Source organism: Streptomyces sp. NPDC052012, assembly GCF_040689265.1.
In the GTDB taxonomy this organism is placed as follows: domain Bacteria; phylum Actinomycetota; class Actinomycetes; order Streptomycetales; family Streptomycetaceae; genus Streptomyces.
The window spans coordinates 1-44,903 of the sequence record NZ_JBFAXA010000032.1; the positions used below are offsets into that span (position 1 = coordinate 1).

At 72.1% G+C, this 44,903-nt stretch carries 37 protein-coding genes, 1 tRNA gene and 1 riboswitch; of the genes, 12 read left to right on the top strand and 26 right to left on the bottom strand.

Features of this window, described 5'->3' with window-relative positions; genetic code table 11:
* Positions 1–290 precede the first annotated feature (290 nt).
* Positions 291–875, bottom strand: a complete 585-nt coding sequence (locus tag AB0412_RS32350) for a hypothetical protein (protein WP_366406163.1) — start codon at positions 873–875, stop codon at positions 291–293.
* Positions 876–1,002: 127 nt separating this feature from the next.
* Positions 1,003–1,845 (bottom strand): MurR/RpiR family transcriptional regulator, encoded by an 843-nt coding sequence (locus AB0412_RS32355; protein WP_366406164.1) that lies wholly within the window; start codon positions 1,843–1,845, stop codon positions 1,003–1,005.
* Between the two features lie 178 nt (positions 1,846–2,023).
* Here AB0412_RS32355 and AB0412_RS32360 point away from each other — a divergent pair, with 178 nt between their 5' ends.
* The gene (locus tag AB0412_RS32360; protein WP_366406227.1) at positions 2,024–2,446 is read left to right on the top strand and encodes a hypothetical protein; all 423 of its coding nucleotides are present in this window, start codon (positions 2,024–2,026) and stop codon (positions 2,444–2,446) included.
* Between the two features lie 389 nt (positions 2,447–2,835).
* On the opposite strand, the gene AB0412_RS32365 is transcribed toward AB0412_RS32360, so the two are convergent.
* Positions 2,836–4,224 (bottom strand): cystathionine beta-synthase, encoded by a 1,389-nt coding sequence (locus tag AB0412_RS32365; RefSeq protein WP_366406165.1) that lies wholly within the window; start codon positions 4,222–4,224, stop codon positions 2,836–2,838.
* A 164-nt stretch (positions 4,225–4,388) separates the two neighbouring features.
* On the opposite strand from AB0412_RS32365, the gene AB0412_RS32370 reads away from it, so the two are divergent.
* The 3 genes from AB0412_RS32370 to AB0412_RS32380 all read left to right on the top strand — a co-directional run bounded on the left by AB0412_RS32370 (position 4,389) and on the right by AB0412_RS32380 (position 8,016).
* On the top strand, positions 4,389–5,411 hold the full coding sequence (locus AB0412_RS32370) for an SGNH/GDSL hydrolase family protein (RefSeq protein WP_366406166.1): 1,023 nt from the start codon (positions 4,389–4,391) through the stop codon (positions 5,409–5,411).
* 331 nt (positions 5,412–5,742) lie between these two features.
* Positions 5,743–6,963, top strand: coding sequence for an acetyl-CoA C-acetyltransferase (locus AB0412_RS32375; protein ID WP_366406167.1), 1,221 nt, complete (start codon positions 5,743–5,745; stop codon positions 6,961–6,963).
* A 273-nt stretch (positions 6,964–7,236) separates the two neighbouring features.
* Positions 7,237–8,016 (top strand): hypothetical protein, encoded by a 780-nt coding sequence (locus tag AB0412_RS32380; RefSeq protein WP_366406168.1) that lies wholly within the window; start codon positions 7,237–7,239, stop codon positions 8,014–8,016.
* A gap of 19 nt (positions 8,017–8,035) precedes the next feature.
* On the opposite strand, the gene AB0412_RS32385 is transcribed toward AB0412_RS32380, so the two are convergent.
* The gene (locus tag AB0412_RS32385) at positions 8,036–8,347 is read right to left on the bottom strand and encodes a hypothetical protein (protein WP_366406169.1); all 312 of its coding nucleotides are present in this window, start codon (positions 8,345–8,347) and stop codon (positions 8,036–8,038) included.
* A gap of 102 nt (positions 8,348–8,449) precedes the next feature.
* Here AB0412_RS32385 and AB0412_RS32390 point away from each other — a divergent pair, with 102 nt between their 5' ends.
* Positions 8,450–8,680 (top strand): DUF4287 domain-containing protein, encoded by a 231-nt coding sequence (locus tag AB0412_RS32390; protein ID WP_260825813.1) that lies wholly within the window; start codon positions 8,450–8,452, stop codon positions 8,678–8,680.
* A 96-nt stretch (positions 8,681–8,776) separates the two neighbouring features.
* On the opposite strand, the gene AB0412_RS32395 is transcribed toward AB0412_RS32390, so the two are convergent.
* From AB0412_RS32395 to AB0412_RS32405, 3 genes are all read right to left on the bottom strand, one after another.
* Complete coding sequence (locus AB0412_RS32395) at positions 8,777–9,685, bottom strand: Bax inhibitor-1/YccA family protein (RefSeq protein ID WP_366406170.1); 909 nt, start codon at positions 9,683–9,685, stop codon at positions 8,777–8,779.
* 165 nt (positions 9,686–9,850) lie between these two features.
* Positions 9,851–11,026: a 4-hydroxybenzoate 3-monooxygenase gene (locus AB0412_RS32400; RefSeq protein WP_366406171.1), complete on the bottom strand. Its 1,176-nt coding sequence runs from the start codon at positions 11,024–11,026 to the stop codon at positions 9,851–9,853.
* Positions 11,027–11,152: 126 nt separating this feature from the next.
* A complete protein-coding gene (locus tag AB0412_RS32405) occupies positions 11,153–12,340 on the bottom strand; it encodes an RCC1 repeat domain-containing protein (RefSeq protein ID WP_366406172.1) in 1,188 nt (395 codons plus the stop codon).
* A gap of 314 nt (positions 12,341–12,654) precedes the next feature.
* Here AB0412_RS32405 and AB0412_RS32410 point away from each other — a divergent pair, with 314 nt between their 5' ends.
* Positions 12,655–13,953, top strand: a complete 1,299-nt coding sequence (locus AB0412_RS32410; RefSeq protein ID WP_366406173.1) for a cyclopropane-fatty-acyl-phospholipid synthase family protein — start codon at positions 12,655–12,657, stop codon at positions 13,951–13,953.
* An 86-nt stretch (positions 13,954–14,039) separates the two neighbouring features.
* Here AB0412_RS32410 and AB0412_RS32415 read toward each other — a convergent pair whose 3' ends face one another.
* Both AB0412_RS32415 and AB0412_RS32420 read right to left on the bottom strand, forming a co-directional pair.
* The gene (locus AB0412_RS32415; protein WP_366406174.1) at positions 14,040–16,568 is read right to left on the bottom strand and encodes an FtsX-like permease family protein; all 2,529 of its coding nucleotides are present in this window, start codon (positions 16,566–16,568) and stop codon (positions 14,040–14,042) included.
* Between the two features lie 50 nt (positions 16,569–16,618).
* Complete coding sequence (locus AB0412_RS32420) at positions 16,619–17,389, bottom strand: ABC transporter ATP-binding protein (RefSeq protein ID WP_366406175.1); 771 nt, start codon at positions 17,387–17,389, stop codon at positions 16,619–16,621.
* A 441-nt stretch (positions 17,390–17,830) separates the two neighbouring features.
* On the opposite strand from AB0412_RS32420, the gene AB0412_RS32425 reads away from it, so the two are divergent.
* A tRNA-Leu gene (locus AB0412_RS32425) sits at positions 17,831–17,914 on the top strand.
* Positions 17,915–18,029: 115 nt separating this feature from the next.
* Here the strand turns inward: AB0412_RS32425 and AB0412_RS32430 are convergent.
* The 9 genes from AB0412_RS32430 to AB0412_RS32470 all read right to left on the bottom strand — a co-directional run bounded on the left by AB0412_RS32430 (position 18,030) and on the right by AB0412_RS32470 (position 28,580).
* Entirely contained in the window at positions 18,030–19,421 is a 1,392-nt protein-coding gene (locus AB0412_RS32430) for an NAD(P)/FAD-dependent oxidoreductase (protein WP_366406176.1), read from the bottom strand.
* A gap of 433 nt (positions 19,422–19,854) precedes the next feature.
* Complete coding sequence (locus AB0412_RS32435; protein WP_366406177.1) at positions 19,855–20,799, bottom strand: Ppx/GppA phosphatase family protein; 945 nt, start codon at positions 20,797–20,799, stop codon at positions 19,855–19,857.
* Positions 20,796–21,335, bottom strand: coding sequence for a DUF501 domain-containing protein (locus tag AB0412_RS32440; RefSeq protein ID WP_366406178.1), 540 nt, complete (start codon positions 21,333–21,335; stop codon positions 20,796–20,798). The genes AB0412_RS32435 and AB0412_RS32440 overlap by 4 nt, the downstream gene beginning before the upstream one ends.
* A gap of 10 nt (positions 21,336–21,345) precedes the next feature.
* The gene (locus AB0412_RS32445) at positions 21,346–21,843 is read right to left on the bottom strand and encodes a septum formation initiator family protein (RefSeq protein WP_366406179.1); all 498 of its coding nucleotides are present in this window, start codon (positions 21,841–21,843) and stop codon (positions 21,346–21,348) included.
* 111 nt (positions 21,844–21,954) lie between these two features.
* A complete protein-coding gene (gene eno, locus AB0412_RS32450) occupies positions 21,955–23,235 on the bottom strand; it encodes a phosphopyruvate hydratase (protein WP_366406180.1) in 1,281 nt (426 codons plus the stop codon).
* A 250-nt stretch (positions 23,236–23,485) separates the two neighbouring features.
* Positions 23,486–24,184 carry a transglycosylase family protein gene (locus AB0412_RS32455; RefSeq protein ID WP_366406181.1) on the bottom strand — a complete coding sequence of 233 codons (699 nt, stop codon included), beginning with the start codon at positions 24,182–24,184 and terminating at the stop codon, positions 23,486–23,488.
* A gap of 4 nt (positions 24,185–24,188) precedes the next feature.
* Positions 24,189–24,358: riboswitch (cyclic di-AMP (ydaO/yuaA leader) on the bottom strand.
* 205 nt (positions 24,359–24,563) lie between these two features.
* The gene (locus AB0412_RS32460) at positions 24,564–25,568 is read right to left on the bottom strand and encodes a transglycosylase family protein (protein ID WP_366406182.1); all 1,005 of its coding nucleotides are present in this window, start codon (positions 25,566–25,568) and stop codon (positions 24,564–24,566) included.
* A gap of 197 nt (positions 25,569–25,765) precedes the next feature.
* Positions 25,766–27,043 (bottom strand): cytochrome P450, encoded by a 1,278-nt coding sequence (locus AB0412_RS32465; RefSeq protein WP_366406183.1) that lies wholly within the window; start codon positions 27,041–27,043, stop codon positions 25,766–25,768.
* 55 nt (positions 27,044–27,098) lie between these two features.
* The gene (locus tag AB0412_RS32470) at positions 27,099–28,580 is read right to left on the bottom strand and encodes an alpha/beta fold hydrolase (RefSeq protein WP_366406184.1); all 1,482 of its coding nucleotides are present in this window, start codon (positions 28,578–28,580) and stop codon (positions 27,099–27,101) included.
* A 176-nt stretch (positions 28,581–28,756) separates the two neighbouring features.
* Here AB0412_RS32470 and AB0412_RS32475 point away from each other — a divergent pair, with 176 nt between their 5' ends.
* The gene (locus AB0412_RS32475) at positions 28,757–29,755 is read left to right on the top strand and encodes a helix-turn-helix domain-containing protein (RefSeq protein WP_366406185.1); all 999 of its coding nucleotides are present in this window, start codon (positions 28,757–28,759) and stop codon (positions 29,753–29,755) included.
* A 117-nt stretch (positions 29,756–29,872) separates the two neighbouring features.
* On the opposite strand, the gene AB0412_RS32480 is transcribed toward AB0412_RS32475, so the two are convergent.
* The 5 genes from AB0412_RS32480 to AB0412_RS32500 form a co-directional block, all read right to left on the bottom strand.
* Positions 29,873–30,856, bottom strand: coding sequence for a nucleoside triphosphate pyrophosphohydrolase (locus tag AB0412_RS32480; RefSeq protein ID WP_366406186.1), 984 nt, complete (start codon positions 30,854–30,856; stop codon positions 29,873–29,875).
* 65 nt (positions 30,857–30,921) lie between these two features.
* Positions 30,922–31,569, bottom strand: coding sequence for a SurA N-terminal domain-containing protein (locus tag AB0412_RS32485; protein ID WP_366406187.1), 648 nt, complete (start codon positions 31,567–31,569; stop codon positions 30,922–30,924).
* Between the two features lie 157 nt (positions 31,570–31,726).
* On the bottom strand, positions 31,727–33,223 hold the full coding sequence (locus AB0412_RS32490) for a protein kinase (protein WP_366406228.1): 1,497 nt from the start codon (positions 33,221–33,223) through the stop codon (positions 31,727–31,729).
* Positions 33,224–33,264: 41 nt separating this feature from the next.
* Positions 33,265–33,888 carry a hypothetical protein gene (locus AB0412_RS32495; protein ID WP_366406188.1) on the bottom strand — a complete coding sequence of 208 codons (624 nt, stop codon included), beginning with the start codon at positions 33,886–33,888 and terminating at the stop codon, positions 33,265–33,267.
* Between the two features lie 165 nt (positions 33,889–34,053).
* Positions 34,054–36,054: an N-6 DNA methylase gene (locus AB0412_RS32500; protein ID WP_366406229.1), complete on the bottom strand. Its 2,001-nt coding sequence runs from the start codon at positions 36,052–36,054 to the stop codon at positions 34,054–34,056.
* A gap of 294 nt (positions 36,055–36,348) precedes the next feature.
* Between AB0412_RS32500 and AB0412_RS32505 the strand changes: the two genes are divergently transcribed.
* The gene (locus AB0412_RS32505; protein ID WP_366406189.1) at positions 36,349–36,828 is read left to right on the top strand and encodes a hypothetical protein; all 480 of its coding nucleotides are present in this window, start codon (positions 36,349–36,351) and stop codon (positions 36,826–36,828) included.
* A 45-nt stretch (positions 36,829–36,873) separates the two neighbouring features.
* Positions 36,874–37,710: a hypothetical protein gene (locus tag AB0412_RS32510; RefSeq protein WP_366406190.1), complete on the top strand. Its 837-nt coding sequence runs from the start codon at positions 36,874–36,876 to the stop codon at positions 37,708–37,710.
* 33 nt (positions 37,711–37,743) lie between these two features.
* Here AB0412_RS32510 and AB0412_RS32515 read toward each other — a convergent pair whose 3' ends face one another.
* Positions 37,744–38,469 carry a TioE family transcriptional regulator gene (locus tag AB0412_RS32515; RefSeq protein WP_366406191.1) on the bottom strand — a complete coding sequence of 242 codons (726 nt, stop codon included), beginning with the start codon at positions 38,467–38,469 and terminating at the stop codon, positions 37,744–37,746.
* A gap of 70 nt (positions 38,470–38,539) precedes the next feature.
* On the opposite strand from AB0412_RS32515, the gene AB0412_RS32520 reads away from it, so the two are divergent.
* Complete coding sequence (locus tag AB0412_RS32520; protein ID WP_366406192.1) at positions 38,540–39,751, top strand: erythromycin esterase family protein; 1,212 nt, start codon at positions 38,540–38,542, stop codon at positions 39,749–39,751.
* Positions 39,752–39,767: 16 nt separating this feature from the next.
* Here AB0412_RS32520 and AB0412_RS32525 read toward each other — a convergent pair whose 3' ends face one another.
* A complete protein-coding gene (locus AB0412_RS32525) occupies positions 39,768–40,490 on the bottom strand; it encodes an HNH endonuclease family protein (protein ID WP_366406230.1) in 723 nt (240 codons plus the stop codon).
* 210 nt (positions 40,491–40,700) lie between these two features.
* Between AB0412_RS32525 and AB0412_RS32530 the strand changes: the two genes are divergently transcribed.
* A complete protein-coding gene (locus AB0412_RS32530) occupies positions 40,701–40,886 on the top strand; it encodes an antitoxin (RefSeq protein WP_366406193.1) in 186 nt (61 codons plus the stop codon).
* A gap of 113 nt (positions 40,887–40,999) precedes the next feature.
* Here AB0412_RS32530 and mfd read toward each other — a convergent pair whose 3' ends face one another.
* Positions 41,000–44,533, bottom strand: a complete 3,534-nt coding sequence (gene mfd, locus AB0412_RS32535) for a transcription-repair coupling factor (protein WP_366406194.1) — start codon at positions 44,531–44,533, stop codon at positions 41,000–41,002.
* Positions 44,534–44,903 lie beyond the last annotated feature (370 nt).

Below are 44,903 nucleotides of genomic sequence, written 5' to 3' on the forward strand. Positions count from 1 at the left end.
GGGAGTCGGGCGGCGACCACACCGACGCCCTGCTGGGGGGCCTGGCCCCCTGAGACACGGGCGAGGGCCCGCCACACACGGGGCGGGCCTCGGCCCCCTGCCCTCAGCGCCGCCGCGCCACGCCCTCGGAGCCTCCGCGCCGCGCTCTCCTGAGGCATGACACGGGGCCCGCCACACACGGGGCGGGCCTCGGCGCCCTGCCCTCAGCGCCTCCGCGCCGCGTGCTCAAGGACCCGCGCCCTGTCCCCAAGGATCCGCGCCGCGTCCTCAGAGCCTCCGCGCCCTCCCCCTCAGACCAGTGCCGGGGTCCTGCGGCGGGAGCCGCCCGGGGCCGCGTCGCCGGCTGCGATGCCCGTGGTGCGGTAGGCCTTGACCGTCTTGCCGGCCGGGTGACCGGCGGTCCTGCCGAGCCAGTCGACACGGACCCACAGCAGGTGCTCGCCGGCTCGCTCCAGGCGGCCGATCCAGGCGGCCTTCAGCCACAGGCCGACGCCGCACCCGGCGAGCAGCAGGCCGCCCGCGGCCGGGGCCGCGAAGGCGCTGCCCAGTGCGGCGAGAAAGGCGAGCAGCAGCCACCAGCGGTGCCCGCGACGCCAGTTGCGGGCGGTCACCGCGCGGTCCTGGAGCACGTCGTGCTTGCCCGCCCGGGCCGCCGCGCGGGCCAGGGCGCGGTAACGCCCCCGGCGCAGGCCGGCGACGACGGCCGCCGCCACGATGAAGAGGGCCGCACCGGCCAGGACACCGATCCGGCGCCCGGTCCATCCCGGTACCAGCAGCCCGATGCCCGCCGCGAACACTCCCAGCCACCACAGCGGCGCGGCCCCGGCCCGTACGACGACGGCCACCCGAGCCAGCCCCTGACCTCCGCGCGTCACGTTCAGCCTCCCGTCTCACATTCGGTGCACGGTTCGGAAGCGGTACCAGAAGAAGTACCAAGAGACGCACGCTAGCGACAGAAGGTGAGACGAGTCTGAGAACTCCGGCCGTCACGCACGGCGGAGGTCACTCCACGAACAGCCCGCGGGCCACCGCCTTCGCGTCGAACTCCTCCAGGCGCGCCTGCGCGTCGGGCAGGTCGTCGCACATCGCCTCCAGCAGCACCCGGCCCAGCAGCATCGGCGCGCACGCCGTGTCGAAGGCGAGCCCGGTGCCGACAGCGGCGGGCAGCAGCAGGTCGGACACCTTGGCGACCGGCGCGAAGGCGGAGTCGGCGACGGTGACCACGGTCAGCCCGGTCCCCTTGGCGTGCGCGAGGGCGTCGACGACCTCGCGGGGATGCCGGGGCAGCGCGAAGCACAGCAGGGCACGCGCACCGGCGCGGACGGCGGCGTCGATGCGGTCGTGCAGCATCGTGCCGCCCTCGTCGAGCAGCCGCACGTCCGGGTGGACCTTGGCGGCGAAGTAGGCGAAGCCGTGCGCCTGGGCGGCGGCCGCACGCAGTCCGAGCACGGGCAGCGGCCGGCTGCCCGCCAGGATCCGCCCCGCTCGCTGCACGGGCACGGGATCGGCCAGCGCCTCGGCCAGGTGCCGCAGGTTCTGGATCTCGGCCTCGACGGCCTGCTGGTACTCGTTGGCGCTGCCGGACTCCGGCACGGGTTCGGCGGGGGCGACCTCGCGCAGATGGCGGCGCAGGGCGGGGTAGCCGTCGAAGCCGAGGGCGACGGCGAAGCGGGTCACGGAGGGCTGGCTGACCCCGGCCAGTTCGGCGAGTTCGACGCTGGACAGGAACGGCACGTCGGCGGCGCGCCGCACCATGCTGTGGGCGATGCGCCGCTGGGTCGGCGTCAGCCGGTGCCCCTCGAAGAGCGCCTGCAGGCGCGCGGCAGGGCTGTCGGCGACGCTCATGACGTGCTCCCCCTCGGAACTATTCACTCTCCGCAACTTCTGCATGCCGTTATACAGCCGCGGCGCCCGCCGCACGACCGCGTTCCGGTCCGGGGGCCCGGCGAACCCGAGGCGGAGAAGGGGGCTAACCCCAGTGCCGGTGGCGCCCGGCCTGCCTACCGTGGACCGTATGACCGGAATGGACGCGCGGGACACCGAGCTGAAGAAGGAACTCGACGCCACCCTGCAGGCGCGCAGGGAGCTGGGCGAGGAGTACGAGTCCGCGCTGATCGACTCGTTCCTGGAGAAGGTCGACCAGCGCATCGACGGCGCGGTGGAGCGCCGGGTGCGCCGCCAGATCGCCGAGCAGCAGATGACGGTGGCGCGGGAGTCGAAGGCACCGAGGGCCACGGACAGCTGGGGCGACCGGTTCGGCTTCGCGATCGTCTCCCTCGTCCTCGCGGTGCCGCTGTCCGCGATCGGCGGGGGCCTGGGCCATCTGCCCGGCCTGCTGGTGGCCTGGCTGGGCATCGTCGGCGTGAACGTCGCCCAGGTCGCCCGCACGAACCCGGGCCTGTTCGACCGGCGCAGGAGCCGGCGGGACGGCGACTGGGAGGACTGACGGGCACCGGTACCGGTATCGGTACCGGCACCTTGCCCCGCGCCGGGAACGTCATGCGCGGGGACCGCCGCACCCCCGTTGCCGGGGGGCGGGACGACGGCGGTCCCCGCGAGGGACGCGGGCCGGGCCTGAGCCGGGATGCGCGTCCGTGGCGTCGGTGGAGGTCCGGGAGCCGCTCCGGAGGTCCTTGACGCCGTTTCACGCCGGCCGGAACGGGGAGCCGCTCCCGTTCCTTCCGACGACCACCAATCTGCCGGACGCGTGTTAAGCGAGTGCTGCGCGAACGTGACGCCCTCGTACCACTTCCGCGAAGTCCACGAAGATCACGTACGGCTCAACAGCCTTGCGTTCAGCAGCCGTTCACCAGGGCTTCTCCCGAGGTGCCGGGCTCACTTCCCGCCCTTGGCGAGGAACGCGAGCAGGTCCTGCCGGCTGACGACGCCGGTCGGCTTGCCCTCGACCAGGACGATCGCCGCGTCCGCCTTGCCGAGGACGGCCATCAGGTCGGCGACCGGCTCGCCGGAGCCGACCTGCGGCAGCGGCGGCGACATGTGCTTCTCCAGCGGGTCGTCGAGCGAGGCGCTCTTGCTGAACAGCGCGTCCAGCAGCTCCCGTTCCACCACCGAGCCGACGACCTCCGCGGCCATCACGTCCGGGTGACCGGCGCCCGGCTTGACGACCGGCATCTGCGAGACGCCGTACTCGCGCAGCACGTCGATGGCCTGGCCGACCGTCTCGTCGGGGTGCATGTGGACCAGGGACGGCATGGAGCCGCCCTGCTTGTCCTCCAGGACGTCGGCGACCCGGGCGCTCGGGCCCTCGTCCTCCAGGAAGCCGTAGTCGGCCATCCACTCGTCGTTGAAGATCTTGCTGAGGTAGCCGCGCCCGCTGTCCGGCAGCAGCACCACCACGACGTCGTCCTCGCCGAGCCGCTCGGCGACCTCGAGTGCCGCCACGACCGCCATGCCGCAGGAGCCGCCGACCAGCAGGCCCTCCTCCTTGGCGAGGCGGCGGGTCATCTGGAAGGAGTCCTTGTCGGAGACGGCGACGATCTCGTCCGCGACGGTCCGGTCGTAGGCGGTCGGCCAGAAGTCCTCACCGACGCCCTCGACGAGGTACGGGCGACCGGAGCCGCCGGAGTACACGGAGCCCTCGGGGTCGGCGCCGATCACCTTGACGCGGCCGTCGCTGACCTCCTTCAGGTAGCGGCCGGTGCCGGAGATGGTGCCGCCGGTGCCGACGCCGGCCACGAAGTGGGTGATCCTGCCCTCGGTCTGCTCCCACAGCTCGGGGCCGGTGGAGTGGTAGTGCGAGAGAGGGTTGTTGGGGTTGGAGTACTGGTCCGGCTTCCAGGCGCCCGGCGTCTCACGGACGAGGCGGTCGGAGACGTTGTAGTACGAGTCGGGGTGCTCGGGAGCCACGGCCGTCGGGCAGACGACGACCTCGGCGCCGTAGGCCCGCAGGACGTTGATCTTGTCCGTGGAGACCTTGTCCGGGCACACGAAGATGCACTTGTAGCCCTTCTGCTGGGCCACGATGGCAAGGCCGACGCCGGTGTTGCCGCTGGTCGGCTCGACGATGGTGCCGCCCGGCTTCAGCTCGCCGCTCTTCTCGGCGGCCTCGATCATGCGCAGGGCGATGCGGTCCTTCACGGAGCCGCCGGGGTTGAAGTACTCCACCTTGGCCAGGACGGTCGCCCTGATGCCCTTGGTCACGCTGTTGAGCCGCACCAGCGGGGTGTTGCCGACGAGGCTGATCATCGAGTCGTGGAATTGCACCGTTGTCTCCGGATGCTGCAAAAGGTGTGGTCGTAGTGGTTCCGCCAGCCTAGGCCCTTTCCCCGCCACTGCCCGGGCGGGTCGTTCACCCGCTGTTGAGATTGGGCGACGGTCCGTACGGGGCAAGCACAGGGTGTACGGGTTGGAGGAGGTGGCGGCGAGGCATGACGCGGATGTCGAGGGCGAGGGTGGCCCGGCGGATCGCGGCCGGCGCGGCGTACGGCGGCGGCGGGATCGGGCTGGCCGGCGCGGCCACGGTCGGTCTGCTGCTGGCGGAGGCGCAGCTGGCGCGGCGCCGGGTGGGCAACGGCACGTCTCCTCACGTACCGAACGCGGACGGGCTGTACGGCGCGGCCTATACGGTGCCGGGCGAACCGGCGCTGCGGCTGACGATGCTGGGCGACTCCACGGCCGCGGGCCAGGGCGTGCGGCGGGCCGGGCAGACGCCGGGGGCGTTGCTGGCGTCGGGGGTCGCGGCGATCGCCGAGCGGCCGGTCGGGCTGAGTACGGTCGCGGTGCCGGGCGCTCGCTCCGACGATCTGGACCGGCAGGTGACGCGGGCGCTGGCCGATCCGTCGCGGGTGCCGGACATCTGCGTGATCATGATCGGTGCGAACGACGTCACGCACCGGATGCCGCCGACGCGCTCGGTGCGGCATCTGTCCTCGGCGGTACGGCGGCTGCGTACGGCGGGTGCGGAAGTGGTCGTGGGCACGTGTCCCGACCTCGGCACGATCGAGCCGGTGTGGCAGCCGCTGCGGTGGCTGGCGCGGAGGGCCTCGCGGCAGCTGGCGGCGGCGCAGACGATCGGGGCGGTCGAGCAGGGCGGGCGCACGGTGTCGCTGGGGGATCTGCTGGGGCCGGAGTTCGCGGCGAATCCGCGGGAGCTGTTCGGGCCGGACAGCTATCACCCCTCGGCGGAGGGGTACGCCACCGCGGCGATGGCGGTGCTGCCGACGGTGTGTGCGGCGCTGGGGCTGTGGCCGGCGGAGGAGGAGCGGCCGGACGCGTCGCGGCGGGAGGGGTTCCTGCCGGTGGCGCGGGCGGCGGCGGAGGCGGCGTCCGAGGCGGGGACGGAGGTCACGGCGGCGATGCCCTCCGGGCCGCGGGGGCGGTGGGCGCTGCTCAAGCGGCGGCGGCGTCGGAGGGTGCCGGAGCCTGTGGAGCGGGCGGCCGTTGCGGAGTGAGCGGTGTCGGGGCGGGCCGGGGGTGGGTCGCGCAGCCCGGCGCTCACGGGGCACCGCCCGCGCCCACCCGTGCCGCCCCGCGGCACGACTGCCCGCGGGAGGGACGGGCTGGGCGATTCGGCCGCGCCCGCCACCCGGCTGCCCGCCGGACGGGCGATCTCGGCCGCGCCCGCCGCCCGGCTGCTCGCGGAATTGCCGGGGGAACGGTGCCAAGCAAGCGCTTAGACATCTGCGGTCCATGTCACATGCCGTGGGCCGTGACCCAGGTCCTACGGCCCGGTAATTTCCCAAGGAGCCCTGCACCAACCCACCGGTATGTCCTGGAGCCGTGATGCCCGAAGCCGTGATCGTCTCTGCTGCTCGTTCGCCCATCGGTCGTGCCTTCAAGGGGTCGCTGAAGGATCTGCGGCCGGACGACCTGACCGCCACGATCATCCAGGCCGCCCTCGCCAAGGTGCCCGAGCTGGACCCCAAGGACATCGACGACCTGATGCTCGGCTGCGGCCTCCCCGGCGGCGAGCAGGGCAACAACCTCGGCCGCATCGTCGCCGTGCAGATGGGGATGGACCACCTCCCCGGCTGCACCGTCACCCGCTACTGCTCCTCCTCGCTGCAGACCTCCCGCATGGCCCTGCACGCCATCAAGGCCGGCGAGGGCGACGTCTTCATCTCGGCCGGTGTCGAGACGGTCTCCCGCTACGCCAAGGGCAACTCCGACAGCCTCCCGGACACGCGCAACCCGCTGTTCGCCGAGGCCGAGGCCCGTACCGCCGCCGTCGCGGAGCAGGAGGGCACCACCTGGCACGACCCGCGTGAGGACGGCCTGCTGCCCGACCCGTACATCGCGATGGGCCAGACCGCCGAGAACCTGGCCCGCTGGAAGGGCGTCACGCGCGAGGAGATGGACGAGTTCGGCGTCCGTTCGCAGAACCTCGCCGAGGAGGCCATCAAGAACGGCTTCTGGGAGCGCGAGATCACCCCGGTGACGCTCCCCGACGGCACGGTGATCAGCAAGGACGACGGCCCCCGCCCCGGCGTGACCATGGAGGGCGTGGCCGGGCTCAAGCCGGTCTTCCGGCCCGACGGGCTCGTGACCGCCGGCAACTGCTGCCCGCTCAACGACGGCGCCGCGGCCCTCGTCATCATGAGCGACACCAAGGCCCGCGAGCTCGGCCTCACCCCGCTCGCCCGGATCGTCTCCACCGGCGTCTCGGGCCTGTCCCCCGAGATCATGGGTCTCGGCCCGGTCGAGGCCTCGCAGCGTGCCCTCAAGCTGGCCGGTCTGACCATCGACGACATCGACCTGGTCGAGATCAACGAGGCGTTCGCCGCCCAGGTGATCCCCTCCTACCGCGACCTCGGCATCCCGCTGGACAAGCTGAACGTCAACGGCGGCGCCATCGCCGTCGGCCACCCCTTCGGCATGACCGGCGCCCGCATCACGACCACGCTGATCAACTCCCTGCAGTTCCACGACAAGCAGTTCGGTCTGGAGACCATGTGCGTCGGCGGCGGCCAGGGCATGGCGATGGTCATCGAGCGCCTGAGCTGAGCACCGCAACGTAGCCGCGGCGGCACCGTCCGTCAGGCTCGGGCCCGGGACCCCGTGTTTCACGGAGTCCCGGGCCGATCTGTGATCCAATCGCCCCCAGGATGTGACCTATCCCTCGTGGCGCGGGGATCGACGCAGGTCAGCGCCCCACTCCTACCGGCCCCGGAACCGCAGCCCTGTCCGGTTCGTGACGTTACGCACTGACAGATGGTTAGTCCGCCCTTCAAGCTGATGTAGGAAGTCGGGGGTCGACTTTGAACCGGGAGTACGTCAGTGAGCGCCATGCCGATCGCCCTGCTGATCACCACGGCCGCCACCGGCGCTGTGGGCGTCGCCGTCCTGCGCAGCATCCTGGTGCTGCGCCGGCAGGTCGCCGCCCTGCACACCGAGCTGGCCGAGAACCGCGCCGCGACCACGCGCGCCCTCCTTCCGTCCGCCCGCACGGCCGACGCCGACGAGATACGCGCCGCGGTGGCCGAGGCGCTCGCGGAGGAGCGGGAGCGTGAGCTGGCCGAGGCGCGGGCGTTCTGGGCCGCGCAGGAGGCCCGTGACGCCTCCGACGCCCCCTCCCTGCTGGGTCTGGCCGACAGCGAGCTGTTCCTGCCGCGGCAGGCCGATTTCGTGGGCCTGGAGCCGGTGACCGAGCCGGGCGCCGACGCCGAGGAGCACGCGGGGGACTCCCCCGAGCTGGCCGCCGCCCGCCGCCGTCACCCCTCGCACCCGGACTTCGTACCGAACCCGTCGCCGGTCGTGAACGACCACGAGCGCACCGTGACCACGCTGGAGGAGCTGGCCGCCGAGCGCGTGGAGCTGACGGACGTGCGCCCGGGCCCGCTGGGCACGCTGGACGTCTACGTCTTCGCGAACGGGACGACGCTGTGCATGACCCCGGGTCACCGGGAGACGGCGGAGCGCCTGGCGGCGGCGGTGCGCGCGGGCGAGGCCCCGTATCTGCTCGGCGGCTCCGGGATCTCGGGCGCGTACACGCTGACGTTCTCCTGCGGCGAGGAGAACGTGTACATCCTGGCGGACCGCGTCATCGCGTCCCTGTAGACCTCGAGCTGAGACGCCCTCAGACCCCGGCGCGCTTCTGCGCCTCCTCCACGAGCCGTACCGCCTGCTCGACTTCGTCCTCGCTCTTCAGTACGAGGGCCAGATCGTGTCCGGCGACGGTGATCTGGTCGGCCGCGGCGAACATCCCGGCGTCGGGCATCTCGCGCGGCTCGGTGCCGGGTTCCTCGACGAGCTGGGCCCGCCGCGCCAACTCCCTGGCCAGGGCGAGGGCCTCGGCGGCCGCGCCCCGTTGCAGCCGGCTCTGCGGCGCGGCCCTCAGTCGGTCGGCGAAATGATCCACGGCACGGGTGAGAGGCGTCGTATCAACCACGCGGCGAGCGTACGCGGCGCGGCAGCACTGTTGCCAACGGGCGAACGCTCAGGCACGGTGACCTGAAGGACCGGCTTACATCCCATGCGTCCGGAGGCGCCGATGTCCCAAGTCTTCTCCGAGGAGACCCATCGCAATCTGCTCGCCCGCATCCCCCATTGCACCGGTCGTGAGATCTCCGACTGGCTGCGCACCGTCGAAGAAGGCCCAGCTCTCTTCCGCTTCGAGGAAAAGGTCAGCTGGCTCCGTCACGAACACAACCTGGCGTACGGCCACGCCAAGGCGATCATCCACGAGTACGACCTGAGGAGGGCCGCGCGCAAACTGCTCTAGGCGCGCTCTTTTCCGCATCGATTCGCACCGTCCGACGACGACGAAGGGCCCCGGGTGAACCCGGGGCCCTTGCGCGCGACTCGCTCGCGAACGTCGCTAGTCGTTGCTGTTGAGGATCGAGATGAGCCTCAGGAACTCGAGGTAGATCCACACCAGCGTCAGGGTCAGGCCGAACGCGGCGAACCAGGCCTCCTCGCGGGGGGCACCGTAGGCGATGCCGTCCTCGACCTGCTTGAAGTCCAGGGCGAGGAAGCAGGCACCGAGGATGATGCCGATGACACCGAAGACGACGCCGAGGGCGCCGCTGCGGAAGCCGAGGCCGTCACCGCCGCCGAACACCGCGAACAGCAGGTTCACGGCCATCAGCAGGATGAAGCCGAGCGCGGCCGCCATCACGAAGCCGTAGAAGCGGCGGTTGACGCGGATCCAGCCCGCCTTGTACGCCACCAGCACACCGGCGAAGACCGCCATGGTGCCGAGCACGGCCTGCATGGCGGCGCCGTCGGCGATGCGGTTGTCGACGATGTTGGAGACGACGCCGAGGAACACACCCTCGAAGGCGGCGTACGTCAGGATCAGCGCCGGCGAGGGCTTGCGCTTGAAGGACTGCACGAACGCCAGGACCATGCCGATCAGGGCGGCGCCGATGCCGATGCCGTAGGACCGGCCGATGTTGGCGTCGTCCACGGGCAGCAGAGCCCAGGAGAGCGCGGCGGTGAGGATGAGCACGCCGAGCGTGCTCGCCGTGCGCATGACGACGTCGTCGATGGTCATCCGGCCGGTGGTGACCGGAGCCTGCGGCGGCGCGCCGTACTGCTGGCCCTGCTGTGCATAAGGGTTCTGCGCGTACGGGTTCTGCGCGTAGGGGTTGCCCGTCGGCTGGGCGTACGGGTTGCCCTGCGTGGCGACAGCGGGACCCCCGGCCTGCGGCGCGGTGTTGAAGCCCGCGTAGCCGTTGTCGCGGCTGAACCCCCGTCGCGAGAAGACCGGGTTTCTGCTCCTCATTTCACTCCTCCATGGCCATCACAGTGCGGCCTTGGCTCAAGAGTAATAGGTAGGCAAAGGATTGACCCTAATGCTTGGGGAGGATCTTTCCCTCGTTGTGCTGCGCAACACGCTACGCCGCCAGGTGATTCCCCTCACTGGAGGGGGTGCCCCGGGCCGCCGGGCTCAGTCCAGGGGGAAGCCGGTGTAGGCCTCGGCCAGGTCGGTCTCGGCGGCGCGGCAGGAGGCGATGCGCTCCAGCCGGGCGAGCTGGAGGCGGGCGTCGAAGGGGGTGGCGTCCGGGGCGCGGTGCAGCAGGGTCGTCATGTCGTAGGAGAAGCGCTCGGCCTGCCACACACGGCGCAGGCACGTCTGCGAGTAGGCGTCGAGCAGCTCGGCGGAGCCCGTCTCCCGCTGGTGCACCAGCGCCCGCGCGAAGGTCACCACGTCCCCGACGGCGAGATTGAGCCCCTTGGCCCCGGTGGGCGGCACGATGTGGGCGGCGTCCCCGGCGAGGAAGAGCCGGCCGTGGCGCATGGGCTCGTGCACGAAGGAGCGCATGGGGGTGACCGACTTCTGGGTGAGGGGGCCGCGCTGCAGCGTCCAGTCGTCGGCGGTCTCGAAGCGGCGCTCGAGCTCGTCCCAGATCTCCTCGTCGCCCCACTCCTCCGCCTTGGTGCCGTCGGGCACCTGGAGGTAGAGGCGGGAGACGCTCGGGGAGCGCATGGACAGCAGGGCGAAGCCGCGGTCGTGGCGGGCGTAGACCAGCTCGTCGTGGGAGGGCGGGACGTCGGCGAGGATGCCGAGCCAGCCGAAGGGGTACGTCCGCTCGAACGTCCGGCTCAGCTCGGCCGGGACGGCCTTGCGGGCGACGCCCCAGAAGCCGTCGCAGCCGACGACGTAGTCGCAGTCCAGGACGTCCTCGGTGCCCTGGTGGCGGAAGCGGACGCGCGGGTGGTCGGTCGCGGCGTCCTCCACCGCCAGCGCCTCCGCCTCGAACAGCAGCGGACCGCCCTCGGCGAGCTGGAGGGCGATGAGGTCCTTGCAGACCTCGGTCTGGGCGTAGACCATCACGGACCTGCCGCCGGTGAGGGCGGGGAAGTCGACGCGGTGGCGCTTGCGGCCGTAGCGCAGTTCTATCCCGTCGTGCCGCAGCCCCTCACGGTCCATGCGCTCGCCGGCCCCGGCCGCGCGCAGCACGTCCACGGTGCCCTGTTCGAGGATCCCGGCCCGCTGCCGCTGCTCGACGTAGGCGCGGTCGCGGCTCTCCAGGACGACCGAGTCGATACCGGCGTTGTGGAGCAGCCGGGCGAGGAGGAGCCCGGCGGGTCCGGCTCCGATGATGCCGACGGTGGTACGCATCGGTCGTTCCCTTCGTTGGGAGGCGTGGCCGCGGTGAGAGCTGGTTCAAGCTGTTCGCACAGTGAAGTTTTTTTCACCATGACGTCGCAGTGGAGTCTCCGGCCGTACGCCTGCCACTGTCAACCCTCAGCGGTCCCGGACGAGCGCATGATGTCCCGACACGTCGAGGGCCGGGCCCGGCAGCGGGATCCGTACCGGCCGGGCGGTGCCACCGGTCGTTCCGGCGGGCCGGCCGAACCCGCTGCCGGAGCCCCAGGCCCACAGGCCGCCGTCGGTGTCGACCGCGTACCCCGTGAGGTGGAAGGCGGAGATACGGCGGACCGGGGGCAGCCCGGCCACCCGGACCGGGCGGGCGGAGACGTGGTCCGTGGTGTCACCGTCGCCCAGCGCGCCGCTCACGCCCCGGCCCCACGCCCACACGGCACCGTCCCGGTCGAGCGCGTACGCGACATCCGCCCCGCCGGCCACCTGCACGATGTCCGTCAGGCCGCGCACCTGCACCGGCCGGCCGCTCTGACCGCCGGTCGGCTCGACGCCGAGCAGTCCGTGCGCGTTGTTCCCCCACGCGCAGACGGCGCCGCCCGCCGTCAGGACCACCCCGGCACCGCCCGCCGTCGCGACGTCGACGGCTCCACGGACGTCGGGGACGACGCCGATCCCGGTGCTGTTCCGGTCGCCGAGGACATCGGTGACGTTGATGCCCCAGCCGAGGACCCGCCCGTCACCGCGCAGGGCGAGGACGCTGAGCTGCCCCGGCCCCATCGCGACGACGTTCCCGGCCCGCGGCACCGGCCGGGGCACGGCCACGCCGTCGTACCCCTCACGCTTCCCGCCCCGGACGAGGAACCGGTCCGAGCCCCAGGCCGCCACGGTGCCGTCCCGGAGCACCACGAAGAACGTCGGCCCGCTGCTGTACACCGCGCGTGCGGGGCCGATCCCGGTCACCTGCCGGGGCTCGGCCCGGTGGACCCGTTCGAGGGAGCCGTGCCCCAGCGAGCCCTTGACGTTCGTGCCGTAGGACCAGACGGTGCCGTCGGAGCGTACGGCGACCGTGGTGTGCCCGCTGTCCGCGAGCGAGACGACGTCGGTCAGACCGGGGACGGCGCCCTCGCGGAAACTCCCGGCGGGAGCACCGAAGTGCGGCCCGAAGGCGTACGCCGTCCCCGGGGTCGCCGCCCGCGGCACCGGCCGCGCGGCCGGCCCCTTCGGACACCCCGGCGCGAGCATGACCGCCCGGTCCGCCTTGCTGCACCCGGCCACCGCGAGCACGGCGACACCGGCGGCCAACGCCCGCAGCCACGTCCTGGCCCTCATGGAACACCCCCGTCGCTCTGCCTGGGCTCACCCTGCCGCGGGGACGGCACACGCCGACAGCGCACGGCATCTCAGGAGCACCTGAGTAGAAGAACTCACCCGGCGGGCGGACGAACACGGGGTCCGGGGCGGAGCCCCGTGGCGGGGGCCGCTCGACCCACCGAGACGGGCGGGCGGGGTGCGTGAGAGCGCGGCGGACCCACCGTGACGGTGGTTTTGCCCAGCCATGACGCGCGCCGGGGACTGTCAAGCGGCCCGGCTGGTGTTTACGTGGTGAGGACATTCCGGGATTCCCCGTCACGGAGGTGTACACCATGGCAGACGCCGCCTCGCGGCTGAAGGGCCTCGTCGAACAGTTGCTGGGCACACCCCTCCCCCTCCGCATCCGCGCCTGGGACGGATCGCTGGCCGGTCCCGCCGCCGCACCGACCCTGGTCGTCCGCAACCGCCGCGCCCTGCGCCACCTGCTGTGGAAGCCGGGCGAACTCGGCCTCGCCCGCGCCTGGGTGGCAGGTGACCTCGACATCGACGGCGACCTCTACGCCGCCCTCGACCTCCTCTCCGGTCTGATCTGGGAGCGCGGGGAGGACGCCCGCACCCTCGGCCAGGCGCTGCGCGAGCCGGAATTCCGCTCCGCCGTCCGCGGCCTGGTCACCCTCGCCGGGCTCCCGCTGCCGCCCGCCGCGCCCCCCGAGGAGGCCCGCCGCCCGCGCCGCGGCCTGCACACCAAGCGCAGCGACCGACGGGCCATCAGCCACCACTACGACGTGGGCAACGATTTCTACGAGATCGTCCTCGGCCCGTCGATGGTGTACTCCTGCGCCTACTGGCCTGCCCCGCCCCCCGAGGGCACCCTCGAACAGGCCCAGCGCGACAAGCTCGAACTGGTCTGCCGCAAGCTCGCCCTGAGACCGGGTCAGCGCCTGTTGGACGTCGGCTGCGGCTGGGGCTCCATGGCCCTCCACGCCGCCCGGGAGCACGGGGCGGACGTCGTCGGCATCACCCTCTCCCAGGAGCAGGCCGCCTACGCCCGCAAGCGCGTCGCCGACGAGGGCCTCACCGACCGGGTGGAGATCCGCGTCCAGGACTACCGTGACGTCACCGACGGCCCGTACGACGCGATCTCCTCCATCGGCATGGCCGAACACGTCGGCTCCGAGCGCTATCTGGAGTACGCCACCGTCCTGCACCGGCTCCTCAAGCCCGGCGGGCGGCTGCTGAACCACCAGATCGCCCGCCGCCCGCAGCGCGACGAGACGGCGTACCACGTGGACGCGTTCATCGACGCCTATGTCTTCCCCGACGGCGAACTGGCCCCCGTGGGCACCACCGTGTCCAACCTGGAGCGCGCCGGGTTCGAGGTGCGCGACCTGGAGTCGATCCGCGAGCACTACGCGCTCACCCTGCGCGCGTGGGTGGCACGTCTGGAGGCCGACTGGGAGCGGGCGGCCGGCCTGACGAGTCCCGGCCGCGCCCGGGTGTGGCGGCTGTACATGGCCGCCTCCGCCCTCGCCTTCGAGCACAACCGCATCGGCGTCAACCAGGTCCTCGCCGTGAGGACCCCCGCCTCCGGCGACTCGGGCCTGCCCCTGCGCACCCGCGACTGGAACTGACCGCCACCCGCACCTCCGTACACGGCGACGGGCCCCGTTCCCCTGCGCCAGGGGAACGGGGCCCGCCCATGCCGGTACGGAAGGAGCTACTCCGCCTTGATCGCCTGGAGCATGTTCAGCCGTGCCGCCCGCCGGGCCGGCCACAGGGCCGCCAGGACGCCCACCGTCGCGGCCAGCAGCAGGAAGACCGCCATCCGGCCCCAGGGCAGGACCAGTTCGTAGGTGGCCATCCTCGTGCCCAGCAGCTCACCGGCCGCCCAGCCGAAGAACACGCCCAGTCCGATGCCGAGCACCCCTCCGAACAGGGAGATCACCAGGGACTCCAGGCGGACCATCCGCTTGATGCCCTTACGGTCCAGGCCGATCGCGCGGAGCATGCCGATCTCCTGCGAGCGCTCGAACACCGACATGGCCAGGGTGTTGATCACACCGAGGACCGCGACGATCACCGCCATCGCCAGCAGACCGTAGAGCATGTTCAGCATCAGCGTGAACATCTGCGCGATCTCCTCGGAGAGGTCCTTCTTGTCCTGGACCTTGATCGCCGGGTTGGTGCCGAGGGCCTTCTCCAGCGTGTCCTTGACAGCTCCGGAGGCGCCGTCGGCGGTCTTCACCATGACCATCATGTCGGCCGGTTCCGACTCGTGCGGGGCGAGCGTCGCGGTGTCGATCATGATGCCGCTGATCATGTCGTTGCCCTGGTAGATCCCGGCGACCGTCAGCTGCTGCTTCTTGCCGTCCTCGAAGGCCACGGTGACCTCCGAGCCGGCCTTCCAGCCGTGGGACTTCGCGGTCTGGTCGTCGGCGACGATCTTCGAGCCGCCGACCTCGAAGGCGCCGTCCTTGACGTCGAAGTCCGTCAGCCGGGTGATCGTGGCGCCGTTCACGCCGGTCAGGAACTCGGTCTCGCCGTCGATGCGGGAGGGGGCGTTGCGAAGGGGGCTGGTGGCGGTGACGTCACCGGCCTGCCTCAGCTTCCGCTCGACGTCCGGCGAGAGCGGGTTGCCGTTGGCCATGGAGACGACGTAGTCGGCCTTGATCGCCTCCGCGGCCATCTTGTCGATGGACTTCTGCAGGCTGCCCGCCATCACCGTCATGCCGGTGATCAGGGTGAGCCCGATCATCAGCGCGGACGCGGTGGCCGCGGTACGGCGCGGGTTGCGCACGGAGTTCTGCCGGGCGAGCTTGCCGGAGACACCGAAGGCGCGCAGGACCGGGGCCGCGGCGGCGATCAGCGGGCGGGACAGCAGCGGGGTCAGGATGAACACACCGATGATCAGCAGCACCGCGCCGAGACCCATGGGGGCCTGGCCGTCGGAGCCGTCCATCGTGGTGGCCGCGAGGATCACCGCGACGCCGGCCGCGGAGAACAGCGCGCCGAGGGTGTTGCGCAGCACCAGCGACTTGGTGGTCGCCTTGGCGTGCACGGAGCTCATCGCCGCCACCGGCGGGATCTTCGCCGCCCGGCGGCCCGGCAGCCACGCGGCGAGCATGGTGACGAGGATGCCGACCGCGAACGCGGTACCGATCGTGCCCGGCGTGATCACCAGCGGCCCGTCCGGCACGGTGGCGCCCAGCGTGCCCATCAGGGAGCGCAGTCCGACGCCGATGCCGATACCGGCGGCCAGACCGGCCACGGCGGCGACGGTGCCGACCACGAACGCCTCGATCAGCACGGACCGGGTGACCTGCCGTCGCGAGGCGCCGACGGCGCGCAGCAGGGCGAGTTCCTTGGTGCGCTGGGCGACCAGCATGGTGAAGGTGTTGGCGATGATGAACGTGCCGACGAACAGCGCGATGCCGGCGAACACCAGCAGGCCCTGCTTCAGCCCGCTCATCGAGGAGGCGATGGTCTCGGCCTGGTCGTCGGCGAGCTTCTCGCCGGTCTGCGTCTCCACGACGCCCTTCGGCAGCGCCTTGTCGAGCTGGGCCTTGAGCGCGGCCTCGGTGACGCCGTCCTTCGCCTTGACGTCGATCTCGTCGAAGGTGCCCGCCTTGCCGAACAGCCTCTGCGCGGTCGCCGTGTCGAACAGCGCGAGGCTGCCGCCCGCGGCGACATTGCCGTCGTCGGTGGTGAAGATGCCGGTGATCCGCGGCGTGAGGACCGGGCCGTCGACCGACAGCCGTACGGTGTCGCCGACCTGGTAGCCGGTGCGCTGCGCGGTCTCGGAGTCGAGGAGGATCTCACCCTCGCCCTTGGGGGCGTGGCCCTTCGTCAGCGGGTAGCGGGGGTCCTCGGTGCCCCAGTAGTTGCCGCCCTGCGACTGGAAGCCGTCGCCGATGAGCTTGCCGTCCTTGCCGGCGATCGCGGTGAAACCGGTGACGACGCCGATGGCCCGCTCGGCGCCCGGCACGCGGGCGCTGTCGTCGACCATGGCCCGGGTGAGCTCGTGGCTCTTGCCGACCTTGTCGCCCTCGGCGTCCTGCCACTCGGGGGTGACGGCGACGTCGACGTGGTCGAAGCCCTTGGCGGAGCTCTTCTGCAGGGCGCTGGAGATGGTGTTGGTGAAGACCAGGGTCCCCGACACGAAGGCCACGCCGAGCATCACGGCGAGCACGGTCATCAGGAGCCGGGCCTTGTGCGCGAGCACGTTGCGCAAGGCGGTACGGAACATGGATCTTCTCTGTCCGGAGGGATGTGCGGAAGGCGGGCGGCGACGGATCGTCAGCTGGTGCGGCCCTTGGCGTCGAACTGCTTCATGCGGTCCAGCACCGAGTCGGCCGTCGGCCCGTACATCTCGTCGACGATCCTGCCGTCCGCGAGGAAGATCACCCGGTCCGCGTAGGCGGCGGCCACCGGGTCGTGGGTCACCATGACCACCGTCTGGCCCAGCTCGCGCACCGAGTTGCGCAGGAAGCCGAGCACCTCGGCGCCGGAGCGGGAGTCGAGGTTTCCGGTGGGCTCGTCGCCGAAGATGATGTCCGGCTTGGAGGCGAGCGCGCGGGCGACGGCCACGCGCTGCTGCTGGCCGCCGGAGAGCTGCGAGGGCCGGTGGCCGAGCCGCCCCGACAGGCCGATCATCCCGATGACCGTGTCCAGCCACTGCTTGTCCGGCTTACGCCCCGCGATGTCCATGGGCAGGGTGATGTTCTCCAGCGCGGTCAGCGTGGGCAGCAGGTTGAACGCCTGGAAGATGAAGCCGATCTTGTCCCGGCGGAGCTTGGTCAGCTGCTTGTCCTTGAGCGTGCCGAGCTCGACGTCACCGATGCGCACGGAGCCGGAGGAGAAGGTGTCCAGGCCGGCGACGCAGTGCATCAGGGTGGATTTTCCGGAGCCGGAGGGGCCCATGATCGCGGTGAACTCGGCCTGACGGAAGTCGACGGAGACGCGGTCCAGGGCGATCACCTGGGTCTCGCCCTGGCCGTAGATCTTCGAGAGCTCCGTGGCGCGTGCGGCCACGGTGGTGGTCCGGTCGGCGATGGGGGCGGTGGTCACGGGATGGACGCTCCTGTCGGGACGACGAGTACGACGTTGCTGGGATGCGTCCATCGTTCCGCGCGTTTCTCACCGTGGAGTCAGCCGCTGCTCCGGTTCCGGAGGCAGACTCCGGGCGGACCGGGGGCGGCGGTGTCATACCTGGGGCTGATGCCGTCCCCCTACCGGAGAAGGGCGGCGCACTCGCGGGGCGCTCCGGGGGTGCTCGTCCGTCCGCACTCGAAGAACCGGCCGAACGCCCTCGCCCGGACGGTGAAATTCCGTCATTTCACATGCGGACCCCTCGTTCACCCGCAAGGCTGCTGGCAAGTGCTGATGGCCTGTCCGAGAGCTGATGCTCCCTCAGCTGCCAATAAAATAAGACAACATGGGTTTGCCCACTCCCTGAGCGGAGGGGCCGTGCCGATAGGCTCGGAGCACTCGACGCGGAGCCCATGGCCTGCCCGGATGGTGGAATGCAGACACGGCGAGCTTAAACCTCGCTGCCCCTACGCGGGCGTGCCGGTTCAAGTCCGGCTCCGGGCACTTCGCGCCTTCTCGGCACCCCTCGAACCTCCTCCCGGACACCCCGGACAACGCCGAAGGGGCCGCCCGCACCACGGATGGCGGGCGGCCCCTTCGGGGTGTCACAGGACCGGGGTCAGGAGGCCTTGGCCTTCTCCTCGGTCTTCTGCGGCTGCGCGGAGGCGGGGACCGGGGCCGGCTTGGCGGCCTCGTAGAACTCCTCGCGGGGGGACTCGATCGCACCCAGCGAGACGACCTCGCGCTTGAGGAACATCTGCAGGGTCCAGTCGGCGAAGACGCGGATCTTGCGGTTCCAGGTGGGCATCGCCATGCCGTGGTAGCCGCGGTGCATGTACCAGGCGAGCCGGCCCTTGAGCTTGATCTTCATCTTGCCGAAGACGATCATCGCGACGCCCTTGTGCAGGCCGAGGCCCGCCACCGCGCCCTTGTTGGCGTGGCTGTACTCCTTCTGCGGGAAGCCCCGCATACCGGAGACCACGTTGTCGCCGAGGACCTTGGCCTGGCGCAGCGCGTGCTGGGCGTTCGGCGGGCACCAGGCGTTCTCGTTGCCCGCCTTGCGGCCGACGAGGTCCGGGACCTGGGCGTTGTCGCCCGCGGCCCAGATGTAGTCGGTGCCCTTCACCTGGAGCGTGGGCTCGCAGTCGACGTGGCCGCGGGGGCCGAGCGGCAGACCGAAGCGGGCCAGGGCCGGGTTCGGCTTGACGCCCGCCGTCCACACGATCGTGTTGGAGTCGACCTCGAGGCCGTTCTTCAGCACCACGTGGCCGTCGATGCAGGAGTCCATCGAGGTGGACAGGTAGACCTCGACGCCGCGGCTCTCCAGGTGCTCCTTGCCGTACTTGCCGAGCTTGGGACCCACCTCGGGGAGGATCTTGTCGGCGGCGTCGACGAGGATGAAGCGCATGTCCTCACGGGACACGTTCTTGTAGTACTTGGCCGCGTCGCGCGCCATGTCCTCGACCTCACCGATGGTCTCCGCACCGGCGAAGCCGCCGCCCACGAAGACGAAGGTGAGCGCCTTGCGGCGGATCTCCTCGTCGGTGGTGGAGTCGGCCTTGTCGAGCTGCTCGAGGACGTGGTTGCGCAGGCCGATGGCCTCTTCGATGCCCTTCATGCCGATGCCCTGCTCGGCGAGGCCGGGGATCGGGAAGGTCCGGGAGACCGCACCCATGGCGATCACCAGGTAGTCGAAGGGCAGCTCGTACGCCTCGCCGACCAGCGGGGCGATCGTGGCGACCTTGCGGTCCTGGTCGATGGTGGTGACCCGGCCGGTGAGGACCTCCGCCTTGGGAAGCACGCGTCGCAGCGGGACGACGACGTGCCGCGGGGAGATGCTGCCGGCGGCGGCTTCGGGGAGGAAGGGCTGGTAGGTCATGTACGACCGCGGGTCGACGACGGTGACGGTCGCCTCGCCGTAACGCATCTTCTTCTGGATGCGCCGAGCTGCGTACAGGCCTACGTACCCACCGCCTACTACGAGGATCCTGGGACGCTCCGTGGTGCTCATGCCATCGAGTATCCACCCGCCTCAGGGGGGTGGCTCGTGCGCCCCTTCACAAGCTCCGGCAGGGGCTGTGTTACACTCCCCGACCCGCGTGACTTAGATCATGTCCAAGTACGGGAACCGTCACGCGCGCCGTACGTTGTCAATGCCGCGTGAGCTGCCTCTCTGGACATCGGGCGGGAGTGTGAGCCGCCGGAAACACGTTCCCTGGTACGCGATCCGCAGGCCCCTCCTGAACATGTTCAACGACCCCGCGGACCCCCGGAAGGGCCAACGGACCCCCCTCGGGACCCCGCGATGACCGAAATCCTTGTGAAGAACTTCACGAAGTTTCCCGACGACACGTCACCGAGGGGCCCCAAAAGGGCCCCTCGGGGTCGCTCATACGCTATCCGTACTGCTCAACCGTAGGCTACCGGCGAGTAACAAAAGAGAGCTACGCCACCGACCACGCGATGCCGTCGAGGATGTCGTGCTCGCTCACCACGACCTCCTCCGCACCGGTCCGCTCCATGATCGACAGCAGCACCAGAGCGCCCGCGCCGATCACGTCCACACGGCCCGGGTGCATGGAGGGCACCTTCGCGCGCTCGGCGTGTGTGGAGCGCAGCAGCCAGTCGGTGATCTCGCGGACCCGGTCCCGGGAGACCCGGGAGTGGTGGATGGCCGCCGAGTCGTACTCGGGGAGGTCCTGCGCGATGGCCGACACGGTCGTGACGGACCCGGCCAGGCCGACCAGGGTGCGGGCCTCGCGCAGCGGGACCGTCTCCTCCGCAAGGTCGAGGGCGGCCTCGATGTCGGCCCGCATCGCCGCGATCTGCTCCTCGGTGGGCGGGTCCGTGACCTTCCCGTCGTGCACCAGGTGCCGCTCGGTCATCCGTACGCAGCCCACGTCGACGGAGCGGGCGGCGCGCACATGGTCGTCCCCGACCACGAACTCCGTCGAACCGCCGCCGATGTCGACCACCAGGTAGGGCTTCGGGAGGTGATCGTGCTCGGCCAGTTCCTTCGTCGCGCCCGTGAAGGAGAACTCGGCCTCCTGGTCACCGGTGATGACCTCGGGCTCCACGCCCAGGATGTCCACCACGCCGCGCACGAAGTCGTCCCGGTTCTCGGCGTCGCGGGAGGCGGAGGTCGCCACGAAGCGCAGGTGCTCCGACGCCCCGTGCCTCTTGATGATCTCCGCGTACTCCCGGCACGCGGCGAAGGTCCGCTCCAGGGCCTCGGGGGCGAGCCGGCCGGTGCGGTCGACGCCCTGCCCGAGGCGCACGATCGTCATACGGCGGTCCAGGTCGACCAGTTCGCCGGTCGCCGGATCCGCGTCGGCCACCAGCAGCCGGATGGAGTTCGTGCCGCAGTCGACGGCGGCGACCCGGGTCATTCGGCGTCCTCCTTCGCCTCGTCCGCGGCCGTCACGCACGGCCCCTTGCGCCACCACTCCGGCAGCATCGCCAGGGCCTCGTCACCGAGCGGGTTGACGCCCGGCCCGGCGGCCAGCGAGTGGGCGACGAGCACGTGCAGGCACTTCACCCGGTCCGGCATGCCGCCGGCGCTGGGGAAGTTCTTCAGCTCCTCGATCTCGTCGCGGCGCCGGATGTAGTCCTCGTGCGCGGCCCGGTAGGCGGCGGCGAGCTCGGGGTCGGTGGCCAGCCGGTCCGTCATCTCCTTCATCACGCCGTTCGCCTCCAGCGTGCCGATCGCCGAGTTGGCGCGCGGGCAGGTGAGGTAGTACAGCGTCGGGAAGGGGGTGCCGTCGGGCAGCCGCGGGGCGGTCTCCACGACGTCCGGCTGTCCGCAGGGGCAGCGGTGCGCGATGGCGCGCAGCCCGCGCGGGGGCCGGCCGAGCTGCTGCTTGAAGGCCTCGACGTCCGCGTCGGTGGGCTCGGTGCGCGGGGTCGTGGGCGGGGGCGTTTCCATGCCTTACTTTCTATCGATCCGTCTGTCGATCTTCACTGGCGGCGGCGTCGGCCTTGTCGACCCCGTCCCAGACGTTCGCGTACCAGGGGCGGTCGGCGGCCTCGAGGTCGGTGCGGGACTGCTTGGCCGTGCCCGGGTCGATCACGATGTAGCCGGTCTCGCCGGGCATGACGTAGTGCAGCCGGCGGCGGATCTCCTGCTCGGCGTAGGCGTCGTCCTGCCAGCGCGCCTTGAGGTCGCGCAGCCGTTCGACGCGCTGCCGGGCCTCCTCCTGCTGCTGCTCCAGGTCGGCGATCTCGGCGCGCTGGGAGACGTACTGCCGCATGGGATAGGCGAGGGCCACGATCAGCGAGCAGACCACCAGGGCGAGCAGCGCGGCCCGGCCGGTCAGCCGGGAGCGGCGGGCCTGGCGTCTGGTCTGCGAGCGGTAGACCCGGGCCGCGGTCTGCTCACCGATCAGCCGGATCCTGGTCGCGGTGGAGAAACGGTCCCGGTCCTTCACGGCCATGTGGCTGGCGCCTCCCGTCCACGCGCGTACGTCCCCGCACACGGTACGGGACCGAGTACGGGGACGTACGTACGACGCTGCCTACTCACGGGGTTCACCCCGTGAGGGAGTTCAGCCCTTGAAGCGCGGGAAGGCGCTGCGGCCCGCGTACACCGCCGCGTCGTCGAGGATCTCCTCGATGCGCAGCAGCTGGTTGTACTTGGCGACGCGCTCGGAGCGGGCCGGGGCGCCGGTCTTGATCTGGCCGCAGTTGGTGGCGACGGCCAGGTCGGCGATGGTGACGTCCTCGGTCTCGCCGGAGCGGTGGGACATCATGCACTTGAAGCCGTTGCGCTGGGCCAGCTCGACGGCGTCCAGGGTCTCGGTCAGCGAACCGATCTGGTTCACCTTCACCAGCAGGGCGTTGGCGGCGCCCTCCTCGATGCCGCGAGCCAGGCGCTCGGGGTTGGTGACGAACAGGTCGTCGCCGACGAGCTGGACCTTGTCACCGAGCTTGGCGGTGATGGTCTTCCAGCCCTCCCAGTCGTCCTCGAACAGCGGGTCCTCGATGGAGACGAGCGGGTACGCCTCGACGAGCTCGGCGTAGTACTCGGTCATCTCGGCCGCCGAGCGCTCCTTGCCCTCGAAGACGTACACGCCGTCCTTGTAGAACTCGGACGCGGCGACGTCGAGCGCGAGGGCGATCTGCTCGCCGGGGGTGTAGCCGGCCTCCTTGATCGCCTCCAGGATGAGGTCGAGGGCCTCGCGGTTGGAGCCGAGGTTCGGGGCGAAGCCGCCCTCGTCGCCGAGGCCGGTGGCCAGACCCTTGCTCTTCAGGACCTTCTTCAGGGTGTGGTAGACCTCGGCGCCCCAGCGCAGGGCCTCGGAGAAGGACTCCGCGCCGATCGGGGCGATCATGAACTCCTGGATGTCCACGTTGGAGTCGGCGTGCGAGCCGCCGTTCAGGATGTTCATCATCGGCACCGGCAGCAGGTGCGCGTTGGGGCCGCCCAGGTAGCGGAACAGCGGCAGGTCGCTGGCCTCGGAGGCGGCGTGGGCGACGGCGAGGGAGACGCCGAGGATGGCGTTGGCGCCGAGGGAGCCCTTGTTGTCGGTGGCGTCCAGGTCGAACATGGCCTGGTCGATCAGGCGCTGCTCGGTGGCGTCGTAGCCGACCAGCTCCGGGCCGATCTGCTCGATGACGGCGAGGACGGCCTTCTCCACGCCCTTGCCGAGGTAGCGGTTCGAGTCGCCGTCGCGGAGCTCGATGGCCTCGAAGGCGCCCGTGGAGGCGCCGGACGGGACGGCGGCACGACCCGTGCTGCCGTCGTCGAGGCCGACCTCGACCTCGACCGTGGGGTTGCCTCGGGAGTCCAGGATTTCCCGGGCTACGACGACGTCGATGGACGGCACGAGCATCTCCTTCTTGGATGTGACGCGAGTGGGCAGGGCCATGGTGGCTCTGCGAGACCGAGCCTAACCGGCTCCGGGCGATCGGCCATCCGGTCGCCCATCCCATGGACAGAACCGAGCGTAAATTGTTTCCGAACGGAACAAATACGGTTTCCCAAAAAAGCCCGCCCCGGTGCGTACGGGGGAACACGCACCGGGGCGGGCGGACTGTGGGCGCGCCGCTCGCTCGCGGGCGCCGCGGGGCCGCTGCTTACTTCAGGTGCAGCTGCTGGCCCGGGTAGATGAGGTCGGCGTCCTCGACGATGTCGTCGTTCAGCTTGAACAGCTTCTCCCAGCCGCCCTTGACGCCGTGCTCCTCGGCGATGGAGCTGAGGGTGTCACCCTTGACGACCTTGTACTCGCCGTCGCCCTTCTCGACCTTCTCGCCGGTCGGGGTGGTGACGGTCTTCTTCTCGGCCTTCTTCTCGGCCTTCGGCGCCGGGCGCTCGGTGGAGCGGGACGCCTTCTGCTCGGTGGTGCGCTCGGCGGAGGTGTCGGCCTTCGGGGCCGGGGTCTCGGCGGCGGCACCGGTGTACGCGGCGTTGGACAGGTTCTTGCCGCAGACCGGCCAGGCGCCCTTGCCCTGGCCCGCGAGGACCTTCTCGGCGATCTCGATCTGCTGCGCCTTGGTGGCCTGGTCGGCGGTGGCGGCGTACTTCGTGCCGCCGTACGCGGCCCAGGTGGAGGCGGAGAACTGCAGACCGCCGTAGTAGCCGTTGCCGGTGTTGATGGACCAGTTGCCGCCCGACTCGCACTGGGCGACGGCGTCCCACTCGGAGGCGGTGGCGGCGGAGGCCGAGCCGGCCGCCATCAGCGGGGCGGCGACGGCGGCGCCGGTGACACCGGCGATGGCGATGGCGCGGGTGGCCTTGGACGGACGACGGTGCTTGCCCTTGCCGGAAAACAACATGGATGGATCCCCTCACCGACGCCTGCGAGGTGAGCTGTCGGGTTCGGGCCGGTTGAGTTGCCCGGCCACGTCCCTCACGGGACGCGGCTACACCCCGAGCCGCGATCCGGTGTCAACCACCGGAAAGGGCACTTACCTTGGGTCCCCCGCTCCTGCCTACGGCGCATGACGCGACGACTGTTCCCGTGCTGCCACTGGCAGGATTCGGCGTGGCGGCAGACGGGGCTCGCGGTGACGAGCGGTCACGACCGTAGACACGCGCTCGGCCGATTTTCAAAGACGATCAGGGCTTCTGAGACCTATCTCTCACCGCGTTTATATCGGGCATTCAGCTCGAACCGTGACGTCAACTACCGCCCGGTCCGGGCGTTTTCGCCCGTCACTTTTCGCCCGGTTCGACCCCGACCTCAAGCGTCTGACCGGGGAGGATGAGGTTCGGGTCGGCGCCGACGGTCTGCTCGTTGCCCGTGTACAGGGCGCGCCATCCACCGTCCACCTCAAGGGAGTCGGCGATGGACCAGAGACTGTCCCCCGGACGAACGACATACGAGCCGTCGGCGTCGTCCGCGGGGCGCGAGGCGTGACGGCCGGACGATTCCGCCGTACGGTCCCGCCCTTCGCCCTCCTCGGCACTGGGGCCGCGGTGGCGACCGGTGCCGGTGTCGGTCAGCGCGGAAGAGCCGTCATCCTGACCCGACTTGTCCGGTTCATCACTACCGGTGGCCTGTGAGGCGGTGAGCGAGGCGCTGGGTTCCGTCTCGACATCAGTGGACTTGTCCGACTTGGGCGATTCGCTGACCGAGGCTTCCGAGCCCTCGTTGCCTTCCGTGGCCGAGGGTGACGGCGAGGAAGAAGCCGACGATTCGCTGGAGTCGGGCATTCCGGACGAGTCCGTCGTGTCCGTCGCGTCCGGGGAGTCCGTGGGCTGCGGGGACTCGGCGGATTCCGCGGAGTCCGTGGGGGTCGGGGACGGCGAGCCCACGCCGGTGTCGACGTCCGCGGACTCGGAGCCCTGCTCCAGCCCGGCGAGCAGTCCGCATGTGCGCCAGGCTCCGACGCCCTGGTCGGCGAGGATCCGCTCGGCGACCGCTATCTGCTGGCCTCGGCTGGCCTGGTCGGCGCTGGGCGCGTAGTCCAGGCCGCCGTAGTTCTCCCAGTCGTCCTGGGTCAACTGCAGGCCGCCGTAATAGCCGTTGCCGGTGTTCTGGCTCCAGGAGCCGCCGGACTCGCACTCCGCGACCCGGTCCCAGGTCGCCCCGTCGGCCGCACTGGCGCTGCCTGCTCCGAGGAGGGGGATGGCGATGGCGGAGCCGGTCACTCCGGCCGCGACGAGGAGAGCCGGAGCCTGGCGGGGGCGGCGGTGCCGACCGTTCCCGGAAAGCATGCGGGGACCTTTCACACGACAGCAGTTACCGGCGCGGCGAACGGATATTGGACACCGCGTTGATGGGTGAACGTATCGGCAGACGATCACTTGTCACAAGTTCATGCCGCGCAGATCACGTGAAGATCACATAGTTGAACGCGCGTCATGTTTGCGCTGGTTGCGCTCGGGGCACGGTGGCCCGCCCGCCGGGACCGTCAGGTCTGCGGAGGCGTGAATTCCACCGGCAGGGTGCGCAGTCCGCGCATGATGAGCCCGCCGCGCCAGCGCAGTTCGGCCGGGTCCACGCCGAGGCGCAGGTCCGGCAGCCGGGTCAGCAGCGTGGCGAGCGCGGTCTGCCCCTCCAGGCGGGCGAGGGGCGCGCCGAGGCAGTAGTGGATGCCGTGGCCGTAGCCGAGGTGCTGGTTGTCGCGCCGGCCGAGGTCGAGCACGTCCGGGTCGGCGAACCGCTCCGGATCCCGGTCCGCGGCGGCCAGGACGACGAGCACGGGGTCGCCGGCCGCGATGGACTGTCCGCCGATGACGACCGGCTCGGTGGCGAACCGCCAGGTGGCGAGCTCCACGGGGCCGTCGTAGCGCAGCAGTTCCTCCACCCCGGTCGCCAGCAGCTCCCGCTCCCCCGCGGCCAGGGACCGCTGGAGCCGGGCGCGCTGCTCGGGGTGGGTGAGCAGGGCGTAGGTGCCGTTGCCGATGAGGTTGACCGTGGTCTCGAAGCCGGCGAACAGCAGGATGAACGCCATCGCGGCGGCCTCGTTCTCGGTGAGGTGCTCACCGTGGTCCGAGGCGCGGATGAGACCGGAGATGAGGTCCTCGCCGGGCGCGGGCTCGGCGGGCAGCGCCTCGCGCTTGCGGTGGATGAGGTCGGCGAGATAGCCGCGCATCTTCTTCACCGAGCGCGCGACCCCGCCCCGCGGCCCGCCCTGGTGACGGATCATCATGCCCGCCCAGTCCCGGAAGTCGTCCTGGTCCTCGCGGGGGACGCCCAGCAGGTCGCAGATGGCGTAGATGGGCAGCGGGAAGGCGAACTCGTGGATGAGGTCGGCGGAGCCCTGCGCGGCGAACCGGTCGATGAGGGTGTCGGTGAGCTCCTGCACCCTGGGCGCGAACTCGGCGACCCGGCGCGGGGTGAACGCCTTGCTGACCAGCCGCCGCAGCCGGGTGTGGTCCGGCGGGTCGATGTTCAGCAGATGCGTCATCAGCTCCGCCTTGCGCTCGCCGGGGATGCCGGTCTTGCCCTTGGCGTGCGCGGGCTCGTCGTGATGCGCCGGGTTCTTGGACAGCCGGTTGTCGGCGAGGGTCTGCTTGGCGTCGGCGTACCGCGTGACCAGCCATGCCTCCACCCCGCTGGGCAGCCGGGTCCGGTGCACGGGCGCGTGCTCGCGGAGCCAGGCGTAGGCGGGGTAGGGGTCGGCGGCGAACTCCCAGGTGAAGAGTTCGGGGGCGTGCTGCTCGGGCGGGTGGGGCTGGTCGGTCACTCCCCGACGGTATCCCGGGGCCTGCGGTCGGCCCGCCCCCGCTCCTCCGCGCGGGTCAGCGCCCCAGGAGGAAGTCGTACACCGCCTGCCGGCCCTCGTCGCTCGCCGCCCTGCTCTGGACCGAGTGGGCGACCCCCTCGACCACCACGGCCTCGGCGTGCGGGGTGAGCTTCTTCTGGTCGTGCAGCCACTCCACCGGCGTCGACAGATCGCGGTCGCCGCCGAGGAGCAGGACCGGTATGCCGCCGGGGAGCCGGCGGTGCTGCGAGGGCAGCGGGGGCACCGCGGTGGGCGGCCAGTGCAGGCAGCTGCGCATCGAGCCGAGGCCGGTCGCGGTGGCGGCGTCGAAGGGGCCGTAGTCGCGCGGCGTCAGCTCGGCGCCCGCCTTCTCCAGCGCCTCGCGCCGCCCGGCCACGGGGGCGTCCGCCCTGCCCCAGGGATAGCGGCCGTCCAGGCACAGCGTGGAGGCGTGCAGGCCCTGGCTCAGCTCCTCGGCGGTCGCCGCGTTGCCCTGCCGGGTGCCCGCGATCAGGCCGCGCAGCGGGCCGGGGTCGCCGTTCGCGGCCTTGTGCAGGGCGTCGATCATCGCCGCGTAGTCCGGGTCGACGAAGCCCCAGGTGGTCAGCGCGTCGAGGACGTCGACGCCGTTGCCGTAGGTGTCCACCACCTCGGCGAGATCCGCCGCGGGGTCGGTGGTGCAGTCGATCGCCGCGCACGCGTCCCGCAGCACGCGCGGCGCCGCTCGCATCGCGGCGCGGTCCATCGGGTCGTATCCGGTCTGCGGCACGACCGAGTCCAGCACCAGCCGCGCCACCCGGCCCGGGTGCGCGAGCGCGTACCGCTCGGCGGTGTACGTGCCGTAGGAGACGCCGTCGAGCGTCATCTTCCGCACGCCCAGGGCCCGGCGCAGCAGCTCCAGGTCGGCGACCGTGTCACCGGTGCTGTAGAAGCGGCGCTGCTCGCCGATCGCGGCGGCGCAGTCCTTCACCGCCTGCTCGGTGGGCGGCGTGAGGTCGGAGGCGCCCATCTCCTTCTGGAGCTGCGGGCATTGCAGCGCGCCCGCGCCGGTGCCGCGCTGGTCGATCATCACCAGGCGGTAGTCCTTCAGGACCGGCGCCATCCTCTCGCTGAGCCGCTTCACGTACGGCACGCCCGGCTGCCCCGGGCCACCCGTCAGGAACAGCAGGACGCCCCTGGGGGCCCCGGCGTTGTCCGCCATCGCCACCTTCAGGCCGAGCCGCCCCGGGGTGCGGCCCCGGTGGTCGAGCGGGACGCTCAGGGTCGCGCAGGTGAAGCCCTCCAGGCCGGGGCAGGCCGCGGCGCCGGAGAGTCCCCCGCTCCCCCCGGCCGGTGCCGCGGCCGCCCCGCCCTGCCGGTCCTGCGCCACCGACGTGCACGTGCCCGACAGCAGCAGGACGCCCGCGGCGGCCAGCGCCACGGTCACCCGTGACCGGGATCTGCGCGTGCCCCGCGCCTTCGGGGCGGCCGGTGTGGCCGCCAGCGCCTGTGTCCCCCGCACCCGTCGTGTCCTGCGCACGTCCGCCCCCTCGGCTTCGTCGACCGGGTCATCAGGGTGCGCCGGGGCGGTTGGTCACGGCGAGCGTCCGTGCCACGATTCGAGCAGGTTCGAAGAGTGGGGCGTGCCGAGGTGTGTGCTGGGGCGCGCCGGGGCGTGCGCGGTGTGCGCACAGGGCCGACCGGGGGACAGCAACCGTGATCGAACTCACCGTGGACGCAGCCGGGTTGGCCCGTTCCCGCTTCGCGGTCTCACCGCTGCACGAGGTCACGTCCACACTGCTGCCGTGGGGCCTGCGTCCGGAGTCCCCCACGGACCCGTGGGTGGCACGCGCCCGCCGCGTGCTGCGCCGGGCGCGGCTGCCGCTGCTGTCGGCGCTGGCGCTGGACGCCGGCGGATACGTACCGGACTTCCTCAGTCCCCATCCGTCCGGGCCCTCCCCCACCGTCGAGGAGGAACTCGAGCAGGTGCGCGCCACCCCGCCCGAACGCGTCCTGGCCGAGCTGGAGGCGCTGCGCGACGGCCGCCCCGGCAGCGGTCTGGCCGGTACGGAGCTGCCGCAGGAGGTGCGCTGCGCGATGTCTCGGGGCGGCGAGCGGGTGGCCCGGCAGGCGGCGGAGGAGCTGCGGCGCTACTGGGACCTGGCCTTCGCCCCGCACTGGGAGGCGGCGCGGGCCACCCTGGAGGCGGAGGTCGACCGGTGCGCGGGTGTTCTGGCCCGGCTCGGTGCGGCGGGGCTCTTCGACTCGCTGCATCCCGGTATCCGGTGGGCCGGGGGGACGCTGCGGGTGGAGAGCCGGTTCACGGTTGCTCTGCCGGTGCCCCTGGTCGTGGTGGTGCCGTCGTTGGTGGCGCCCGCGCCGGGGGTGGCCGTGGATCCGGTGCGGGGTGGGGGGCGGGCGCCGATGCTGGCGTATCCGGTGCGGGTCAGGGCGACCGCTCCGGCGACTCCTGCGGAGGAGCTGGCGGGGTTGCTCGGGCCGACCCGGGCCGGGTTGCTTGCGGCGTTGGGGCGTCCGGCGTCCACCGGGGAGTTGGCGGCGCGGCACTTTCTCAGTCCGGCGACGGTTTCCTATCACCTGGGGGTGCTGCATCGGGCGGGGCTGGTGAGTCGGACGCGGTCCGGTCGTTCGGTGCTCTATCGCCAGACCCCGGCGGGGGCACGGCTTGTGGAGCGGAGCCGCGCCAGGCCGTAGGAGGTTCTGTTCGGTGGGCGGGTGCGGGTGTCCCGTGGCTTGTCGCGCCCACGCGGCGGAGCCGCACCTCGATACAGCCCCGCGCCCCTTCCGGGGCGCTGCACCGCCCGGAGTTCGCTAGTTGCCCTCGGCTGCCCGCACCGCGTCCCGGTACGCCCGTGCCGCCGCCCGCAGGGCCGCCTCCGGGTCGACGCCCTCCGCCTCCGCACGTATCGCCAGGATCAGCAGGTCGTAGCCGATGCCCTGGACCTCGGGCAGCGGTACGTCCAGGGCCGCCGTGCGGACGCGGGACGCCAGCTTCGCGGCGAGGGCCAGGGCGGGCTGGCCGAGCGGGATGCCCTCGGTGACCGAGGTGCGGCGCTTCTCCACGGCCTTGGTGCGCAGCCAGTGCTCCTTGACCTCCTCCGGGGTCGTCGCCGTCTCGTCGCCGAAGACATGGGGGTGGCGGTGGACGAGCTTGGCGACGATGCCGCCGGCCACGTCGTCGATGGAGAAGGGCTCCTCGGGGTGCTCCTCGGCGATCCGGGCGTGGAAGACGACCTGGAGGAGGACGTCGCCCAGCTCCTCGCGCAGTTCGTCCCGGTCGCCCTCCTCGATCGCCTCGACGAGCTCGTACGCCTCCTCGATGCCGTACTTCGCCAGCCCCTTGTGGGTCTGCAGGGACGACCACGGGCACTCGGCGCGGATGCGGTCCATCACCTGCACGAGGTCGAGCAGCCGGGCGCCCGGCAGGTCGTAGGAGGCGGGCAGCAGTTCCAGCTCGGGCATCCGGACGCGGCCGGTGCCGGCGAGGCGGGCCAGTCCGTCGGTCAGCGCGGGCTCGCCCTCGCCGGTGGCCACGACCACCACCGTGCGCCCGCCGGAGCAGGCGTCGACCAGTTCCTCGGCGCTCGGGGACGTCTCCTCGACGGATATCCCCGCCTCCCGCAGATAGGGCAGCTGCGGATGGGCGCCGTCCGCGCACAGCACCCGGTCGGCCGCGTGCAGGGCCTGCCAGGCCGGCCAGGACAGCAGTCCGGGCGCGACGCGGTGGCTGGTGGTGAGCAGGACGACACGGCCGGGGCCGGCCTCGGCGGGGACGTCAGAGCTGGTTGCGTTCACGCTCCGAAACTAACCCACGCCGCGGACAGCCTCCGCGGTTGTCCACAGGCGGGGGACGGCCGGCGTCACGCCGTCTGCTGGGTTCCCGCCGAGGTCACGTCCCGCACCCAGGGGGTCTTGGCGTCCGTGCGGCTGCTCTTCTCGATGTCCCAGGTGCCGTAGCGCGGGTTGAGGTCGACGTCGAGTTCCTCGCCGGCCTCGGACAGGGCCTTCCAGAACTCGGGCCGGCTGGTGTCGGTGCCGAGCTTCTCGGCGAGCTTCTGGGCCTGGAGCTGGAGGCGGAGGTTCTCGTCCAGCCGCTGCGGCGGGATGCCGTACTGCTGGAGCCAGGCCCGCTCCAGCGCCTCCGCGCCGCCCGCCTGCTCCTCCAGGCCGGCCCGCATGCGCTGGACCTCCCGGGTCGTGACGCTCACCCCGGCGTCCCCGGCGGCGCGCTCCAGCACGCGGTCCAGGACCATGCCGTGCAGGGTGTCGCGGGTGAGGCTGCCGGTGCGGGCGATGGCCTGCTCGTACTGGGCCTCGTCGGGGACGGCCGCGCGCTGGGCCGCGCGGACCTCGTCGACCCGGTTCTCCAGCTGCGACACCGTGATCCGCTCGCCGCCGACGACGGCCGCCGCGCCCGGATGCGCATCGTTTCCGCAGGCGGTGAGCAGGGGTGCCGCCGCGGCGATCGCGGCGGTGAACAGGAGCGCGGTGCGACGGCGGCGGTGCAAGGAAACCTCCTGAGGGAGCTTGTGCGGCGGTGCACAAAGTCTTGCGGTGATCGATGGTAGGCACGGGGCAAGCTCTGGCCAACCCATTCGACCAACGATTCACCGCGACTTCGGGCACCGGCACGGGCACCGCCTCCACGGGCGCACCCGGATCGCGTCAGCCGCGCACCTGTCCCAGCCAATGCAGCGTCCGCCGGATCTCGGCGGCGAGCGGGTGCCCGGGGCCCTGGCTGCGCTCCACGTCGTGCAGCAGCCGGGCCAGCGTGTCGTGCGCGGCGGCCCGGTCGCCGAGGGCGAGCAGCAGGTGGCCGATGCGGCGGCGCACGTCGTGGGCGAGCTGCGGGTCCCCGGCCGCGACGTACTGGTTCTCGTAGTACGCCAGCAGCGCCCGGTACTCGGCGAGTGCCGCGGCCGGTTCGCCGAGCTGCTCCAGGCACTGGGCGGCCTCGTAGCGGTAGCGCAGGGACTGCGGGTCGGCCTGGCCGGCCTCGGCGGCGCGTTCGTCGGCGAGGCGGCGCAGCTCCGGCAGGGCTCGCCGGTACTGGCCGTCGTCGAGGAGGGTGGCCGCGTACTGCTTGCGCAGGGTGCGGACGACCGGGGAGTGCGATCCGTGCTGTTCGGCGGCGACGGGCAGGATCGCGCCGAGGATGTCGACGGCCTGGGTGATCCGGCCCTCGCCGAGGAGCCGCTTGACCTCGTCCACGGCGGCGGCGACGTCGGCCTTCTCCGCGACGGGCGCGGGCGGGGCGGCGGGTGCGGGCTGGGGCGCGGGGGTGCGTGCCCGGTCGGGCCAGGGGGCGTGCGGGCGCAGGAAGGGGCGGGTGGGGTCCAGGGGCGCCCCGGTCGGCGTGCCGCGCGGGGGCAGCAGCGTCTCCAGGTGCTCGTAGACCTCCTGTGCGGAGTCCGGGCGGTGCTGCGGGTCCTTGGCGAGCAGACGCAGCACCAGGGTCTCGAGCGCCTCGGGCACCTCGGGCCGGATGCGGCGCACCGGCACGGGCGGCTCGTACAGGTGCCGGTGCAGCACGCCGAGCGCGGTGGAGCCGGAGAACGGCACGTCGCCGCTGAGCAGTTCGTGCAGCAGCACGCCGAGCGCGTACAGGTCGGTGTACGGGCCGACCGCGCCGCCCATCGCCTGCTCGGGGGCCATGTAGGCGGGCGAGCCGATGGGGGTGCCGGTGTGGGTGAGGCGGGTGGTGTCGGCGTCCATGACGGAGGCGACGCCGAGGTCGAGCACGGTGACGGTGCCGTCCTGCCTGACCATCACATTGCGCGGCTTGAGGTCGCGGTGGACGATTGGCACCGCGTGCACGGCGCTCAGCACGGCGCACAGCTGCGCGGCCACGGCGACCGCCCACTGCCAGGGGTAGGGGGCGTGCTCGGCGAGGTGGTCGCCGAGGTCGGCGCCGTCGACGTACTGCATGACGAGGAACAGCTCCTCGCCCTCGCTGCCGGCGTCGTGCACGGTCACCAGGCCGGGGTGGTCGACCTGGGCGGTGACGCGGCACTCGCGCACGAAGCGGCGGCGCAGTTCGTCGGCCTCCTGCCCGGCCACCTTGTCCGGGCGCAGCAGCTTCACCGCGACCCGCCGGTCCAGCCGCTTGTCGTAGGCCGTCCACACCTGTCCCATGCCGCCCTGTCCGATGAGCGTGGACAGCTCGTAGCGGCCGGCGACGACCCGTCCTGTCGTCGTCACGCTCACCTTCCGCCCTCGTGGTGGCCGCCCTGCTGACCGCCTTGCCCGTCCTGGCGGCGCAGATAGTCGCTGAGTTCGTCGAGTTCGGCGCGCACCTGGTCGATGCGGGCCGGCGCGGGGCGCTGCGGCGGCGGTGCCGGTGCCTGGGGCGGCTGGGGCGTCGGCGCGTGGGGCGGTTGCGGGACGGGCGTGGGGGCGTAGGGCGCCGAGGGCTGCGGGTAGCCGTACGGGGCGTGGGTGCCGGCGCCATGCATGGTCGTGGCGTGCGGCGACGGCGGCAGCGGGCCGCCCGGGTACGGGTGCTGCCGTTGGTGCCAGCGGATGTCCATGGTCAGGAAGTACGCGCTCGCCGCCGCGCCGAGGATGAGGACCATGGCCAGGGCGACGTCGGTGCGCGGGTCCGTCTCCGGCAGCGAACCGACCACCACGAGGCAGACGATCGACAGCGGCAGACTCACCCACGCCAGCGTCCAGTCGACCACCCGCCCCCGCAGGAACGCGATCCGGAACAGCGGCACGCACGCCAGCAGACCGCACGACAGAAAGCCGACGGCGGCGAACAGCACGCGCAGGGTGATGACCGTTGCCGCGCTGCGGGTGGGCGGCGCCGCGCCGTGGCCGTACATGACTGCTCCTGGACCGGTGTAGCCGATGGGGACGGTAAAGCGGGTGTTCAGAACTCGGTTGGAAGTCCGAGCGTATAGGCCGACAAGGACAACCGGTCCCGGGTTGTACCGAACCGTTGTCGTCCTGATCACTTCGTCCTCGGTGACCGGGGTGCCGTGCGGTGCTCAGCCGGGCGGGATCGTGCCGTCGGTGAGGCCGTCGTACATGCCGCGGACGAGCTGTTCGCCGAGGCGGCCCGCCTGGCGCAGCGCCCGTTCGAACTCGTCCAGGGCGCGGAAGCGGGCGCCGTAGCGGCGCTGTTCGTCCAGGGAGAGCCGGGGCAGTTGGAGGCGGCGTACGTCGAGCCGGGTGGCGGTGGACGCATAGCTGCTGGCCTGGCGGTTGTTGGCGGTGCCGCGCAGGAACCCGGCGAGGAACCAGGCGTCGAGCGCCGCCGGATCGGGGCGCAGCAGCACCAGGTTGCGGCCGAGCGCGGCCCCGGCGGTCGCGTCGTCGATCACCCGCGCGACGGAGCCCCCGCCGAGCACGGGGACGACCACGTCGCCGGCTTCGGTGAGCACCGCGTCCTCGTCGCTCTCCGGCAGGGTTCCGGAGGGGATGGTTCCGGAGAGGACGTCGTGGTCGGTGAGCACCGGCACGCGCGCGTGGCCGCCGATTCCGCCGGTCCGCATCACCAGCGCGCCCCCGCGTGCGAGTTCGCCGACGGTGGTGACCGGCCGGCGCGGGGCCGCCCCCTGCCGCGTGGCGTCCACGGGCGGCGGGATCTGCCGGGCGGTCAGACGCAGGGTCTCGTCGAGGCGTGCGCGTACGTCGGTGAGCCGGCCGGGGCCGTCCGCGGCGGCCGGCGGCGGCAGGTGGCGGGCCGGGGCGAGGTCGACGTCGTCGTCGAGCAGTTCGATGACCGGTACGGAGCGGGCGAGGCCGGGCCGTTCGTCGAGGCGGCCGGCCCGGTCGAAGGCGTGCCAGGCGTCGAGCAGTGCCTCCCGCACTCCCTGCCAGTCGGGCCCGCCCCGCCCCTCGCCGGTGAACCGCCCCGCGTCGGCGAGCAGCAGCTCCGGCTGGGCGGGCGGCTGTTCGGGGCGGCGCAGCAGCCACAGGTGCAGCGGGAGGTTGTACGGCGGTGCCGCGCCGACCGGCAGGGCGAGCACGGCCCTGAGGGCGCCCCGGCGCAGCAGGTCGGCGCGGATCCGGCGACCGGAGCGGCGGGAGGCGACGGCGGGCGGCATCAGCAGGACGGCGGTGCCGCCGTCCTTCAGCCGGGCCAGCGCGTGCTGGACCCAGGCCAGCTCGGACTCGGTGCGCGCGGGGAACCCGTACTCCCAGCGCGGGTCGTAGGCGAGTTCGTCGTGCCCCCAGTTGCGCTCGTTGAACGGCGGATGGCACAGCACGGCGTCGGCGCGCAGCTGGGGGTGGGCGTCGGCGCGCAGGGCGTCACCGGCGGCGGCGTGCACGGGGGCGCGCGTGTGCAGGGCGAGGCGCAGCGCGGTGAGCGCGGCGAGTTCGGGGGCGCTGTCCTGGGCGTACAGCTCCTGGCCGGGACGGGGGGTGAGGGCGCGCAGCAGGGCGCCGGTGCCGCAGGCGGGGTCGAGGACGGTACGGACGGGACCGGTCAGGTCCGCCATGAGTCCGGCGAGGTCGGCGGGGGTGAGCGTGTACTGGCGCGGGTTGGCGTCGAGGTGCCGGCCGAGCAGGAACTCGAAGGTCTGCCGGGCGCCGAGCTCGGCGGCCAGTTCGGCGGCGCCGCGCAGGAGGGGGACGGAGGGCCGCAGCTGCGGAGCGGTGAGGTTCTGCGGGACGGCAGGGCGGGTGAGCACCTGGGCGAGCGCCTCGGGCAGGGTCCCGGCGAGGTGTTCGTCGGAGCCCGCGCTCGCCTCCAGCCAGACGGTGGGCCGGTCGTGGATCAGCAGCAGCACGCAGCCGGCGTGGAGGAGGGCGGTGACCGGTCCCTCGGGGTGGCCGGTGAGCTGCTGCCAGACGCGTTCCCGCAGGGGGACCTCGGCGAGCTTGCCGTGCCGGCGCAGCCAGCCCTCGACCTCGGTCAGGGCGAAGGAGGGGCTGGTCTCGGTGCCGCCGACGGGCTTGGGGAAGTCGGCGTGCCGGCGCCGCCAGTTGCTGACGGCGGCACGGCCGACCCCGGCCAGCCGGGCGATCCCGGCGGCGGTCACTTCCGTGGCCGTGTCCCGCGCCTCCTGCTTGTCCCGCGCCTCCTGCGTGTCCTGCGCTCGCTGCGTGTCCTGCGCTTCCCGCACCCGCCCGGCTCCCCTCGTGCCCTCAGTCGGCCGTGATCCCGTCCGTGTGCGCCGAGCATACCGACGCGTGTCGATTCATGGGTTCACGCCCGTGTACCAACACTCTCTCGTGAACCGTGTTGACTCGGTTCACAGTCCATGCTGTGATTGACCGCGTGAACGAGCGACCGCCGAAGGGCGGCGGTCGCCGCGTTGGGGAGGGACACAGCCATGGGCATGAAGACCAAGGTCGCGCTGGGCGCCGTCGTGGGGATCGTCGTCATCGGTGCCGTCTCGGCGAACTCCGGTGACACGGACGACGGATCCACCGGCAAGGGCTCCTCGGCGTCCGCGCAGCGGCAGTCCGGCGACGCCAAGTCCGCCAGGGACGCCGGTAGCAAGGGCAGCGACGGCAAGAACACCGAGAAGGCGTCCCAGGCCGAGCAGTTCAAGGCGTTCGTGCAGAAGAACGGGTCGCCCCAGGAGAAGAAGGCCGTCTCGCACGTCACCAAGGTCCAGGGCGCCGACGAGCAGAACGACATCCTCGACGCCGCCGACGTCTACACCGACTTCACCGGCGGGCTCATGGGCGAGGGCGCCGCCCCCGCCAAGCTCATCGCGTCCGCGTTCGCCGACTGGAAGCAGAGCGAGAACGGCCTCGTCACCGTCTACGATGCCAACGGCGAGCTGCTGGGCAACGGCAAGTTCTGACCCGTGCTCAACCTCCGTACACCGAGAACCCCGAAGGAATCCGCCATGCGTCGCACCGCGCTCGCCGCCCTCTGTCTCGCCGCCGTGGCCGGCGCCGGACTCACCGGCTGCCTCCCCGGCGAGGACAAGGCGTCGAAGTCCTCCCAGCAGCCGGAGGAGGCGAAGCACACGAAGGACTCGAAGGGCACGAAGGACTCGAAGGACTCGAAGGGCACAACGGACGCGAAGGGCAAGAAGGAGCCGTTCGCCGGGCTGACCGGCGGCGAGATCACCGACCGCGCCCTCCGGGCCACGACCGGCGCCTCGTCCCTGCGCATGAAGGGCGACGTGCCCGACGAGGAGAGCGGCGGCACGCTGCACTTCGACATGGCGCTGAACAAGCAGGGCGACTGCGCCGGCACCCTGGGCACGGGCGACGAGGGCGAGGCCGAGCTGATCAAGACCGGCGACACCCTCTACCTCAAGTACGACGAGGCGTTCCTGCGGGCCCAGAGCAAGGGCGAGCCGAAGGCCGACGTCGACGCGACCGTGGCGCTGCTGGCCGGGAAGTGGACCAGCATGTCCGCCACGGGCGCGGACGCCGAGGAGATCGCGAGCTTCTGCGACCTCGACCAGGTGCTCGGCGACGCGGAGGACGGCGGCTCGGACGCGACCCGGGGCAGGACGGCGAGCGTCGACGGCACCCCGGCGATCGTACTGACCGAGCGCGACGGCAAGGACAGTCACACCTTCTACGTCGCCACCGAGGGCGAGCCGTATCTGCTCCGGATCGACAGCAGGTCCGCCACGGACCCCGGTTCGATCACGTTCACGGACTACGAGAAGCCGGTCCCGGCGCAGAAGCCCGAGGGCGAGGTCCTGGACCTGGACGCCCTGAGCTGACCGGGACTCACAGAGGGTGCCTCGGCCGGTGGCTCAGCCGTGTGCGCGCAGGTATGCCTCCAGTTCGGCGGCCCCGGTGAGCATCGCGCGGGCGCGGGTGGACAGGCGGGTGTGCCAGTCGCGCAGTGCGGACTCCAGCGGCTCCAGGCCGCCGGCCGCTCGCACCTGGGCGATCAGCGGGGCGATCTGCTCCAGCGGGTAGCCGCCGCGCCGGAGTTGGTGGGCGAGCCGGGCGTCGCGCACGTCGGCCTCGGTGTAGACGCGGTAGCCGGTCCGCGGATCGCGGCGCGGGCTCACCAGCCCGGCGCGCTCCCACTTGCGCAGGGTCGCGGGCCGCAGGCCGAGCCTGCGCGCCAGTGGCCCGATGTGTGTCTCCCCGGCCGTCGGCTCCGGTCCGGACGCCTGCGTGAACCGCAGGTCGTGCAGGGCGCGCTCCACCGCCTGGAGGGTCCGGCGGTCGTCGAGGAGCTGGGCGTGACTCTCGTCGATGAGGCGGAACGCCTCCTCGTCCTCACCCTCGTTCACCGCCCGCATGATCGAGGTCGCCGTCCCGTGGCCGTGGCCGGGCACCAGGGCGAGGAACGTGCGCAGGGCTCTCGCGTGCAGCGAGGTGTAGGTGCGGTAGCCGTGGGGTGTGCGAGCGGCGGCCGGGAGGATGCCGGCCGCCTCGTAGTTCCTGACCGCCTGGGTGGACAGACCGTGCTCGCGGGCCAGATCGACCGGCCGCAGCCGACTCCCGGTTTGAAGGTTCAGCCCCATGGAACCGAGGTTATTACGGGGACAGCCGCCGAAAAGTTTCAACCGAAAGTTCAACGATAGCGTTGAATGCATGGCTACGGACATCAAGGACACCGTTCAGGCCGTCGAGGCGGCCGCCGTCATGACGCTGCTCCCCGCCCGGCCGCGACTGCTCGCCCTGGGCGAGCCCACCCACAGGGAGGAGACGCTGCTCGAGGTGCGCAACGAGCTGTTCCGGCGGCTCGTCGAGGAGGAGGGCTACCGGACGATCGCGATCGAGAGCGACTGCCTGAGGGGACTGGTCGTGGACGACTACGTCACCTCGGGCACGGGCAGCCTCGACGACGTCATGGAGCGCGGATTCAGCCACCCCGACCTGGGGCTGGGCACCTCCGCGGCCAACCGCGAGCTCGTGCGCTGGATGCGCGCCCACAACGCCGGCCGGCCCGCCGGCGAGCAGGTCCGCTTCGCCGGTGTCGACGGCCCGCTGGAGATCACCCACGCCGCGAGCCCCCGGCAGGCCCTCACCGCACTGCACGGCTACCTCGCCGCCCGCGTGGACGCGGCCCTGCTCCCCTGCACCACGGACACGCTCGACCGCCTCCTCGGCCCCGACGACCGGTGGACCGACCCCGCCGCGATGACGGACCCCGCCCGGTCCGTGGGACGGTCGGCCGAGGCCGGTCGCCTCCGGCTGCTCGCCGACGACCTGATGGCGCTGCTCGACGCGCAGACGCCCCACCTGCTCGCCACGACCTCGCGGGACGACTGGGAACGGGCGTGCCTTTACGGGCGTACGGCTGCCGGCCTGTTGCGTTACCACGCCGCGATGGCCGACACGTCACCGTCCCGCATGGCGCGGCTGTGCACCCTGCGCGACGTGATGATGGCCGACAACCTCCTCGCCGTCGCCGCTCGGGGCCCGGCACTCGTCCACGCCCACAACTCCCATCTCCAGCGGGAGCAGAGCTCGATGCGGATGTGGGAGGGGCCGGTGGAGTGGTGGAGCGCCGGTGCGCTGGTGAGCGCGCGGCTCGGCGAGGAGTACGCCTTCGTGGCGACCGCTCTCGGCACGATCCGGCACCAGGGAGTGGACACCCCGCCGCCGGACACCCTCGAGGGTCTGCTGTACGCGCTCCCGGAGGACCGCTGCCTCGTCGACGCCCCGCGGCTGGCCACCACCCTCGGCGACCCGCGGCCCGCGCCCCGCGTCTCCCAGTGGTTCGGCTACGCCCCGCTCGACCCGGCCCACCTGGCGGGCATCGACGGCCTCGTGTTCGTGAAGGACGTGGCCCGCACGTAGCGGCACCCATCCGGCGTCAGCCGCCGCACTGCCTCAGCATCATCCGCTTGTCGGGGGCGGTGACCGGCATCTCGTACTTGAGCGCGACCTGGGCGAAGCGGACCGCGTAGGCGCATCTGATCCGCTTGTCGGGCGGCAGCCAGGAGGCGGGTCCGGAGTCGGACTTGGCGGAGTTGGTGCGGCCGTCGACCGGGATGAGATTGAGGGTGTCGTTGGCCAGTTGCTCCCGCTTGTGCCGCGGCCAGCGCGCGGCACCCATCTGCCAGCTGTACGACAGCGGCACGACATGGTCGATCTGGACCTCGGCGGCGTCCTGTTTGCGCCACTCGATGGTCTTGCCGGTGTACGGATCGGCCAGCGTCAGCGCGACGACCACACAGTCGGAACCGGAGCGGAAGCGCAGGTTCTGGCCGTCGCGCCGGAGCAGGTCGTTGCGGGTGTCGCAGCCGTTCCGCGCGAGCGGGACCCCGTCGGCCGTGTCCTTCCAGGCGTAGCCGAAGTCCTCGCGGTCGTATCCCGTCCTCGGCCCGCGGCCCTTGGTCGTGACCCGCTCGATGAGGGCGACCGCCGCCGCCCTGTCGGCCTCGCCGGTGACGGGTGCCAGGCCCGGTCCGGTGCCATCCGGGTTCTTCAGGGGGCTGACGGCTCGTGCGTCCCGCCCGCTTCCGGCGCCTCCGCCCGCCGAGGAGCCCTCGGGGATCGCCTCGCAGCCGGTGACGAGCACCGCCGCGGCGAGCATCACCGCCGCCGCGGGTCGCGGCCCGCCTCCGGTCCGCCCGTCGTGTCGCCTCACCGCGCCCCTCCCCTGGTGCCGTACGGCCCGCGCGGGCGGGCCTGGACGCAGCGTAGCGACCGAGAGGTCCAGACCACACCACTACCAAACGGGCATTCCAGGCAAGCCGCGCGTATCGTCGGTTCTGAGTCGAGTCACCTCCGGAAGGAGCTCTGGATGGGCATCTTCGACAAGTTCAAGAGCAACAAGGCGGCACGCGAGAAGGCCCGGCAGGGCTCCGACACCGCCGAGCAGAAGATCAACGAGAGGACAGGCGGCAAGTACGAGAAGCAGGTCGACACCGGGCAGCAGCAGGTCGAAGACCGTCTCGGCATGGATCGCGACCGCCCCGACCAGCAGTAGGCCCAGGCGCCGACCGGACCGATCAGAACCGACTCAGGGGCCGTCCACGGCCGCAGGTCCGTGGACGGCTTCCGTCGTCCTCCGCTACGAAAGCAGGACTACGAACCCCGGACCTACGACCCCAGGACCGACGTCAGGAATTCCCCGACCCAGCCGAGCAACTCCCGCCCGACCAGCGGCTTCCCGCCCACCTTCGCGGTCTTCGGGCGGGGCACCAGCACCTGGTGGACCGCCGGCTTGATCACCGTGCCGGGATACAGCCGCTTCAGGCGCAGCTCCTGCGACTCGCGCAACTCCACCGGCGCGAAGCGGATGTTGGTGCCCTGCAGGACGATCTCGCCCACCCCGCAGGCGCGGGCGAGCATGCGCAGGCCCGCCACCAGCAGCAGGTTCTCCACCGGCTCCGGCAACTTGCCGTAGCGGTCGACGAGTTCCTCCCGTACGGCCTTGATGTCCTCCTCCGAGTTGGCGGAGGCGATCGACCGGTACGCCTGGAGGCGCAGCCGCTCGCCGGGCGCGTAGTCGTGCGGGACGTGCGCGTCGACCGGCAGCTCGATCTTGACCTCGAGCGGCGGCTCCTCCTCGATCTCGCCGGTCTCGAGCTGGCGCCGGTAGTCGGCCACGGCCTCGCCGACCATCCGCACGTACAGGTCGAAGCCGACGCCCGCGATGTGCCCGGACTGCTCGCCGCCGAGGAGGTTTCCGGCGCCGCGGATCTCCAGGTCCTTCATCGCCACGTACATGCCCGCGCCCATCTCGGTGTGCTGGGCGATGGTCGCGAGGCGCTCGTGCGCGGTCTCCGTGAGCGGCTTCTCCGGCGGGTACAGGAAGTAGGCGTAGCCGCGCTCGCGTCCTCGTCCGACCCGGCCGCGCAGCTGGTGCAGCTGGGAGAGGCCGAAGTTGTCGCCGCGCTCGACGATCAGGGTGTTGGCGTTGGAGATGTCGATGCCGGACTCGACGATCGTCGTCGACACCAGCACGTCGAACTTCTTCTCCCAGAAGTCGACCACCACCTGCTCCAGCGCCGACTCCGACATCTGGCCGTGCGCGGTGGCGATCCGCGCCTCGGGGACGATGTCCCGCAGCCGGGCCGCCGCGCGGTCGATGGACTCGACCCGGTTGTGGATGTAGAAGACCTGGCCCTCGCGCAGCAGTTCACGGCGGATGGCCGCGCCGATCTGCTTCTCCTCGTACGGCCCGACGAAGGTGAGCACCGGGTGGCGCTCCTCCGGCGGGGTGGTGATCGTCGACATCTCACGGATGCCGGTGACCGCCATCTCCAGGGTGCGCGGGATCGGGGTCGCGGACATGGTCAGCACGTCGACGTTGGCGCGCAGCTTCTTCAGCTGCTCCTTGTGCTCGACGCCGAAGCGCTGCTCCTCGTCGACGATGACCAGGCCCAGGTCCTTGAACTTGGTCTCGGAGGAGAACAGCCGGTGGGTGCCGATGACGACGTCCACGGATCCGTCGCGCAGGCCCTCCAGGACGGCCTTCGCCTCGGTGTCGCTCTGGAAGCGGGACAGCGCCCGCACGTTCACCGGGAACTGGGCGTACCGCTCGCTGAACGTCCCGAAGTGCTGCTGCACCAGCAGCGTGGTGGGGACGAGCACGGCGACCTGCTTGCCGTCCTGTACGGCCTTGAAGGCGGCCCGGACGGCGATCTCGGTCTTGCCGTAGCCGACGTCGCCGCAGATCAGCCGGTCCATCGGGACCGACTTCTCCATGTCCTCCTTGACCTCGGCGATGGTGGTGAGCTGGTCGGGCGTCTCCGCGTAGGGGAAGGCGTCCTCCAGCTCGCGCTGCCAGGGGGTGTCGGCACCGAAGGCGTGTCCGGGGGCCGCCATCCGGGCGCTGTACAGCTTGATCAGGTCGGCGGCGATCTCCTTGACGGCCTTCTTGGCGCGCGCCTTGGTCTTGGTCCAGTCCGCGCCGCCGAGGCGGTGCAGCGTGGGGGCCTCGCCGCCCACGTACTTGGTGATCTGCTCCAGCTGGTCGGTGGGGATGTACAGCCGGTCGCCGGGCTGGCCGCGCTTGGCGGGGGCGTACTCCACGACCAGGTACTCGCGGGTGGCGCCCTGGACGGTGCGCTGCACCATCTCGATGTAGCGGCCGACGCCGTGCTGCTCGTGGACGATGTAGTCGCCCGCCTCCAGGGTGAGCGGGTCGATCGTCTTGCGGCGCCGGGCCGGCATCCGGGCGCCCTCGCGGCCGGACGCCTTCTGCCCGGTCAGGTCGGTCTCGGTGAGCACGGCCAGCTTGAGCGCCGGGTCGACGAAGCCGTGGTCGATGCCGCCGCAGGCGACGTGCACGACGGACGGGGTGATCTCGGCGAGGTCGGTGTCGAGGCGGGCGGCGATGCCCTCGCCGCCGAGCACCTCCACCGTGCGGGCGGCCGGGCCGTGGCCCTCGGTGACGAACACGGTGCGCCAGCCGTCGGCGAGCCAGCCCTTGGTGTCGGCGAGCGCCCGCGCGGTGTCGCCGCGATAGGTCTCGGGGGCGTGCATGCCGAGCTTGAGGGTGTCCGCGTCGAGCTCTTCGTCGGCGGCGAACGGCGACACCGACCACCACATCATCTCCAGCTCGCGCGCCCGGTCGCGGACGTCCGCGATGGACCACAGGGAGGCCGCGCCCACGTCGATGGGGGCCTCGCCGCCGCCCGCGGTGGCCGCCCAGGAGGCCTGGAGGAACTCCTGGGAGGTGGCCACGAGGTCGGCGGCACGCGTGCGGACCCGCTCCGGGTCGCACACGACGGCCATGGAGCCCTTCGGCAGCACGTCCAGCAGCAGCTCCATGTCGTCGACCAGGACCGGGGCGAGGGACTCCATGCCCTCCACCGCGATCCCCTCGGCGATCTTGCCGAGCAGTTCGCCCAGCTCGGGGTGCTGCTCGGCGAGGGCACGCGCACGTGCCCGTACGTCGTCGGTGAGCAGCAGCTCGCGGCAGGGCGGGGCCCACAGTCCGTGCTCGGCGACCTCCAGGGAGCGCTGGTCGGCGACCTTGAAGTAGCGGATCTCCTCGACGTCGTCGCCCCAGAACTCCACCCGCAGGGGGTGTTCCTCGGTGGGCGGGAAGACGTCGAGGATGCCGCCGCGCACCGCGAACTCGCCGCGCTTCTCGACCAGCTCCACGCGGGCGTACGCGGCTGCGGCCAGGGCGTCGACGACCTCGTTCAGGTCGGCGCTCTGGCCGGTGCGCAAGGAGACGGGTTCCAGGTCGCCGAGGCCCTTGACCTGCGGCTGGAGGACGGAGCGCACCGGCGCCACGACGACGGAGACCGGGCCGGTCTCGGGGTCGTCGGGGCGGGGGTGGGCGAGGCGGCGCAGGACCGCGAGGCGGCGGCCGACGGTGTCGCTGCGCGGGCTGAGCCGCTCGTGCGGCAGGGTCTCCCAGGAGGGGTACTCCACGACGCCCTCCGGGGGGAGGAGGGAGCGCAGGGCGGCGGCGAGATCCTCGGCCTCGCGGCCGGTCGCCGTCACCGCGAGCACGGGGCGGCCGGTGTCGCGGGCGAGGGCGGCGACCGTGAAGGGGCGGGCCGCGGGCGGGCCGACCAGGTCGACGTGCATGCGGTTGCCGTCGGTGGCGGCGGTGATCGCTTCCGCGAGGGCGGGGTCCTTGACTACGGCGTCGAGCAGACCGTGCAGGCTCATGGAGGGGCGCTTCCATCCAAGGGTGGGCAACACGAAGATCCCGACGGTTGTCGCGGCCGGGGGTCTCCAGCGTACGTCCGTTGCCGGGTCGCCGGTGTCCGTGCCGAGGCACCAGGGGGCTCCGCCCCCTGGACCCCCGCCCTGTGCCCACCCACCACCCGACTCGGCAGGTCGAGAGGCGGGCGTCGCGGGCGGGCCCGGTGGACATGCCCGCCGCGGGCGGGAGGCGGCTCGGTGGGGCACGCACGCCGCAGGCGGGGGACGACTCGGTAAGACGAGAGGCGGGTGTCGCGGGCGGGCCCGGTGGACATGCCCGCCGCGGGCGGGAGGCGGCTCGGTGGGGCACGCACGCCGCAGGCGGGGGACGACT

Excerpts from the sequence above, each read along its gene's own strand:
- AB0412_RS32355 (WP_366406164.1), bottom strand. The coding sequence starts at position 1,845 with ATGAGCGTCGCCGACAGCCCTGCCGCGCGCCTGCAGGCGCTCTTCGAG.
- AB0412_RS32360 (WP_366406227.1), top strand. The coding sequence starts at position 2,024 with ATGGACGCGCGGGACACCGAGCTGAAGAAGGAACTCGACGCCACCCTG.
- AB0412_RS32370 (WP_366406166.1), top strand. The coding sequence starts at position 4,389 with ATGACGCGGATGTCGAGGGCGAGGGTGGCCCGGCGGATCGCGGCCGGC.
- AB0412_RS32375 (WP_366406167.1), top strand. The coding sequence starts at position 5,743 with ATGCCCGAAGCCGTGATCGTCTCTGCTGCTCGTTCGCCCATCGGTCGT.
- AB0412_RS32390 (WP_260825813.1), top strand. The coding sequence starts at position 8,450 with ATGTCCCAAGTCTTCTCCGAGGAGACCCATCGCAATCTGCTCGCCCGC.
- AB0412_RS32395 (WP_366406170.1), bottom strand. The coding sequence starts at position 9,685 with ATGAGGAGCAGAAACCCGGTCTTCTCGCGACGGGGGTTCAGCCGCGAC.
- AB0412_RS32400 (WP_366406171.1), bottom strand. The coding sequence starts at position 11,026 with ATGCGTACCACCGTCGGCATCATCGGAGCCGGACCCGCCGGGCTCCTC.
- AB0412_RS32405 (WP_366406172.1), bottom strand. The coding sequence starts at position 12,340 with ATGAGGGCCAGGACGTGGCTGCGGGCGTTGGCCGCCGGTGTCGCCGTG.
- AB0412_RS32410 (WP_366406173.1), top strand. The coding sequence starts at position 12,655 with ATGGCAGACGCCGCCTCGCGGCTGAAGGGCCTCGTCGAACAGTTGCTG.
- AB0412_RS32415 (WP_366406174.1), bottom strand. The coding sequence starts at position 16,568 with ATGTTCCGTACCGCCTTGCGCAACGTGCTCGCGCACAAGGCCCGGCTC.
- AB0412_RS32430 (WP_366406176.1), bottom strand. The coding sequence starts at position 19,421 with ATGAGCACCACGGAGCGTCCCAGGATCCTCGTAGTAGGCGGTGGGTAC.
- AB0412_RS32435 (WP_366406177.1), bottom strand. The coding sequence starts at position 20,799 with ATGACCCGGGTCGCCGCCGTCGACTGCGGCACGAACTCCATCCGGCTG.
- AB0412_RS32440 (WP_366406178.1), bottom strand. The coding sequence starts at position 21,335 with ATGGAAACGCCCCCGCCCACGACCCCGCGCACCGAGCCCACCGACGCG.
- AB0412_RS32445 (WP_366406179.1), bottom strand. The coding sequence starts at position 21,843 with ATGGCCGTGAAGGACCGGGACCGTTTCTCCACCGCGACCAGGATCCGG.
- AB0412_RS32455 (WP_366406181.1), bottom strand. The coding sequence starts at position 24,184 with ATGTTGTTTTCCGGCAAGGGCAAGCACCGTCGTCCGTCCAAGGCCACC.
- AB0412_RS32460 (WP_366406182.1), bottom strand. The coding sequence starts at position 25,568 with ATGCTTTCCGGGAACGGTCGGCACCGCCGCCCCCGCCAGGCTCCGGCT.
- AB0412_RS32495 (WP_366406188.1), bottom strand. The coding sequence starts at position 33,888 with ATGTACGGCCACGGCGCGGCGCCGCCCACCCGCAGCGCGGCAACGGTC.
- AB0412_RS32505 (WP_366406189.1), top strand. The coding sequence starts at position 36,349 with ATGGGCATGAAGACCAAGGTCGCGCTGGGCGCCGTCGTGGGGATCGTC.
- AB0412_RS32510 (WP_366406190.1), top strand. The coding sequence starts at position 36,874 with ATGCGTCGCACCGCGCTCGCCGCCCTCTGTCTCGCCGCCGTGGCCGGC.
- AB0412_RS32515 (WP_366406191.1), bottom strand. The coding sequence starts at position 38,469 with ATGGGGCTGAACCTTCAAACCGGGAGTCGGCTGCGGCCGGTCGATCTG.
- AB0412_RS32520 (WP_366406192.1), top strand. The coding sequence starts at position 38,540 with ATGGCTACGGACATCAAGGACACCGTTCAGGCCGTCGAGGCGGCCGCC.
- AB0412_RS32525 (WP_366406230.1), bottom strand. The coding sequence starts at position 40,490 with ATGCTCGCCGCGGCGGTGCTCGTCACCGGCTGCGAGGCGATCCCCGAG.
- AB0412_RS32530 (WP_366406193.1), top strand. The coding sequence starts at position 40,701 with ATGGGCATCTTCGACAAGTTCAAGAGCAACAAGGCGGCACGCGAGAAG.
- mfd (WP_366406194.1), bottom strand. The coding sequence starts at position 44,533 with ATGAGCCTGCACGGTCTGCTCGACGCCGTAGTCAAGGACCCCGCCCTC.